This window comes from Bacteroides xylanisolvens (assembly GCF_018289135.1).
Lineage (GTDB): Bacteria > Bacteroidota > Bacteroidia > Bacteroidales > Bacteroidaceae > Bacteroides > Bacteroides xylanisolvens.
The window spans coordinates 749,728-807,398 of the sequence record NZ_CP072216.1 but is presented as its reverse complement, the minus strand read 5'-3'; the positions used below and the strand labels follow the sequence as shown (position 1 = coordinate 807,398).

Genomic DNA, 57,671 nt, shown 5'->3' with positions numbered 1-57,671 from the left:
TCTCTTTGGTATCTCCACCTCGCTGTCCTTTGGCTTTCTCTATCTGCTCTGCTTTCTCTTTACTCAAACTTGAAAAGAAGCCAACCAGACTGTTAATCACACTAACTTTTTGTTCATCATCTGCTTCTTCGTATTCCTTGATAGCCCAATCAATGAGAGTTCGACTTTTAAGAACCTCTTTAGAGAGGTGTTCGGATGCCGCTTTTAATAATCTCTCACCTCTTTTCAGACCATTAGTTTTCCGTAATTTATCGTTTATCTTACCCGCCATTGCATCTGCCATAATCTTTTTAGTAATGTCGCCTTTGAAAGTAGCCCATTTGGAAGCTGTTGGTAACGGGTAGCCTTCATCTGTAAGCTTCTCTATGAAGTCTAATACTGGAAGCGGTTCTTTACATACCATTTTAGCTCCTTTTGTGAAATCACCACCTTTCCAAGGATTTGTACAGACGTTAATTTCTGAAAACATTCTCGAGACTGCAATTTCTTCATTCAAAGCATAGATAAGATAGAACTCACCTTTGTACTTCTCTTCATCTTTTAACTCCTTGTTAGCTTCCAGAAGATTTAGATGACCTTTGTAACGGTGGTTTGCATCCACTAACACAACATACCGGGCTGCATCAGCTCCGCTAATGATTTCTCCCGTTTCAAAATCTACAATCTCCAATCCGGCTTCTATAACTTTCTTTGCATCCACTATGATAGCGGGAACTAACATTCCATTTGCCTTCATGGACTTCATTTTGGCTTTAACCACCTTTTCGTCAAAGTTACGATTACCTGATAGCCTAGCTATCTTGATTCCCTTACTTGCTAGCACTGCCAACGTTAAAACTTGGAGTGCTAATTCATTTTTTTTATTCATTATTAAAAATGAGACTGCCCAGTAGAAACATTATCTACTTTCGTTCCTTTCTGGTGGCAAAATTACAATGGAAATTATGAATAAAGGCAATGTTTTGAGAGGTGGTAAGAGGGGTAAAAACAGCCCAATAAATTTACCCCTCCTTGATGAATCATTTATAAAATTTGTTAGCTCTAAGAATTTCATAATCTTTGTAAGATTTTATCTGGTCTTTTATGAAGTTAGGACACAGCTTGCTATTTTTCTCATCAACTCCCGTATACCGTTTGTCTTTGGATAGGTTAGTCAAATAAACAAGTCTTGAAATTAATAGTGTCTTATTCAAAGAAACTGTACTATATGCTTTTGCAGATTTACTTGTATTTGTTTTGGGCAATAGTTTAAAGAAACTCTTCAATAATTTATAGAACATTGCTACTAGAATAGTTTTATATTCTGTGTCTTTGCCTTTTCTATCTATTCCTTGTGTATCAAATCTTGTTGGCTTATCATTACTGAAATAGTCCTTCCCTGCTTCATATACAAGATAAATGTAAGCTAATGATATAGGGTCGTCGATTTCTATAGAGCGATGTTTTTCCTGTAATTTTAATGTTAGTGTCATTGGTTTTATAAAAGATAATATACAGCCACTATTACCAATATTCTTCCCAAGCTGTTGCATGAGTTTCTCCACTAATACTCTTGAAGTTTCTTTAACCTTAATTCCTTCCAAACAACTTCCATAAATGTAATCAGAAACAAACAATAATAGATACCAGAATTTTTCTCTATCTATATTTAGTGCTTCCAAAGTATTTTGTATATCCTTATACTGTATATATTTCTCAAATGTATAGCGAGCATTAAGCACTTTTGCATTGTACCGTTTCTTAAATTCTTGTGTTACAGTTGTACCCATGAATACGTACTTTGTTTCTTCTTCTTCTTCTTCTTCTGCTGCTGCTTGTTGTTCTGTTGCTTGTTGTTCTGTTGTTACTTCTGTTTCATTTGTCTCTGTTCTATCCTCTATCTCCTTTTTAACCCTTATGAAATCATAGTCAGGGTGACATTTACAACCCAACATTTCTACATATTCTAGCAAGTCATCTTCTTCTCTTACATATTTGTCTAATGTAAACTTATCTATTGGCTTTATATCTTCCATATCTCTAATCTTAAATTATGCCTTAAAGATAGAAAGAATTAGATAAAAAATAAGGCAGTAAATGAAATTTCACTTACCACCTTATCAATGACTTAGTTTCATCATATCTCACAGGTACAAAAAATAAAATCATAAATATCTGGTATGAATCAGTTACAAGAATTGCTTTGCTTGCTACCTCAAATCAAATCCTTTTGAAGATATACGCACATATATTCCAATAATCCAGAATGTATATCTTGTATAAGAATAAGCATAGACTGGTTAAGAAGAGAAGGAAGTGAACTAAAAAGGCAACAAGTGAATTGTTTCAAATGCTGCCTGTTCTTGATTTATATCCTACGTTTCTCATCATATCCTAGATTATAGAACTTCTTAAACATCTCCCAAATGTAGCCAATAAATCCAATTACGATAAATGGCAGGAAAGGCAGAAGAAGGCTGCTCCAACCATATCCCAAGCATAGTCCTATAATTACGCCTATGACATATAAGACTATCATAATTCCGCAACCTATCATTACTCCTCTTCCTCCTGCCGTTGCATATTTAATTGGAGCATTAGGAGTAAAGAAATCTGGTTCTTTATTATCCTTTAGCTGTTTGGGGAATTCCTTTTTAGGATTACAAACTCCGTTTATAGGGTCATTAATATGTTTCAACTCCTCCTTATACTCTAACTTTTGCTTCTTAATATTAAGATAGCTCCATTTTACTCTTTCAATGTTCATAATTTACCTCCATTCTCACATTTAAGCCATACAGTAAAATCAAATGTTGTCACTTCAATGCTCTATTCTTTAGCTAACATCCATACCTAATATCTCAATAGCCCGTTTCACGGCAATCTCATCCAATCCATTATAAGGATTTACCGTAATTAAATGCGGCAAATGACGCTCATTGAAATTACTCGCATCAAGGTCATCAATAATAACATATTCACATTCAGTTTTACATTCTCTAATCCATGCGTCTATCTCATCTCCACGGTGTTTACTGACATTGGGGGTGGTATCTGTTACAAAGCCTGGCAGATTTCTCGCATTCCACATTTCTAAGAAATCCTCATAAGACATCAGGTATTTCCAAGAAGAAGTTACAACAATATCCGCTTTGGTACTCTTGATTATAGTTTCCAGATTCTTAATACATGCGGGGTCAAATATTACGCCATACTCATCCACCTCCCGCAAGCCTTTACTAACAAGAACCATATCATAATAAGCGGTATCCATCACTCCATCAAAGTCCAAAAATATAATTTTCATTGTTAATGACTATTATTAAGATTACTTATCTTGTTCTTTTTTAGGCTCATCAATTACAAAATCCTTACATACAGGCTTACTTGATTTTACTGGTTTGCCAATATCCTTACATAATTGGTCATGTATCCATTCAGAGCATTGATATATCTCGTTACATAACTCCTATTAGTCTGTCACAATTCATCATCTCCGTATCATCAGTTCAGTCACCTTTCCGCCAACGGGAACGGTGATAATCCTGTACTATCTGTGAGTAATCATGCAAGCCATTAGGGTAGTATTTCGCTGTTTCCGCTTTAGTCATAAATTCAGCTCCTAATCCTAAAGCATCACCAATTGCTCCACCAAACAAGACTCCTTTGATTTTATTTTTCAATGAACTTTCCATAAAACCTTTGCATTATATTAATAAATTCGTCTGGCAGCCTTTTTATGACTCCTTCTATGATATATTGAGGAATCTCTTTATAATATGCTTCTGCTATTCCACCTGTAATAGCCCCCATTGTATCAGCATCGCCACCTAAAGATATAGTAAGACGGATAGCGCTTTCATAATCCGTACTTTCCAAGAAAGCAATAATGGATTCTGGAACTGTACCTTGACAACTTGGATTGCTTTCATAGTTCGGTCTTATTTCCTCACAAGTTCTACTAAGATTATAGTCAAAAGTTGTTTCAATGTATTCTTTAATCTCCTGCTTTGTTTTTCCTGTACGAGCCAAGTAAATACAGGCTGCTGTAGCCTGTGCTCCTTTTATTCCTTCTGGATGATTATGTGTGACTTCTGCGCTTTGTTTGGCAGCTTCTAATGTCTCCTCTAAAGTATCAAAAGCCCAACCTATAGGACTAACTCTCATGGCAGAACCATTTCCCCAACTGCCGTATGGTTGAGGATTTTCTTCTCTTAACCATGATTGAAACCAACCGCCATAATTAGCTTGATAACTATGTCCATAGTCTTGCATTATTCCTAAAAGACTATCACCTGTTAATAACCAATCTGCATTTGCAACAGTCATAACAGTGTCATCTGTAAAAGTGGAATAGTCAAAAAATAGCTCAAAGTCTGTAGTTTTTATTGAACGAAATTCATAAACAGAACCTATTATATCTCCTGCTATTGCACCTATTAGAATATTGTTTTTCATATTCTCATTTTTCTGATTATTAAATTAATATGAATGATTAAATGCTGCTCCAATATATAACCATCTTTTAATTAGAGGTGCTTTGTGAAGCATATTCCAACCTATTGGTATTAGTCTTTCTTTAGATTTTTCCAAATGGATATTCTGATATTCCAACTTGTTAAAGAAATCTTCACGTGCACTATAAGAACAACCTATGTTGGTATAAAGATAACTTTCTATATGAGGAATTTCCACTATGAATGGAATTTCATGTTTGGAGTTTAATCTAAGCACCCTCTCTGTTTCATCAATAGAATAAAATATTGTTGCTATACCATGGATATTGGTTTGATTTATAGTTTCTATTACCCTATTAATATTAGGGTTGTCTAAACTTATTTTTGCCCAATTTATATCCCAAATAACAATAAATGGAGATTTATCGTCACTATCAATATAGATACAATCTTGATAACGAGTTATAAATTTTACTTTTCCAGTTGTTTCGTCTATTTCTGGTTCATAGCCTATTTTTTTCAATATATCAATAAGCAACTTTTTATTCTCTTGTAATTTTAACATGATTACCGTTCCCCTTTCATTCATTTATCGTTGTTATCAGAATGTTGATTGTTGTATAAAATAATCTTCTTAAATACATCACCTGCCATCTGTCCACCACCTATTAAGAGGTTACTCTCTACTGATATCAGTATATTTAAATTTCAGTGCTCTTTCGCTTTTTCAGTTCTTGAATATATTCCAGTTCGCCTTTGGCATATTCCTTATTTGCATCTTCATCCAACATTTCCTTAAACGCTTCCTCTGCATCATCCAGCCGTCCCATGTCAACAAAGGTGTATGCTCTTCTCCTACGCAAAAAATTGTGATAATATATAACACTATCCGTAATCTCATTTTCTTTTAATTGTGCCAATTGATTAAGTTCACCATGAATAGTGTAAATTGCCCTTATATCTCTACTGTTTGCTAAACAGTTTATGTATTCAATGTTGTATGTAATGTTATTTAACGGACGAACTATTTCCAGATAAAAAAGGGCTTTCTCATATAAACACATTTCTGCATAGCAATATCCTATAATGTAACAGGTTTGGTAAAACATCCTTTTATCCTCATCTGTAATATCGCTCCTTAGCCAACTTTCCCGCAAAGCATGGTATACATTCTCCAAATATACAATTGCATCCCAATATCTATTTTCTTTTAAAACTTCATTCCCAAAATAAAAATCCTTTCCAATTGTGGGTATCATTTGAGATATAATGCAATGTTCATTAAACTCTAATTCCTCTCCATTGTTAAATTTTTCAATTGTTCTATCATGAATAGCTTTATACTCCTCTATTCTTTGTTCTGGACTTGTATTGTCATAGGCAAACAAAACACTTAATGTTTGAGGTTGATTCGCAGTTCTAGTATATGTTTTATCTCCTTCATGGCTAAATATTGGCAGCATAATAGATGCACGAATAAACCATGTCTCTTTTCCACCGCCACATCCTCTTAAATGTACAATGATAGTGTCATTCACTCTGCCAATAGATTTATCATCATCTTCCTGTTTGGCATAACCCTTTCTATAGGAAATAGACAAGACAACATTTTCACTAAATCTATAGCCTATATCTCCATTATCATGTTTGATAAGGACTGCATTACATAAATCAAAGTTCCAGATTTCATTTCTGTCAACAATAAGCCTTCCTTTTTTCTCACGTATGTTATCTGTAACAATATATAAATCAGAAACTTCTTCTTGCCTTATATCAAAAGTCCTATTAAGTAATACGCCTAAAGTCACTTTCTCATTAGGAGTGGCACGTAATTGATACTTTTCATTTTGGTGTTGAAACCTAAATTCATTTGACAGATACGTTTCATTCTCTAATCTATCAACCAAATCATCTTCTTCCTTATCTTTTGAGATATTCTTTACTTGGGGAGAAGTATTAAATATAGAACTAAAAAACTTCTTCATGATATTATTAATTAAATCCTTTTATGACTACCCTTTTGGCTTCATGTTTCTCTTGTTTGAAATTAAGACGTATAAATCGTTCTTTTAGTAAATCATGAGCCTTGAAACAATCATTGAGTATTGTTTTCAAATAATCTCCTCTGTTTGTTATTGAAGGAGTAAATACGATTATTGCCTTGCAATGTATTCCCATCTGGTTATTATCTTCATCAATGGAATAGACAGTGGAAACAATAGTATTTATATTATTCAAGTTTATTGCTTCCTTTAAATTCTCAACATTGGCATTATCCAAATCTACACATAGCCACCAAGTGTCCCAGAGAGTGACAAACTGATAATTGTTATCTGCATCTATAAAAAACTCCTCACCTTGGTATTTAAAACAGATTCTATCTTCATCATCAACTTCTGGTTGACAACCAATCTCCTTCAGCGTACTGATAACTAGATTTCGTGTCTTGTTATCTTCTGCATCAATTGCTTTATCAATAGCGTCATTTGTTTTTGCATATTCAGACTGTTCCTTATCTTCCTCAAATGCAAATCCAATCCTGCCAAAGAAATAGGCGATAACTATTAGTATTAAGCCTAAAACTATCCAACCTTCCATATTCTATTTGTTTAGAAATTATGCGATAAACAGTTTCTTCAAATTTAATTAATTCTTGTGCCTTTGTAAGTTCCTTGTTTTATGATGTTTTATCTTTCTATTCCATAATTTCCCCTTAACAAATCGCAATATACTATCAAAGTGTGCAATTACTAAATAGAGAGAAACGAAAAAAACTAGATAAAGAATTATAAATATATAAGTCTTAAAAGTTACTGCTCCAATAAGAGGAAGAAGTATAAGGGCTATAGCAATTCGCATAATATATCGATACAAAGCTTTCTTAACTTCATATTTAATAGTACCTTGTTCCGTACTTGAAGTATCAAATATATAATTAGGACAAGGACTATCATCGGTTGGTCGATAATGTTCACAATGAACTCCATCTCCAATACATGTACTACATTGAGACATTTTTGTCATTTCAATTCTGTTTTAAATTTACTATTATTTTCTTAAACACATCACCTGCCATTAGTCCACCACTTGCAGGTAATCCAGTCTTATTAATAGATACAATGATACTATACTTAGGATTATCAGTAGGGAAGTAACCACAGAACTCTACCGCATACATATCCTTAGTACTATCCTCATTAGTAGATAACGAACTAGTTCCCTGCATACCTGCAACTAGTACCTTATCAGACTTGGCAGGTTGACCTAATCCGTCAGTAACATTAAATACTAGAGCTTTCTTCAAACTATCAATACTAGCCCTACTTGCTATTTGTGGATTAATAACTACTACACTATCCTTATATAGTTGAGGCTGTATCATCTTCCCATTATTGGCGATAGCATTATAGAAGGTAAGGATTTAAATAGGTGAAATAAGCTGTTCATATCCTATACAGTTCCAAGTGATATTTTTTTCTGTAATCTTGTAAGGTTGTAGACTGACAATCCCATTGATACTATCTGGCTTGCCATAACTCATATTAGCAAGTAAATCGAAAAAGGTTTGAGGATTATCACCAAAAGCCTTTTCAATTGCCTTATAAGTAACAATATTGGAACTAGCCGCCAATCCTTCTTGTACTGTAAGCTCACCATATCCACCTCTATGCCAATTATGGTCTTTAAGTTCTCTGCCATGAACTTGGTAGATACCATTTCCAGTATCAACCTTATCACTCAACTTCACCTTGCCAGTTTCTAAAGCTGTCAATAGCGATATTGGGTGCATCAAGCCAGTAGACTGCCATACAGAGAAGTTCTCGCATGGTTGGTAGTTCACACTGTCTTTCCTAGTAAGTCCAACTAAAGCCTTTATTTGCCCTGATTGAACTTCCATTACTATAACTTGCCCAGATTGGGCATTTATCTCTGATAACTTGCTTTCCAATATGGCAGTAGCATTAGTTTGTAATGTACTATCTATAGTAGAAATTGGTGCTACTTGTTGTTTATGTTGGCAAGACGCATTCAACAGAGCAATAAACGGTAGTAATAATAAATGACTTCTAGTATACATATGAAATTGTATTATAGCCACCCCTCTTCGATTATGGCATGATTTCTCCAGTATTTGTCATTATGGTATATTTCATAAGCACCTTTAGGAACAAAACACAGCAAAGGAGCCACTGTAAAATAGAAAATATCTTTTTTATTTTCTATAATAGATGTATATTGACTATTTGCTAATTCTTCACTAACCTTTGGGGGTATTTTACCTTTTAAATGGACTTGCGCTAAAGATATACATCGTGAAAAAGCGTTATTTCCAATATATTTTACATTTTCTCCTATATATAATGATTGCAATTTGCTGCATTCGCTAAACGCTTCTTCACCTATTTCCTCTACACTGTTAGGGATATCTACAGATACTAAGGACTTGCAGTTATTAAATGAATAAGCTCCTGTTTTAACAAGTTTATGAGGAAATTTAAAGGTAATTAATGATTCACAGAGTGCGAAAGCAACCTTTGGGTATTACTTTTATTTCATAAGGAAGGGCAACAGTCGTTAACTTGCTACATCCAAAAAAAAGTTCATCACCAATACTAGTTACATTAGAAGGGATTGTAATTGATGATAGTTGAGTGTGCGCAAAAGCGTTATTACCTATTGCATTGATTCGATTTGATATAGTAAATTCTATTAGTCCAGAAGCATAAAAAAGATAATCGCTTATTTCTGTTAAATTGTATGGAAGTTCTATTTTTGTTAAAGAGGTACATTCACTAAAAGCGTATGCTTCTATTGTATTTACTGTACTTGGTATAATAATCGCTTTCAAAGATGCACAACCACAAAATGTAGCTTCTTTTATTGTTTTTATATTGCATTTTATAACAATTGATGTTAGCCTAGAACAACGTATAAATGCTCCTTGTCCAATATAAATTACACTATGAGGTATTATTACTTCTGTTAGGCTGCTGCAATTATCAAATGCGCAATGCCATATTTTTTGTACAGAATCTGGTATATGTATACTAGTCATTTCTGTACAATTAACAAATGCTCTTACATTAATAGAATGAATTCCAAATGGAATATCATAAGCACCTCTCACATTGGAGGCTATTACTATTTCAGTTCTTTCTTTGTTGAAAGTAATTTCTTGTTCATTCATCTTTATTGAGTTCTGTTTTATTACTATTTATTGAAAAATTTGCATGACCAATTAGTCAAGCAAGAAGAGAATTTTCATTGCTATATATCCCATTAACAACAGTAAACAACCCCAAAAAGCTACTACAAGAATAAATCTAATCCAACCCATATATTTGATGTATTATATGTAATTAATTAAACAAGTGATTACATGCTCTTAATAAATAAAGGATAGCAAAAAAAATAATTCCTGCCAATATTGTAGATAAACCACATCCTTGATTATCAAAGTTATCCATATTAATATGATATATGCTAATTCAGTTTATTGAAGTATACAACCTAAATAATCCTACTATAAAATTAATTTTGCTATTTGCTGAATCTCGTTCTAGTATCTGATAATAGAACTGAATAGGTAAATAAGTAGTATGTCTGCTTCTTATAGATATTGATTTATACTTCCCAATTCTCCCCAAGGAAGTTGTTAATCATAGTATTTAAAGTACTAGAGAACTGATAGCATATAATTGGTTGCTATAATACTTTATTTTGTCACAAATATAATAATTACTTAGTTTGTTTGCCCAAAGATTTTAAGATAAAAATGCCTAATCTCTGGATTTAGTGAAGATTTTAACAGTCTACATACTGTTTGAGAGGTAGGGACTAGTTGTAAATATGCCTGTTCCATAGTCTATCATTTGTTGTATCCAGTTCCCAATAGATACAATTCTACATACAAAAAAGGTGTGGGAACTATCAGCATATCTGTTCCAAGGTATCGCCAAACACCCACACTACAAATACACACAAGTTGCCCACACCTAGACTATGATATTCTGCTAAATAGCAGGTATATAGCCAAGCATGGGCGTTGTGCATATCCTCGTAGTGTAAAATTTTGGCGAAATTCTGGAACAAGGATAATGCAAAACGCCTTTCGTTAAATAAATATGTTATTCCATTACTGGAACGGCACAAATATACGAAAAGCGTTTGTATTATAACTAAACCTGTGTGTTAAAAACTAAGACAATCATAAGTATTAAGTAGTTCTTCCTGTCTTAATCCCAAGTATCTTTTAGTAATTGATACACTGGAATGATTGAATAGCTCCATGAGCTTGACAAGTGCAAGCTCTGAATTATCACTGTTCATATTATAAACCTGTCTGCCAAAGGTCTTTCTAAGAGAATGACACGAAAAATTGCCTATTTGTAGCCTGTATTTTTTCTTAATCTCTTTCAGCATGACATTGATTCTTTGAACTGTGTACACTGTCCCCTTTTGACTTATCAATACAGGTGCATTTATGCCAACTGGATTTATATGCTCATAACAATCTCTGATATGTTGCTGTAGCTGCATATTAATCCTAATTGTCCTTTGCTTTCCTGTTTTAATCTCTGTAATGGTGAACTCTTCTGCATCTAATATCTGATTCCACCTCAAAGCAAGAATATCAGAAATTCTTAGACCTGTGAAGCAACCCAAAGCGATAAGAAGTGACATCTTATAATTACTATCCCTTGCCAACTTTCTTATTAAGTTCATCGCTTCGCTCCATTGCAAATAATCTGCTGTTGTACTTGAATATTTAAGTGACATAACGTTCTGTTTTATAGTGAAACTAATAAAAGTGAATATTAATTTTAAACTGGAATATCCAACTTGCTGATTACTAGCTAAACATTCACTAATAGTAGAAGTGAATGTTTGACTACTGGCTAATAATAGAGAAAGAGTACCTATATATAGTATATAGATACCCTTTCAGTAGTACTATAATCTCTTAGTAAGACAATAGCCAATCAATAGAATATATCCAATTATCATAACTGGATATAATAGCACACTTACAAAGAACGTAGCAATCACAGCAAGTAGATAAAACAAACTCCTCATAGTTTCAGATATTGAGTATTTGACAATCCTGTGTATTCTCAAATACCACTAACTAAGAAACCATTGGTATTTGTCATCACCGTGTAAAGCGGAACATATACCCGTTGCAAGTTCTGTAGCATTATAGGCTCTATCCAAGAATGAATCTATATAGCTACTCTTATTTGCACCTGTGAGCAAGTTGTAGAACTTCCACATAGACAAATCATTTCCCAAGCTGCCAAAGTTCTCGTCATTGATATAAGCCTTAGCCACATTGTTAACCTGTGTATCAGTAAGCAACATTTTAGGTATATCTTTCTGATAGCCTTGCGGTAATGACTGATAAAGTCTCATTCTTCCAAGTAGTTGGCAGAACTGATGCTCCGTCATACTGGTATTGCCTAAAGACTGCATCAAATGTATGTGTTTGGCTGCATCGTATTTGTGGAACATTTCCAATACCGCTTGATATAAATCCCTTGTATTGGTAACTTCCAAGCAACTAAGATAACCGTCTGTAGATACACATAGATTTGTGCAAACCTTACAAGTAAAGCCAATAAACACTTTAAACCGCTCCGCACCCTTCTTTGAATAAAGATTGGTGTGGTTATAAGCTCTTACACCACCAATAGTAAGGGTTAGCCTGTTACCGTGTACTGTCTCATAGATAGTAGGAACTTCAATAACAAAAGCGCACCTTTCGTAGTAGATAGTCTTATCACTTTCTAATAACTGATTGGCTGGTTTGTGTATTGCTTCGGGAATCCTACCTTTGATTACATGAGAAACACGAATATCTGGCGATTCAATCTGTTCACCGCTAAAGAATGTATTGGTTGCATCCTGTACCGCTTCAATGAAAGCCACATGAGATAATGTAGCTTCGTTGTCCTTTGCGAATACGGGTATAATACAATCATTCCTTAGATGCTCCAAACTGGCTTCAATCGTATTGGCTTCAATGAATAGAGGTCGTTTCTGCTTAATAACAGGCTCTTCAATTATTACCGCTTCTTCTGCATATTCACCAAAGTTTCTACTAGTTCTCTGTACTGGCATAATCTGTAATGTTGATTCCATAATCTGTAATTTATTAAGTTAATATTAGAAATTCCTCTGTCTGAAAGCCAAGCAAGCCACAATCAGTATTAATAATCCAATAAAGAACTGTGGCATTAAGACTACTGGCACAATTAGAATTATTCCAAACGTCAATAAAATCTTTAAATTCTCCATATGCATAATAATAGATTAGTAAATAGTTGTATTTAAGGACAAAATGAGGGTTTGACATGAAGTACTATTCATTCACTTTCCTTTGTGCATCTTTATATGTAGACATATACAAATCGTTGATAAGTCCGCATATTTCAGAAGTTCAAAAGGTTTGTGGGCTGAATAGCAATTCATGTTATCCTTTCATTTTTCCTAATGATTGGTGAGGGGATTATTGGGTAACAGAAGGGGCTTATGCACGATATACATCTGATACGCTCACTAACGAATCAAATATTTCACTCTATTAAGGCATAAAGTCCAAATTAAAAACACTTCCTCAATAAAAGGGGTGGGGGTATGAATTTTAAGTACCTATATTTTTGAGTTGGGGATATACATAAAAAGCCCCAAACCTTATTAACGGTCTGGAGCTTATGGATATAACAAAAAATATCAATCAGATTAACAAGATAATCTTATCATTAATAATCTATTGTATAAGATGCAGAGGTCGATGTATTAGAATTTCCAACATTATTGCTTTTACTTTTCTTTAGTGCAAAAGGTTCATCACCTTTACAAACATAAATATTAACAGTAGCCCATCCTCCTTTTGCTGTTATGCTCGCTCTGAATCCTTTAGAAACAGGACCATAAGTTTGTGTCCAACTTCGTTGTTTGCTAGTTGTAATAGTTTCGCTTCCCTTGTCCGTTGAAACTGTGACAGATTCAATGTTATATTTCATCGCTCCTTTTGCTTCATATTTGACATAATAAACAGTAGAATCTTCACTTCGCTCTGAATCATCTTTATCACAACTTATAAAACTAACAGCACAGAAGAAATATAAAAGTATTCCTAGTAAAGAGTATGTTTTCATTTTACAATTTATTTTAGAATTACGAATTGGTTATGCAAATGTAAAGAATTAATGTGAATATTGGATAAATTCTACTCTAATTTTTGGAAACAAATAAAATAAAGATTCAACTATTGGGATAAAGACCATATACTCCTTCACCATGACATTTAAAACAGATTCCACCCATAAAATAACGATATTGAGGTAAATAACCAGTTCCATTACAACGGTCACATACAGGTAAGGCGGAACAAATCAGTTGTCTGTCTGATGTATATAATGGAATCTTTGTTTGTTGATGTCTTTTTTGATGGCAACGTGAACATAAGGTTACTAAAGCGTTATTATCATAATCCCAAGGTGCTTTACCAAGTATGTAGTAATTATGGTGGGTATTTAATGGAGTAAAATGAAATAACATTGATTCATTAAGAGATGGGAAATGAGCAAAATAAAAATAATAATATTTGTTTTTAAAAAGAATCTTTAATTCCAGCTTCTCTCTATTTTCACCAGAAGAATAGCTTATTGCAGCATAATTTGTCTGTCCTATATCTTCTTTAAACATGAAAGCTGCTAAATATCCATTTCCATAAATTGCTTTTCCTTTGCATTGCAAACATAAATTTCTATCATTTCGTTGAAAATTCAATTTGGGAAGTAGAGAATCTGCTGCAAATTCAAACTGGAATTCAGCATTCCTAATACTTTCCTTTATTGCTATCATTTGGTAAATATAAAAATGTTCTTTTAAAGCTCTAGCTGTTAAAGAATTGGGGTACATGAGTTGACCGTTCCATTTTATATGGTTACAAAAAGAACGCAAATCTTCACCATCAAACAGACAGTCAGGTAAAAGTATATCTAAATCACTTATACTAGAAATAGGGAAAAATATATCATTGTTAATACCTCTGCATCCACAATCTTGACAGGTGTAATTATCTCTAGCTAATATTTCATAGCGTTTAACTTCCCATTCTTTTTCCTTTAATAGTTCTTCATATTTCATTTCCATAAGATTTTATTTGTTTGAGTATAAATCAATTATGTAAAGAACAAAGGTAATTATAAATATAGAAAAATAAAAGCCCCAAAACCTGTTATGGTCTGGAGCTTTATTCTTGTCCTGTTCTGTCATATTGGTAGATTCTTATTCAAAGGTAAATACCATCTTGCCAAGTTCATAGCCACTAACAGTTTTTCCATCTATCTTCCTGCTTGCCTTCTCCACACTGTAAAGAGTACAATTCTCTATCAGGGTAGCTTTGGGAGACAACTTGATTCCCAATCTGTCAAACTCATCCTTCAACTTGCCTTTCAAGTCCTGATTGCTGATAAAGCCAGGCTGATATATAGCCAAGAGGGCTTTATTTACCTGTTTCTTGTCCTCTACAGCTTTTAGCATCTTCTCCCTGTTCCATCTAAGAGTATTCATTTCAGATTCCTTCAAATACCTTTTGATTAGTGGAAATTCTGGATATTCCTGTTCATAAAATTCAGAAGGGGAATCCAGATAATCTTTTAGTAGTTGCTCATAACTGACAGTCATTGCCTTTGCCAGTTTTATATTGAAATCCTCCCATTCATTCTGGTTGGTAAGCTCAAATTTTTCTGATTGCATAAAACTGTCCCTGATACTGATACCATCTCTGTATATCTTCCTTAGTTCCTGCTTATAAATGAAGGATTGTTTTTTCAGATTGTTATACACCATCTTGCCATTAATGATGGAGACTAGTTCAGTGTCTAGGTTCATCCTCTTAATATAGGTCTGTCTCTCTTCCTTATCCAGTTTATTCCATCCGCTTAGCAACTTGTCAGCTTCCTTCTCTTTATCCTGCATCACCATTTCAAACTCCTTATCGCTCATAACATTCTTATTGGTGGAGAACAGATGGACTATCACATTCCTAAAGATATTCTGGTATTCATCATTGATTCTGATTCTGCCTGCTATTTGTTCCATAGTAGTACTTATATCCACCAAAGTCTGCGTTTTGTATGCGTCACTGGCTACTATTATCAGCCCGTTATTGGTAAAAAGGTTACATCCCTGAAAGCATTTCTTTGTAAAGAAATTAATCTTCTTATTGGGACTACTGACTGATTCAATCTGGTATTCGCCCAACAGTTTGTTATTTCTAATCCTGTCAGCACAGCATATCTTCACATCATCTGGATTCAGCTTCAACGTATCTGCTATCTGCTTGATACTGGTCACAGAATTGATGAAAATATATAGTTCTTCCACTTTGCTGACATTGCCGTTTATGTCTGGGAGTGATATGCCTTCATCCAAAAATATCTGTATGAATCTAGCCAGTCCTTTGGTTAATTGCGTGACCTTGTATCTGATAGGAGTTATTTTCGTCACTCCATTCCATTGGACTTTGTAATGTGGAAGCCGTTTCAGGAAATCTATCTCAAAGTCAAGGTCAATTGGAGTGGCAGACAAAAAAGAATAATGCCTGAACTTCTGTATTTCTTCCATCAAACCGTTAATTGCATCATATCTGAAATCCATGTCCTCTAAGATTAAATGGTATTCATCTATCAATACTTTCCACCCTTCTGTATTGCCCAACCATCCAATTAATTTGGGCAGACTGTCATAGGTCACGGCTATCTTATATGTGGTATTGTCTTTGATATATTTCCTGAACTGGTATTCTCTTATACCACCATAACATTTGAATACTTCATACCTGTTATTCTTATCTGCTGCTATGCTATCTACCAAGTCTTTGAACGGACATACGATAATATAGTTACTACTGCAATTTGCAGCCACATAAGTACCACCTACATCTGTCTTTGTCTTGTTTACGATTCCAAAAGGAATACCGTCTTTAAATCTTTCTAATTCACCCAAATATCGGGCATTGCCACCATTAATGATTTCTTGTTTCATTGTGTTTAGATTAGCTTTGATTTATAAAATTGCAATCTGTGTATTTAAAATATCTGACTTTAGATTAAGTTTAAGTAGGGTTATTTTTTTCTTCCTATATAGGGACGCTTTGAAGAAAAACTCGTCCATAAGAATAAAATAATAAGCGTATTACTACGCCTATTACTTTACCGCTGACTTAGCATAGTCAAGCAATCTAAATGTTATGTCTTGTATTATATCGTTTATGGCGGAAGCGTCTTTTAAAACTTTAGTTTAAAAGTTTTATGAAGAAAATACCTCTTATTATGTTAGCTTGGCAACAGGGTTAGAACTAAAAAATCATTCCTGTTCCTGTTTATGATGCGGTAGGTAGATTGTGTAGGTCTTGCCTTGAACCATTTTGCGCTTTTTGATGTATCGGTCTGTAGCCCAAAGTCCAATGTGAAGCTTTGTGTCCTTGATACCGTGCTCTAGTGCCATTTTACGAATGTCTGCGTAGGTCAGTTCTTTCATTTGAAGTAGATTTAGGTTTGTAGTGGTGAATCTGGGTGACGAGAAACTCGGTCATTTCTGACTTTCAATCACGTTGCAAAGGTATAAAGTCCCGACCGCATCACCAAACAACAAGTCGAAATTGTGGAATATTTGAGTTGAGGATGCGATAAAGCAAAAATTCTCCCCATAGCTGTAGCTGTTCGGGGAGAATATGATGTTCAGGCTTACCAGAAGCCTTGATTTCCTAAAAAGCTCGTCAGCCCTTGTTTCTTTTATCCAATAAGGCTGTAGTGATTTCTTTTATATTGGTGAATCTTTCCTTATCCAACAAGCCTATTTCCAATGCCTTATTGATAAACTGCATAATTGCATCCTTACTGATACCAATTTTAACGCACTTGATAATCATTTCTCTAAAACTGTCATACAAATCTGACTGCTTCCAGACAGATAACTGTTTCACATATTGTTTTGCCACATCAGAATCAGAAGTGGAAGATTGGGAGAATTTTTCTATCTCACTTATAAGGAAATTGATTTCATTGTCATAACTACACAGCTTTCCATCCTTTAAGTGACCTACCTGTGATTGTAGTTTAACAGCTTTATTGATTTTAGATGCAAAAAATTGAGTGTCCAACAGAGTATCGAAGGTGATATTATTAGTTGCATCGTTCGTAGGCTTCGCTTCATTGAGAGAATTTGTCTCCACCTTGCCCATACTAAAAATATCACCATCTAATTTTTTCTTAAAAGCGGTAGATACCTTTTGGGCTTTATCCTTATTGCTTAAATGGGAATATACTTTATCAATCATCTTTGTATCTTCATGTCCTGTTGCTATTATTATGGTTTCTTTAGGAATATCCCTTCTACACATTATAGTAATGAATGTATGTCTAGCCGTATGGGTATGGACTAATTCAAATAAAGGTTTTACTTGTTTGCCATCCTTATCTTCAAAAGTGATTGGAGTATTTAAACCTGCTTCTTCTGCAATTATTCTTAACTCTGCATTTAGATTGGAGTTGCTTGGTTTATAATATTTCAGTTCGGTGTTTTGATATTTAGATATGATTTCTTTTGCCAATGGGGTTAATGGTATTATAGCTCTTGCTTTTGTCTTTTGCTGTATTATAGATATTGTATCTTCCTCTTCATCTCTTTCATTGTCGCCATTAAAGAATTTCTGCATATCTCCAACACGCTGACCAACTAAACATTGCAGTACGAATAAATCTCTAATTTCTGTGTTTTTCTTTATTTGTCTTTCCGTTCCTGTTATTGGATGGTCATATAATTGTTTTAGTTGTTCTTCTGTTAATGTGACTTTCTTGTTACTAGCTAGTTCTTTGTTAGATTCATCTTTTACAGATTCAAAGCTCTCCAAGTTGCTATTATGCCACATAAAAGGAATGTCCATTCTTTTACTAACTTTCTTCAATAACGGAAATAGAGTATTCTGAATGATATTCCTTATTGTTACACTACCTCTTCCATTATCAACTAAATATTTTTGATAGCTCTCAAAGGTGTTTAAATTCATGGATTCCCAAGTGTCAGAGATATTATTTTCTTTTAGATACCTCTCAAATTTGCCAACATTTAATTTTTGTTGTTCTTTAGTACTAGATGCTGCCTGTTTAGCATCTATAATTTCTTTCATTACAGTCGTAGCTGACTTTTTCTTAATCTCTGTAGTCATTGTATTTTTATATATGCGTGTTCTTAATATGGTTATACTATTTTCAATATCAGTAGGGTGTTCACAAAGATAATGCTTAAATTCTAAGAACATATCTTTTAGCTCTGATAATCTATCATTAGCTATAGTATTATTATTGTTATCTAATTTTGACAAACGTGCGTTGACATACGCTTGTTGTTTTCTTATATTCCAGTGTTCTGGATATACTTTAACTCCCGTTGAGAGCTTTACTTGTTTGTTATTGAGATATACAACCAAATATATATTGGTTGGTTTATTTGCTTTGGGTTGTCTTAAATTGAAATTGCATTGTATTTGATTAATGAAAATTTGCCTTCCCATAACTTTGTTCTTAAAACTGGTTCTTAAATTCTGTTCTTAATTTGTGTTCTTGAAAGGCTATTTTCTGTAATTGCAACTTATTTCCAACCTGTTACAAATATACTTGCAAGCAATTTGTGCATTTCCAAGAAAAGAACTACTTTTGTTTTAAATTTTATAGTATCTATATGCAGACATCGGATAGCATTGTAATTATCCCTACCTATAATGAACGGGAGAACATAGAAAATATCATCCGTGCCGTATTCGGCCTTCCCAAAGTATTCCATATTCTGGTAATAGAAGACGGCTCTCCGGACGGAACGGCAACCATCGTAAAAACCTTGCAACAAGAATTTCCCGAACGGCTTTTTATGATTGAGCGTAAAGGGAAACTGGGATTGGGCACTGCCTATATTACCGGATTTAAATGGGCACTGGAACACGCATACGAGTATATCTTTGAAATGGATGCCGACTTCAGTCATAATCCGAACGATTTACCCCGTTTGTATCAGGCTTGTTCGGAACAGGGTGGAGATGTATCCATCGGCTCCCGCTACATCAGCGGAGTGAATGTAGTGAACTGGCCGATGGGACGAGTATTGATGTCATACTTTGCTTCCAAATATGTGCGGTTCATCACAGGAATACCCGTACAAGACACAACTGCCGGATTTGTCTGCTACCGCCGTCAGGTACTGGAAATGATCGATTTGGATCATATCCGTTTTAAGGGATATGCTTTTCAGATTGAAATGAAATTCACCGCTTACAAATGTGGTTTTAAAATCATCGAGGTTCCCGTGATTTTCATTAATCGTGAACTAGGGACTTCCAAGATGAATAGCAGCATCTTTGGAGAGGCCATATTTGGTGTGATTAAATTAAAAGTAAATAGTTGGTTCCATAAATTCCCGCAAAAGTCATGAAACGTACACTGATTCAAAACGCCGTTATTGTTAACGAAGGAAGAAAAGTACTGGGTTCAGTAGTCATTGAAAATGAAAAGATAGCCGAAATATTGGTGGGTGAAGAAAAAGCAACTGCCCCTTGTGACGAAGTCATTGACGCAAGCGGGTGTTATCTCCTACCGGGTGCCATCGACGAACATGTTCATTTCCGCGATCCCGGCCTGACTCATAAAGCTGATATTACCACAGAAAGCCATGCCGCTGCAGCAGGAGGTGTCACTTCCATCATGGATATGCCCAATACAAACCCGCAGACTACGACGCTGGAGGCTTTGGAAGAGAAATTCACCCTACTAGGTGAGAAATCAGCAGTCAACTATTCCTGCTATTTCGGAGCAACGAATAATAACTATACCCAGTTTGCGCAACTGGATAAACACCGGGTTTGTGGCGTGAAGTTATTTATGGGTTCAAGCACCGGCAATATGCTGGTAGACCGGATGGCCAGCTTGCGTAATATATTCGGCGGAACCGATCTGCTCATCGCCGCCCATTGCGAAGACCAGGGAATTATCAAAGAAAATACGGATAAATATAAGAAAGAATACGGAGACGATGTACCTCTGGCTCTTCATCCGCTTCTCCGTTCGGAAGAGGCTTGCTATCGTTCGTCCGAGCTGGCTGTGCAACTGGCACGGGAAACAAATGCCCGCCTGCACATCATGCATATTTCCACCGCTAAAGAGTTGAGTCTGTTTTCCAACGTTCCTCTGGCACAAAAAAGAATTACAGCAGAAGCCTGCGTTTCCCATCTACTCTTTACGGAAGAAGATTATCAGACATTGGGTGCCCGCATTAAATGTAACCCTGCCATCAAGACTGCACAAGACCGGAAAGCTTTGCAAGAGGCTGTCAATAGCGGTCTGATTGATGCCATCGCAACCGATCATGCCCCACACTTGCTTAGTGAAAAAGAAGGAGGTGCATTAAAGGCAATGTCCGGGATGCCGATGATTCAGTTCTCGCTAGTCAGCATGTTGGAGTTGGCAGATAAAGGAGTGTTTACTATCGAAAAAGTAGTAGAAAAAATGGCTCATGCTCCTGCACAGATGTATGAGATACCAGACAGGGGATTCATCCGCAAAGGCTATCAAGCTGACCTTGTATTAGTACGTCCCGGAAGCGAATGGACTGTAACAACCGATTGTATTCTAAGCAAATGTAAATGGAGTCCATTAGAGGGACACACATTCGACTGGAAAGTAGAGAAAACATTTGTAAACGGACATCTGTTATATAACAACGGAGAAATAGACGAGACTTATCGCGGACAAGAATTGTTCTTCGAACGATAAATGATAATTTTGCGGAGTGCCCTGAAAGGGCTTAATTCTATAGCGTAGGGCAACGCCCTACGTAAAAACGACAATCTGAATTTGCGCCCTGAAAGGGCATAATTGTATACAGTTCCGCCCTTTCAGGGCTTGTGGCTGGTGTGTTTTTTTCGTAGGGCGTTGCCCTACGCTATAGAATTAAGTCCTTTCAGGGCACCCCAATAAATATATAATTGTAAGGCTTTCAGCCTAACTGCTAAATTCCCATTTAACCGCTAAATTCTCATTTAACCGCTAAATTCCCATTTAATTGTATAAATTATGATTCTATCTTATAAAATACATACAGTCACTCCCTACATCAACTGGATTTACTTTTTCCACGCATGGGGTTTCCAGCCACGTTTTGCAGCCATTGCCAACATTCACGGATGTGACGTCTGCCGTGCTTCGTGGCTGACGACTTTTCCGGAAGAAGAGCGTAACAAGGCCTCCGAAGCCATGCAGCTATTTAAAGAAGCCAACCGGATGCTCGATCTGCTCGACCGGGATTATGAGGTAAAGACCCTATTCAAGCTCTGTAAAGCAAATTCTGACGGAGATAATCTAATTATTGAGAAAGAAAAAGACCAATTCGTCACCTTTCCTTTACTGCGTCAGCAGACGCCCAAAAGAGATGGAAGTCCTTTCCTTTGTCTAAGCGACTTTATCCGTCCTCTTTCTTCCGGTATCCCCGACACCATCGGTGCTTTTGCTTCTTCTATTGATGCGGACATGGAAGGACTGTATGAACAGGACCCATATAAACACTTGCTTGTCCAAACCCTCTCCGACCGACTGGCAGAAGCTGCAACAGAAAAGATGCATGAGTATGTACGAAAAGAAGCATGGGGATATGCCAAAGAAGAAAATCTGGGCATAGCGGATTTATTGGTCGAGAAATATCAAGGTATTCGCCCTGCCGTCGGCTACCCGTCTTTACCGGATCAGTCTGTCAACTTCCTGTTGGATGAACTGCTGGACATGAAACAGATAGGTATTTCATTGACTGAAAACGGGGCCATGTATCCGCACGCTTCTGTTTGCGGACTTATGTTTTCACATCCGGCTTCCGAATATTTCTCTGTAGGAAAGATTGGAGAAGACCAACTCGAAGATTATACCCGCCGCCGGGGAAAAAGCATCGAAGAAATGCGCAAGTTTCTGGCAGCGAATCTTCAATAATCATCATTCTCCTGTGATTTTTCTCCTTTTCTCACGACTAACTAACCAGAAAAGCAATCATAGACTTCATGAGAGAACAAACAACAGAAGCCAATCCTCCTATTGAGCAAGAGTTCTTGTCGGTAATCCGCGAATATGAACGGGTGATCTACAAAGTGTGCTATCTGTACGCCAACCCCAATGCTCCGCTCAATGACCTTTATCAGGATGTGCTACTGAATCTTTGGAAAGCCTATCCTAAATTCAGAAAAGAATGTAAAGTATCTACATGGATTTATCGTATTGCCCTCAACACTTGTATCAGTTTTTATCGTAAAGAAAAGAATGTACCGGAAATTGTCAGTCTCACCAAAGATACTGACTGGACCATAGAAGCACACGACCCGATCAACGAAATGCTGAAACAGCTTTATCAGATGATTAACCAGCTGGGACAACTAGACAAATCAATTATCCTGCTCTATCTCGAAGACAAAAGTTATGAAGAAATAGCAGAAATTACCGGACTAACGGTTACCAATGTAGCGACTAAACTAAGCCGTATCAAAGACAAACTTAAAAGAATGAAAAAGGAGGAATAAGATATATGGAACTGGAAGAACTGAAAAAATCTTGGAATGCCCTGGATGAACACTTGAAAGATAAAGAGTTCATCAAAGAAGAAGAGCTTGAAAAGCTGATAAGGCATGCAGACAAAGGTATCCATGCCATTGCCAGCCTGAACATCAAGCTTATTCTGATTTCTTTGCCGATATTGATCTTGTTTTTAGCGGAGGTGTTGTTGCACAACAGATTGAACCCGATCTACATCATTATCATTTTCGCATGGATTCCCGCACTTTGCTGGGACATCGTCACCACCCGCTTTCTCCAACGGACTCAAATAGACGAGATGCCTCTGGTAGAGGTAATCAGCCGCGTGAACCGTATACACCGATGGACCATCAGAGAACGGCTGATTGCCATTGCTTTCCTCTTGGTACTGGCTGTACTCTCATTTATCTACTGGCAAGTGTGGCAATATGGAATAGGCATGATAGCCTTCTTTATCCTGTTATGGGGCGGAGGACTAGGATTGATTTTATGGATTTACCGCAAGAAGTTCTTAAATCGCATCCACGAAATAAAGAAGAATTTAAGCGAATTGAACGAATTAATGTAAAAGGAGATAATGGATGTGCTTACCCTACAACGGTAAGCACACTCTTTCCATTCACTTTCTTATGCACTTGCACCTGAACAGAAATTCGTTCACTCATCTCCTGTACGTGAGAAATAACTCCGATTTTCCGTCCCTGCATCTGTAATTGTTCTAATGCTTCCATTGCCGTACGCAGGCTTTCCGCATCCAAAGAGCCGAATCCTTCATCAATAAAAAGAGATTCCACTTTCAGGTTATTGCTTGATAAGGAAGACAAACCCAAAGCCAACGCCAAAGATATCAGGAATGATTCACCACCGGAAAGAGAGTACACAGTCCGTATTTCATCACACATATCACAATCTATCACTTGAAGCGCCAACGTGTCGGGAACCTGTTGCAACTTATAGCGTTTAGAAAGGTAGGATAAATGTTTATTGGCATGAAGCAACAGTAAATTCAAAGTGTAACTTTGAGCTATCACTTTAAATTTCGCTCCGTCCGCACTGCCTATCAGTTTATTAAGTTTCGCCCAACGTTCGGCAATCGTCTGTTTCTCTGCCAGCTCCTTCGCAATCTGCTCCACAGTTAGCTTATTCTTTGCTTGTTGTAGCAGACGGGCTTCCATAGTAGAAAGAGCACGTTCGGTATTCAGGTTTTCCTCCTGTTGTTTCTTTATTATTTCGGGAAGTTGTTCGGGAGACCCAATCTTTTTATACTGTTCCTGCAATTCTCCAATAGCCAGCGTAATTTGCTTCATCTCTCCTTGCAGACCAGAAAGGCGATTGTGCACAGCCTCTACCTCTTTGCGTGCTTTCTCCAAAGCCAAATTCAGCTCTTTTTCTCTTTTTGCCACGGCTGCTTCCGCTTCATCCGCACTTTTTCCTTTCAACAGTTGCGAACGTTCCTGACAGAGCACATTCAACGCTTTCTCTATAACTTCAAATCTCTTTTGTTCGGCTGAAGCAGCATTCTGCAATAACACCAACTGTTCTTTAGCAGACGATACTTTCTGCATCGCCAGGCGACAAAGAGATACATTCTCACGAAGAGCTTCACAATGCGCACGCATCTTTTTAATTTCTTCATCGCTGCGTTGCCATTCTGCATAAAGATTACGATATTCTAAAATACGTTCTGCCAGTTCCGTCAAACGATGTTGTATCTGCTCTTCGTTACTAGCATCGATCCCAACTTTATACAATGCCGCCAACTGTTCTCCAATCTGTCCGTCCACCATCTTCTGATGCGTCCAATCACGTTGCAAAACAATGCTCCGGTTATTGATCTGTTGACAGTTTGCTACTGCTGCATTATACTCCTGTTCTATACTCCGGAAAAGAGTATCTACTACCTCCTGTTCCTGATGGTAAGGATGCACCGTACTACCGCAAACCGGACAAGCTTCCCCCTCCTGCAATTGCTGACGCAATGCTTTCACGTCTTTTCCCACTGCCATACGTGCATTTTCGTAAAGGCGTTGAGTTACTTTCAATGCAGTTTCTTGTTCCGTCAATTGTTTCAGGCAATCAGTTGTTTCTTTCTCCAACCGTTCTATTTCTGCCTTTGTTTTCGTCTGCGTTTCCGTCAATTGCCGGATATTCTGTTGGCGTGTCAGCTCTTTTTGCAACTTCATCTGTTCTTCGGTCAATAACGGATATCCGAAAGAGTTTAATCGCAACAACCGCTCTTCATTCGTATTTATCCCGGCTGTCAGTTTGTCTGCTTCCTGCCGTAGAATTTCTTCCACCTGTTCTAGCTGCAACGCTTCTTCTATTCCTACATGATTCAGCAAACGGTTCAGAGAAGAATAAGAAACCTGCAACTGCTCCGTAGCCATCCGCATTTTTTGTTCCTGCTCCGACACCTGTTTATTAGCGGACTGTAACATCTGTTTCGATTGTGTGTAACTGTCCTGCTGTGACTGTATCTGTACATCCAACTGACGGGCTTTCTTCAAGTCCGGCTGTATGGCTTCCCATTGTGCCTTGAAATGCACCAATCCTTCTTCTTGTGAAGCCAATGCGCCCTGTAACATTTTCAATCTTGCTTGCTCCTCCTGTTCTTCCTGTTGCTTCTTCTTCCAAAGATCTTCCTGCATTTTTAATGAACGAACCACATTCAGTTGTTCATTCTGTTCCGCCAGCAGTTTGATTCCTGTCACACGCTTTTCGGCCGACAGTTCTTTCTCTTTTTGTAAAGCAAGCAATTCTTCTTCCGGCATCAATTCGATCACATTCATTCGATTCTGAATCAAAGTGACTTCTTCCTGTGCCGCCTTATTCCGGGCATAGACTTCTTGAGAAATCCGGGAATAAACACCGGTTCCCGTCAACTTCTCAAGCAACTCCGCTTTGGCCGCTCCTTTCGATTTCAGGAATGTCGCAAAATCATTCTGCGCCAATAATACGGTACGGGTAAACTGCTCATACGTCAACCCCACCAACTCCACCAACTGAATCAACAACTCTTTTTTGGTACCCTGGAATTCTTTCTCCGTATCCAGCTCTTTCACCTCCAGCGTTTGTGGCTGCAAAGAACCGCTTATCTTATTTCTTGTCCGTCTTACCGACCAGCGAGAACGGTAACGCCGTCCGTCAATGCCTAAGAAATCGACTTCCGCATAACCGTCGCTTGTTCCCCGACGCAATAAATTTCTTACATCGGACTGATTTATTTGATTGTCTCCTACATCTGCCAGATTCACACTTTCCACCGAAGTTGCGAAACGGGGAGCTTTATCATACAGTGCCAGACATAAAGCATCTAGTAAAGTAGACTTACCGGCACCCGTAGGTCCCGAAATGGCAAATATACCTGCAGAATGTAATGGTTCTGCTGTAAAATCGACTTCTACTGTCCCTTCTATCGAAGTCAGATTCTTCAATCGTATAGCCAGTATTTTCATTCTTCTTCCTCCTCTTCTTTATGAGTAGCAGCCCAATAGGCTTCCTGAAACAAACCTGTCAGTTCGGCAGGCATTTCCACCTGATAAATCTTTTCAAAGGCAGACTGCGCAATCTGTAAGGGAGACATCTCCTGCAATCCTCTCTTCCAGTTCTCGTTTTCTTTCTCCTTATTTTCTACATCGGTGCGATAGGTAGACACAATGCGTGCCAATCGATAATTTTTATCTGCCAATGCCTCCTCAATCTCCTGCCGAAGCATGGGTTCCGGCTCCTCCAGCAGTACCTTCACTTCTAAATAAGGAGCTACATCCTTTGTCTCCGGCAATTCTTTCAAAGCTTCCAACACCACTTCCGGCAAGGCAGGTTCTCCATTCGGCACACTTACCAAAGGGATTAATTTCGGGCATTCCAACCGTTCAATGTCCACTGCACAACCTCCGTCAAAAGTCACCATCACGACTCCATGATGATAATGTTTCTCTGCAAAAGACATCGGAATAGGACTTCCTGCATATCTCACATTCTCCCTTCCCGACACTCGCTGCGCTTTATGTATATGCCCCAATGCCGTATACGCTATCTGTTCGGAAAAAGCTTCCGGCGATACACATTCCAGACCACCAATCACAGTACGTTCACTATAATCTTTTTCTGCAATCTCCGATCCTGTAGCCTGCAAATGACCGATGGCAAGAATCGACTGATTCGCTGTCCTTTGCTTCCATAGCCTTTGCAGAAGCTGCGAATATAGTTCGCGAACTCCCTCCGCGTACAGGTTGCCTTCCGTCTGCACGACCGGATAATCCCCCTGGCGCAAAAAAGGGACAGCCATGCAAAGCAGTTCCACTTCCTCTTTCCGGTTCTTCAGTTCCACGATCAAATGGTCATAATCAATTTCTCCACCTTCAAGTTTGCGCACCACCCCTCTGACTTCTGTCCGCATAGCCTGCAACAGAGGCAAAGGAGCTTCCAGACGTGCTGCCGAATCATGATTACCGGCTACAATGACAATCTGCAGATTCGGATTCTCCACTGTCACCCGATAAATAAACTGATAATACATGCTTTGGGATGCAGCGGAAGGGTTGGAAACATCAAAAACATCTCCGGCTATAATCAATGCATCAATCTCTTTCTGACGAATTTCTTCTGCCAGCCAATTCAGGAATACCTCATGTTCTCCCGTGCGATCATATCCAAAAAAGGTTTGTCCCAAATGCCAGTCGGCAGTATGTAATATACGTATCATAATTTTATAACTATCTCTACTAACAAGAGACAAAAATAACACAATCGGAAAGATTATCTCGCATCTGCCTCTCTTTTTTACCAATAATCATGTATATTTGCAGGATAAAAATCCAACCCTATGAAGATACTGTATTATATTTATCAGATTTGCATCGCTTTGCCTATTTTATTAGTGCTGACCATCCTTACGGCAATCGTCACTATTGTAGGTTCCCTCTTGGGAGGAGCCCACTTCTGGGGATATTATCCGGGGAAGATATGGTCACAATTAATTTGTCTGTTCCTGTTGATTCCCGTGAAGATTGAGGGGCGCGAAAAGCTGCATGACAAAACTTCCTATATTTTTGTACCTAACCATCAGGGTTCATTTGATATTTTCCTCATCTACGGCTTCATTGGAAGAAACTTTAAGTGGATGATGAAAAAAAGTCTGCGTAAATTGCCATTCGTCGGAAAAGCCTGTGAAAGCGCAGGACATATCTTTGTAGACCGTTCCGGCCCGAAGAAGGTTTTGGAAACCATCCGGCAGGCAAAAGACTCGTTGAAAGACGGAGTTTCTCTGGTGGTCTTTCCCGAAGGCGCACGCACTTTTACCGGACACATGGGATATTTTAAAAAAGGGGCTTTCCAATTGGCGGATGATTTACAGTTGGCAGTGGTACCTGTCACTATCGATGGCTCATTTGAAATCCTTCCACGCACAGGCAAATGGATACATCGCCATCGCATGATTCTGACTATTCACGACCCTATTCCTCCCAAAGGAAAAGGCATGGAAAATATCAAGGCAACCATGGCAGAGGCATACGCAGCTGTTGAAAGTGCCCTCCCGGAGCAACATAAGGGAATGGTGAAAAACGAAGATCAAGACCGGTAATCTGTGTATTATACCTAAAATGAATATGGGGATGCTCACGCACCCCCACACTCCTAACCAGTTTTATGCATCAAACTATTAAATTAAAGAATTCAGATATTTAGATGTTTTGCAAAGTTATGGTTTGGTTTGACATCATTTGCAATTCTTGAAAAGTCAAATTAAAACCTTTATGAATTTCTTTTTCTAAATTCTCCAATGAGAAAGATTCACCTCTTGCACCATTAATCTTTCCTCTAAACCGATTGTTATAATGCTTACGGAATGTATCCGGAGTGACCAAGCCTCCAAGACCATAATCCCCCACTACAATCACCGGTTTCCGGCGTAACACCCCTTCATAGGCAGTAATCCCGCTCCAATTATTAGATCGGCTTCTTCAATCAGTTTACCTGTTTCACTCTCGGAGGATATATAATCCACCTGATACTCTGAATATTTACTTAATAGAACTCCTATCCTTAACCGCGTACGAGAATTAGCTACTCCGACAACAATGTTGGCTTTCTGTTCTATCAACTGCAATTCGTTACCTCTCCATGAAGAGGTAGCAGATAATTCATTAGGATTTTTCATATAGCTATTTGGTTTTTGTTAGGTCAAAAGTACGGCATGCATCTGAAAACACAAAAAAAGTCACCCGGACAAAATCAGTGTGTCTGATTCATCGTAAAGATCTAAAATTCAATAAAATACATATTTTGATTCTGTTATTGACCCGGACAATTCATTTTTTATTTATCAAAAGTCCCTTAAAAATGCATTTAAATCTTCTTGTGAAGAAATGCCTAACCGGCCTTTTAGTCTCCCCTTCGCCTTGGTTACCGAGTCGGAAGAGGTCTGGAAAATACGAGCCAACTCTTCATTAGTCAGCCCAAATTTAAGGAAGCAACAGATTTCAAGATCACGTTTTGTCAATAAAGGAGCTTTGTCAAGCAATCGGGTAACGTAATTAGCATAGAGTAAATCAAACAGACTAAACAATTTATAGCGTTCTCCATCAGACAACTTACCTCTTAATGTTCCCTCTTTGATAGCAAGCAATAATCGAAAAGCAGATATATACTGTTCAGAAGATGGTCCGACTGTTAACTCTCCTCCTAGTTCTTTCAACAACCCCGATAAGGTTTTGTTCTGCATACTCAAAAGCACAATCTTTCCATTCAACTCGCCTACCTTCATTCGATTTTCTTCGAGTATGCGGTTCTCTTCCAGCACTTGGTCTTTCAACTCCTGGATTTCTTCCATCTCCTGCTGATATCGCTTTATCTCCTCTTCATTATCTCTAATCTGGGATTCAATCTCGGCAATCTTCTTTTTATGGTTCCTACTTTTGTAATAGTAATAACACATATAGAAGGCTACAATCAGAAAAACAATCGTACCGCAAAACAGAAAAACCGTACGGTGCATTTTCATTTGTAAATTATCGCTCCGGAGTTTTTCGTTCTCATACTGCTTTTGCAGTTCTGTTATCAACTCCAAAGAATCGACCTCATCCAATACGCTGACAATGGAATCCGCTTTTTCATGATAAGTAATTGCTTCTTCAAAATTATCAATATCCTTTTCCAAAAAGTATAAATTGTTGTATGCATCAATACGGGTATACTCTTTAGAGGAATTTATACTCATCTTAAAGTATTTCCTGGCATTCTCCACATCCCCCATTTGTATATACAAATATCCCAAAGACATACACTCTACATATTTCCTTTCTTCATCCGTTTCTTTTTCATAAGCAGCAAGGAAATAGCGTTCTGACTTTTTCAGCTCTCCCATAGAACGATACAGGATACCCAACTCATGTAAAATGGAAACTTCAGACGGATACTGTTTTTTTCTGGCTAATTCTAAAGCATTATTATAATAGAAATAGCAACTATCCCAGTTATTCTGAAACAAATAAGCCCGGCCTATATTCTGCCCGGCTCTGACAATGCCCACAGAATCTTTTAACTCTTCATAGATAGCGTATGACTCCTGAAAATTCTTCAATGACTCCTGATACAATTTCTTTTTCCGGTTCACCATCCCTATTTCATCAGTAGCCATGGCAAACATCTTGCAACATTGAATCTTCCCGAACATTTCCTTTGCTGAAGACAGGAACGACAAAGCCTCTTCATCTTTACCCAATTCACGCAGCACTCTACCATAATAATACTGTGCTTTAGCACGCATGGCAGTGTCACCACGCTCTACAGTATAGTAATTCAGTGCCAATGCAATCAACGAATCAGAAGTAAACTTCACATAGTTCTGATCCATTGCCTGCGTTAATAAAAGCGCATAATCCGCCTGCGACTTTCCACGCAATTTTTCAGGATGAGGAACTGATTTTAATAGATACAGAGCCGTATCCGGAAGAGATTCCATACATATTTCGATCTTCTGGAACGCCACATCGGAGGCCTCCGAATCTCTACGACAAGAAACCGATAAGACTAAAATAAAAAAGAAAGCGGCGTATACCGAAACAGTAGTCGTTTTCATTTTACTTGAGTTTTATGCAAAAATACACAAAAAACTCAAGTATTACTTATTTGTTGAAGCATTTTGTTCCAATCGTTGATGTTCTTCTATCAACTTCATGTTTTCTCTTGCTTTAGACAGGAATTCTCTTACCAGCTTATTATCTTTAAAAGAGTAAGGAGCATCCTTTATAATATCATCTATCTGCGGAGTCATAATGGGATAGGGCAAAGAGCTGCAAAGCATCATAAATACACTGGGTCCCAATACATTTTCGTAATTGTCGGAAATAAACGTTTTCACATACTGATTCATCGCTTGCATCAGTGAATCACCTTCCACCACCAGCTGACTGTGAATTTCATCCAGATCCCCTCCATCCAATACCATACGGGTTTCTTTCTGCTCCAGTTCGCTGATACTTTCTTCTAATTGGTTTCTTTTGCTGATAAACTCGTACAACGCATTATTTAAAGAAGTTCCCACTGCCTTCAAGTCCGTATTGCTGATAGTAACTGTTATTTTTCCACTTTCTAGAACGATCGGCATAATGCTTTCTTCATCCATATATAGTGTCACCATCTGTACGGAATCTATTTTCCCTTTCATTGAAAACAGACCATGCACCACTTCAGCAGAATCCAGCTTCACCCACTCGCCATCACGCAGGGATTTAAGATATAGCATCTTTCCATCCAGACTATTCACTGAAGATGTTCCTTCAATCTTGTACTTACTGGTACAGGAAGCCAGAAACGGAAGCAAAAGCAAAAAAGGCAAAATTTTATTCACGTTCATTTATTCATTAAATTCTGTGCACAAAGGTACAACTGATTCAGAATTCAAAGAAACATTTTATCAATATTTAAATCTTGTAAGACTCTTTTCTTTAATAATCCTTATAAACATAGGTGTAAGGCTATTTTTTTCATTTAGTTTATCTAATTTTGCAGTCATGAAAACATCAACATTTGCCCCTTTTGCCAAACCGCTTTATGTAATGGTAAAGCCTGTAGGTGCCGTATGCAACCTAGCATGCGAGTATTGCTATTATTTGGAAAAGGCCAACCTATACAAAGACAATCCGAAACACATAATGAGCGATGAACTTCTGGAAAAGTTTATCGACGAGTACATTAACTCACAAACCATGCCGCAGGTACTTTTCACCTGGCACGGAGGAGAAACGCTGATGCGACCGCTCTCCTTCTATAAAAAGGCAATGGAACTGCAAAAGAAATACGCCCATGGACGTACGATCGACAATTGCATCCAGACCAACGGAACTATGCTCACTGACGAATGGTGCGAATTCTTCCGTGAAAACAATTGGTTGGTAGGTGTCTCCATCGACGGTCCGCAGGAGTTTCATGACGAGTATCGCAAAAACAAATTAGGAAAACCTTCTTTTGTGAAAGTGATGCAAGGCATCAATCTTCTGAAGAAACACGGGGTAGAATGGAATGCAATGGCAGTTATTAACGACTTCAATGCCGAATATCCGTTGGAGTTTTATCGTTTCTTCAAAGAAATCGGTTGTCAATATATCCAGTTCGCTCCTATCGTTGAACGCATTCTTTCACATGAAGACGGACGTCATCTCGCTTCTCTTGCCGAAAATAAAGCCGGAACACTGGCTGACTTTTCAATCACTCCGGAACAATGGGGGAACTTCCTCTGTACTCTCTTTGACGAATGGGTGAAAGAAGATGTAGGCAAATACTATGTGCAGATATTCGATTCTACCCTGGCCAACTGGATGGGTGAGCAACCCGGTATATGCACGATGGCAAAGACTTGCGGACATGCCGGTGTAATGGAATTCAACGGAGACGTTTATTCTTGCGACCACTTTGTATTCCCCGAATATAAGTTAGGTAACATTTACAGTAAGACACTGGTAGAAATGATGCATAGCGAGCGTCAGCACAACTTCGGGAACATGAAATACCAGTCTCTCCCTACTCAATGCAAAGAGTGTGAGTTCCTGTTTGCCTGCAACGGGGAATGCCCTAAAAATCGTTTTAGCCAAACAGCAGAAGGTGAACCGGGATTGAACTACTTATGCAAAGGTTATTATCAGTTCTTTAAACACGTAGCTCCTTACATGGACTTTATGAAAAACGAACTGATGAATCAACGTCCGCCTGCTAATATCATGGAAGCTTTAAGAAATGGAGAATTGAGAGTGGAGAGTTGAGAATGAGAAACAGAACATATTAACAATCATATATTCAAATTTTATCATTAAATAATGAACAAACTAAGATTTTATCTGGTAGCGCTGGCTGCGCTTTTTGTATTTTCCGTTAGAGCGGATGAGGGTATGTGGCTATTGCAATTGATGCAACAGCAACACTCCATAGACATGATGAAAAAACAGGGATTAAAACTGGAAGCCCAGGACTTATATAATCCAAACGGCATTTCTCTCAAAGATGCCGTAGGTATATTCGGAGGTGGATGTACGGGAGAAATTATCTCGCCCGAAGGTTTGATTCTAACCAATCACCACTGTGGCTACGCTTCCATCCAGCAACATAGTAGTGTTGAGCACGATTATCTGACAGATGGTTTCTGGGCTACTTCCAGAGACAAGGAGCTTCCTACTCCGGGACTGAAATTTACATTTATCGAACGTATCGAAGATGTTACAGACATTGTCAATGCCAAAATTGCAGCGAAGGAAATCACCGAATCCGAATCATTCAGCAATACATTCCTTCAAAAGCTGGCTCATGACCTTTATTTCAAAAGTGACCTGGCAGACAAAAAAGGAATTGTTCCGCAGGCTCTTCCGTTCTATGCCGGAAATAAATTCTATCTTTTCTATAAGAAAATATATCCGGATGTACGTATGGTAGCTGCTCCCCCCTCTTCTATCGGTAAGTTTGGCGGTGAGACAGACAACTGGATGTGGCCGCGTCATACCGGCGACTTCTCCATGTTCCGTATCTATGCTGACGCGAACGGTGAACCGGCAGAATACAGTGAAAACAATGTCCCCCTGAAAACAAAGAAACATTTGTCTATCTCTATCAAAGGGTTGAAAGAGGGAGATTACGCAATGATTATGGGATTTCCCGGAAGTACGAGCCGTTACCTGACTGTATCAGAGGTGAAAGAACGTATGGAATCGGAAAACGACCCGCGTATCCGTATTCGTGGCGCACGTTTGGCTGTCCTGAAGGAAGTGATGAATGCCAGTGACAAAATCCGTATTCAGTATGCTAACAAGTATGCGGGTTCCAGCAATTATTGGAAAAACTCCATCGGTATGAATAAAGCCATCATCGATAATGATGTGTTGGGAACGAAAGCTGCACAGGAAGCTAAATTCGCAGAATTTGCAAAGGCGCAAAACAATGCCGAATATGCGGCAGTCGTGAAGAACATCGATGACCTGGTAGCTAAAACAACTCCTCTCAATTATCAATATACTTGTTTGAGAGAGACTTTCTTCGGAGCTATCGAATTTGGTAATGTCATGTTATCTAAAACACGTGAAGCATTGCTTGAAAAGAACGACTCTGTGATCGAAGCACGTATGAAAGCGCTGGAAAGCACTTACGAAAGTATCCATAACAAAGATTATGACCATGAAGTAGACCGCAAAGTTGCTAAAGCATTGTTCCCGTTATATGCGGAAATGGTTCCGGCTAACCAGCGTCCGTCTATCTACAAAGTAATTGAGCAGAAATATAAGGGCGATTACAACAAGTTTGTTGATGATATGTACGACAACTCTATTTTTGCCAACCGCGCAAACTTCGAGAAGTTTACGAAGAAGCCGTCAGTGAAAGCAATCGACAACGATCTTGCATTACAATACTGCCAGTCTAAATATGACTTGATGGATAAACTGGTTTCCCAGCTCAAGGACATGGATCAGGAACTGGCTTTGCTGCACAAAACTTATATTCGTGGTCTGGGCGAAATGAAATTGCCTGTCCCCTCTTACCCGGACGCAAACTTTACCATTCGTCTGACTTATGGTAACGTGAAACCATACGATCCGAAAGACGGCGTACACTACAACTATTACACCACCACTAAAGGAATTCTTGAGAAAGAAAATCCGGAAGACCGCGAGTTCGTTGTACCTGCCAAACTGAAAGAGCTGATTGAGAAGAAAGATTATGGCCGTTATGCTTTACCGAACGGTGATATGCCTGTCTGCTTCCTGTCTACCAATGACATCACCGGCGGTAATTCCGGCAGCCCGGTATTGAATGAAAACGGAGAACTGATCGGTTGTGCTTTTGATGGTAACTGGGAATCATTGAGCGGTGACATCAACTTCGACAACAACCTGCAACGTTGCATTAACCTGGATATCCGTTATGTCCTGTTCATTCTGGAGAAGTTAGGCAACTGCGGACACTTGATTAATGAAATGACAATCATAGAATAAATGAGAAAACAAATCCTATTTGTCCTATTTTCACTGGCAACTCTTAGCATCCACGCCGACGAAGGCATGTGGATGCTAACCGATCTGAAAACCCAGAACGCAGTTGCCATGCGCGAACTCGGTCTTGAAATTCCGATCGAAGAAGTATATGACGCGAACGGTCTTTCTCTGAAAGATGCTGTGGTACACTTTGGAGGAGGATGTACGGGAGAAATTATCTCTTCCGAAGGACTGGTACTGACGAATCACCACTGTGGTTATGGAGCTATCCAGCAACACAGTAATGTAGAACATGACTACCTGACAGATGGTTTCTGGGCTATGAATCGTGACACGGAACTTCCTACTCCGGGATTGACCGTTACATTTATCGACCGGATTCTGGATGTGACCGATTACGTCAATGAGCAACTGAAAAAAGATCCGGACCCGGAAGGTGTCAACTACCTGTCACCAAGTTATCTGGGCACCGTGGCAGAACGTTTCGCCAAAGCAGAGAACATAGAAATAACTCCTGCAACAAAACTGGAGCTCAAGGCTTTTTACGGAGGAAACAAATATTATATGTTCATCAAAACGGTGTACAGTGATATTCGTATGGTAGGCGCTCCTCCTTCTTCCATCGGCAAATTCGGCGCAGATACCGACAACTGGATGTGGCCTCGTCACACAGGCGACTTTTCCCTTTTCCGTATTTATGCGGACAAGAACGGAAAACCGGCAAAATATTCAAAAGACAACGTCCCTTTGCAGGTAAAGAAACACCTGAAAATCAGCATTGCCGGAGTTCAGGAAGGAGATTTCACCTTTGTGATGGGATTTCCGGGACGTAACTGGCGATATATGATTTCCGACGAAGTGGAAGAACGGATGCAAACGACCAACTTTATGCGCCAGCATGTACGTGGAGCCCGTCAGAAAGTACTCATGGAGCAAATGCTGAAAGATCCTGCCGTACGTATTCATTATGCAAGCAAATATGCTTCATCAGCCAACTACTGGAAGAATGCCATCGGTATGAATGAAGGACTGGTACGTCTCAACGTACTGGATACCAAACGTGCGCAACAAGAGGAATTATTAGCCCGTGGCCGTGAAAAAGGAGATGATTCATATCAGAAAGCTTTTGATGAGATTCGTTCTATTGTGGCTCATCGCCGTGACGCGATCTATCATCAGCAGGCTATCAATGAAGCATTGGTCACCGCCCTTGATTTTATGCGCATCCCTTCCACGATGGAATTGGTTGCCGCTCTAAAATCAAAAGATAAAGAGCAAATAAAAGAGGCGAAGCTAAAATTAAAGCAAGAAGCTGATAAGTATTTTGCTTCTGTCCCCTTCCCCGAAGTAGAACGGATGGTTGCCAAAGAGATGCTGAAAACTTATGCCAACTATATTCCGGAGGAACAACGAATCAACATCTTCGAAATCATCAATTCCCGCTTCAAGGGAAGTATCGATGCCTTCGTCGATGCATGCTTTGAACATTCTATTTTTGGCAATCCTAAAAACTTTGAAAAGTTTATCAAGAAACCAAGTTTGTATAAAATAGGATATGACTGGATGGTATTATTCAAATATTCTATTACCGACGGGATCTTGAAAACAGCCATTGCCATGAAAGAAGCAAATCAGAACTATGACGCTGCTCATAAAGTATGGGTGAAAGGCATGATGGATATGAGACAGGAAAAAGGTACACCTATTTATCCGGACGCCAATTCAACTTTACGTTTGACCTACGGCCAGGTACTTTCTTATGAACCCGCTGACGGTGTTGTGTATGATGCTCATACCACCCTCAAAGGTGTAATGGAGAAAGAAGATCAGGGTAACTGGGAATTTGTAGTGCCTCAAAAATTGAAAGAGCTGTATAAATCCCAGGATTATGGACGCTATGGTAAAAACGGTGAAATGCCCGTCTGCTTTATTGTAAACACCGACAATACAGGAGGAAATTCCGGTAGTCCGGTATTTAACAGCAAAGGTCAGTTGGTTGGAACTGCTTTCGACCGCAACTTTGAAGGCTTAACAGGAGACATTGCTTTCCGTCCTTCATCGCAGCGAGCCGCTTGTGTTGACATCCGCTATACCTTGTTTATCATCGATAAATACGCAGGAGCCTCTCATATCATCGACGAACTTAGCATTGAGTAAGTTGAGAGTTGAGAATTAAAAATTGAGAAATAAAAGTTATGCCATCTGGCATTATATTTCTCAATTTTTAATTCTCTATTTTCAATTTATATAAACTCTTCCACCATATACATCTCATCAATCATTTCATTCATTATATTCTGTAAATTCTGAATTGCTTCTTCCGGAGATTCTCCATAAGCGTTACAGTGCATATTTACAGTCAACCAGGCATAATAGCCACCATCCGATGCGCTTTCAAGCACATAATCTGTTCTGTTCAGTTTCATATTGGTAAATAATTATTGAATGTTGGTATTGAAGTTATTTCTGATTGTGAGGCTGCCAGTTTCTCCAGTTCCAGGATGATCCGACGTTCACAACTGCGAACCCAATAAATAAAGTGACGGTTCGGGGCATATTTCCCGACAAAACGGAGCAACGGTTGCAAGTCAAAGGAATCACTGATTATTCCTGCTCCCGCTTTCATTGCATCATACGCATTACAGTCCTGTTCAATATGTGCCGGGACCATCAACACTGGTTTTCCAAGATACATTGCTTCACAAATAGACTCGAAACCAGCCGTACTGGCATAAGCTCTGCAACCTGCCATAGCATTAAGAAACTTCACATCATCTATTTGATGGAAACTCAATGTTTCGTCCACCCGTATCACCTCCTCGGTATCCGATTTATCCCAGAAAAATGTTAGTGGGACTTCCGGATGCCTTGCATGAAAATGCTCCACGCTATCGGCAAACCCGGAATTGACCATATATCCGTGAATATAATTCCCCTCTTCCGGCCGGATAGCTGTCACTTCCTGACGAATCAAAGGAGGGACAGTTACTATCTGATTATTATCATCCTGCTCCATTTCCCGGAAAGATAAAGCCAGCTTCTTCGAGGATTTCAGAGCAGTCATCCGGGTAAAGAAACGCAACATCCATAACTGACACGAACTCTTATCCGGAAACTCGAAATCATGATGCAAAAACAAATACTGATGTCCAACGCAAATATACGGAACAGAGGGGCGGAAGAGTGCATAGGTAAGTCCGGTTAAAAGTTCGTAGAAGTTGATGACGACTTCCGCCCCTGTCTCCCTGATCCGCTGATTTATATAATACATACTACGGATATATTCCGGTAGTTTCAATAAATTGTATGCAAAGCTTTTCGTCAGATTTGCCCGCTTATTATCTGCTGTAGGCAGAAAGTTTGGACTAATGAAGCGCTTCACTGGTGCGTGAATGCTCCGATTGAAAAATCCCGGCAAGGTACGTGTCGAGCTTTTTCCCACCAAGACTTCCACTACTTCGTGTCCATTACGCAATAACATTTCTTCGAGGGTGATCGCCTGTGTAAAGTGCCCTCTCCCCTCACCTTGAACAATAAATAAGAATTTCATAGTTCTATTATTTTTCGATACGCAAAGTTCCCTCTTTCACATTACAAGATGATGACTCTACAATGACTATTCTATGAACAAAAACGACCTTTTTTCGTTATTATAATAAAATAGGATTTATATTTGCAGTCTTCAATGACTGTCATTTAACTCTAAGAAAGGAAAGATTATGGAAAAGTTTGAAGATTTAATACAGTCACCGGTACCGGTTTTAGTTGATTTCTTTGCAGAATGGTGCGGACCCTGTAAAGCTATGAAACCAGTTTTAGAAGAACTAAAATTAATTGTAGGAGATAAAGCACGTATTGCAAAGATAGATGTTGACCAGCATGAAGAACTGGCTACTAAATATCGCATACAAGCTGTCCCGACCTTTATATTATTTAAAAACGGAGAGGCTGTCTGGAGACATTCCGGCGTAATCCATAGCAGCGAGCTGCAAGGGGTTATTGAAAAGCATTATAGTTAAAAAGGTAAAGATAACAAATGAAGAAAGTATTAGTAATGGTAGCCCTTGTCATGGTAAGCGTGATTGTATACGCTTTCAATGACAGCGGGGAATCCAATCAAGGTAAAAAAGAGGTAACAGGTAACGGTGAAGTCGTCGTAATGGACAAAGATATGTTTCTGAAAGACGTCTTCGATTATGAGAAATCAAAGGAGTGGAAATACAAAGGCGACAAGCCCGCCATCATCGATTTATATGCAGACTGGTGCGGACCTTGCCGTCAGACAGCTCCTATCATGAAAGAACTGGCAAAGGAATATGCAGGGAAAATTGTCATCTACAAAGTTAACGTGGATAAACAAAAAGAACTGGCAGCTTTGTTTAATGCTACAAGTATTCCATTGTTTGTGTTCATTCCGATGAAAGGGGATCCACAGCTTTTCCGTGGAGCTGCTGATAAAGCAACTTACAAGAAAGCGATTGATGAATTTCTCTTGAAATAATGAAGAAAATATAGTGACGGTATCCGGTCAGGATAGTGACGCTATAACAAGCAAAGAGTGACGGTATCCGATAGAGATAGCGTCACTCTTTTTTATAGGCTTATAAATCTTCTTTATACGGCTTATAAGTCTTCCTGCGAATCCTTATTTGAAGTATCCTACAGGATGATTCATCATTGGCATCTGACTATCTTTCAATTTCAAAACTTTCTTTAGCTGCTCATTGTCCATCGAAGCACGTGGTACTGTTGCCAAGTTAGCAGCAGAACAAAAGATTGAAATATTTTGGGAAACAATACCGGCATCCATAGCCCCCATCAACTGACTGCGTGGACTTTTGGCATCGCCAAACCGCGAAAGATCGCTGATTAAAACCAATGATACCGGAGCTGTTTTCACAAACGCCTGACCACCAGCTACTGCACCACGATAATCTCCCGCAGCTATCAGTGTCAACTGATGATTTTTCGCATCATACAGATAACTTCCTTCAGGCAACACTACATATACATCCACATCCTGTTTATTCAACGCTGACGGAGCGGTTCTCATTCCGGATTCCTTACGGTTTATTCCATTAGCAGCCCACAACAAATCAGACAGATCAGCCAGGCTCAATGCTTTCGAAGCATATTCGCGAGTTGAATGTCGTTCAGACAATGCCTTCATCACCGCACCAGTGCGGTTTAAATTAGGCTTCGGCAATTTAATCACCTTATCAGCAGCAAAGGCAGCCGCTGAAAGCATTAAACAAACTAACAATAGTTGTACTTTTCTCATAACTGTGGTATTTAAAAATTGATAGACAAATATAAATAAAAAAGGTCTGTATTCGTTGTGGAATACAGACCTTTTAAGAGTTTATTAGGCTTAATTATTTCTTATCACCGAAATAACGGTTGTATAATCCTTCAAAACCTTTACCGTGACGAGCTTCGTCTTTGCACATTTCGTGTACAGTGTCATGGATAGCATCCAGGTTCAGAGCTTTAGCACGAGTTGCGATGCGTTTTTTGTCTTCGCAAGCACCTTGTTCAGCGTCTTTACGTTTCTGCAGGTTAGTTTTAGTATCCCATACGCAGTCACCCAACAGTTCTGCAAACTTAGCAGCATGTTCAGCTTCTTCCCAAGCGTAACGTTTGAAAGCTTCAGCTACTTCAGGATAACCTTCGCGGTCTGCCTGACGGCTCATGGCCAAATACATACCAACTTCAGTACATTCTCCCATGAAGTGATTGTTCAAGTCCTTAATCATTTCTTCGTCACAACCTTTTGCAACACCGATAACGTGTTCGTCAGCAAAAGACAATGCGCCACCTTCTACTTCAACAACTTCTACGAACTTACTGGCAGGCGCTTTACACAATGGACATTTCTCAGGAGCTGCGTCACCTTCATGAACGTAACCGCATACAGTACATCTAAATTTCTTCATTTTCTTCTCAATTTTAAATTAATTAGTCAATACGTGTTTCTTTATCTTTACTTAAGCAATTCTTGCAAATACCTTTATAATAATAATGAACTTCCGATACCTGATGACCATCCATTTCCAGATTTTCCACTTGTTTAATCGCTTCCGGACATTTCAAATCATAAATATGTCCGCAACGTTTACAAAGGAAATGGGAATGTACAGAAGTATCCGCATCAAAATTTGTATTCTTTTCGTCAATCGTAAGCATTAATGCCGCACCCTGTTCGGAAAACAATTTCAAAGTATTATAAACCGTTGTCTTTGAAAGTGTCGGCATTGAAGGAGACAATGCTGTGTAAATATCATCAGCCGACGGATGAATCGGATGCTCCATCAAATATTCCATGATAGCGATGCGTTGCATGGAAGGCTTGATATTATGCTCTAATAATCGATCGTATGGTTTCATTATCTTCCTTTCTTTTCAAAGTTGTATTCATTACAATTATAAATCCAATGCAAAGATAAGAAGTCTTTATTTTATTTCCAAATAAATCTTTGATTTTATTTGTGCGGTCTTGTACCAATAAAGATAAATACAAAAATAAAAACCGTTTAAATACAAAGATTTGCTTAAACGGTTTTATTATAAAAAGATGCCCCAATTTTCAAGAAAATCTGATGGCAATAAAGTAAGAAACAGAATACAACTAGAATGAAGCTCTTGTTCCGGCTATGATATCTGCCGGAACTTCATTACAACGAGTATAAACTTTCATTTCTCCCATATCTTCTTTGGCAGTCCATATCATCGAAGTATCAGTCAACCCCGAAACAATGTATGAATATTCCCATTCATCATCCGTATCAAGCTGATAATAGTAAGTACCGCTAATAATATCTCCGTAATCATCTTCTTTACTCAAAAGAAAAGAACCGGGAATTTGCTCAGATGTAGCACTGTTGAGATTCGTATAAATAGTGTAAGAACGTTTTCCGTCTTTTTCCTTCCGATCAAACGTTATATAATAGTAACGTGTGTCACCTTCCAGGTTTTCTCCATTCCATTCACTCAATCGCCAGCTTCCTGCGATATTCGCATAATTTACATCCTTAGTATCAGGAAGCTTTACTTCATCATCATCCCCACATGACACAAACAGCATCGTGGTGAGTAGTAGCATTATTCTGAATATATTTTTCATATACATATTTTATATTATTTATTATTGTAACAATAATTTCACTTGTACTGTCCGTTCAGAAGGGCGTACTGAAATGCCGTCCAAGACCAAACAAAATGTAATTTCATTCTTTTGAGGCAACAAACTTCTATCAATAGAAAGAATCATGTCGGCTTCCGTTTCCGGAAGAATAACTTTCGGCTCTGTTCGAAAACGAATGTATTCCGGCAGCATCAAGGCTGACAAATTTAAAGGTTGCTTTCCTGTATTGACACAAATGAATCTTTCCACTTGCATTCCTTCTCGAGAAAGCACTCTAATCTGCCATTCTTTCCGTTTCAGTCGCAATGTATTCCCAATAGCTACGGGATATCCCTTCCATTGGTCGCTGGTAGGTGATACCTTACCAGTAAGTACCAGCCTGATCATCGGTTTCTTTCCGGAGAGATCGGTATAGACAAATGCTTCCCGATACAAATCACCAGCCTGATCCTTAGGATGAAAAACCAAATTGATTTCTCCCCGTTCCCCCGGTTGTACCAAGTCTTTATTACACTTGGCTACCGTACAGCCACAGGAAGTAGTCAACTTAGAGATACGCACCGTTTTTTTACTTACATTACAGTATTTAAAATGATACGTTACCGGCGCATCGTCTTCCGACAAAGTCCCTATATTGATTGCAGTACATTCAAACTGCAAGACTTGCTCCTCTCCTGTTTCCTGCACAAAACTATGCGCAGAAGACAGAAGAAAGAAAAAGAACAGTCCATACTTGATGGCTCCGGTAAAGTATCGTTTCATAATCACATTTACAACCAACTATCGTTTTTACGAACAGTAATAAAGAAATCTTGCTTGGTACCGTCAGTCGCCGTAACGGTAGCTTTCGTAGAACCCACTTTCAATCCTTTCAAGGTGAAAGTAATGTTGTCTTCCGCAGTGAGAAAAACAGCTATCGAGCTATCATCAACTTTACATGAGAAAGTCATATTCTCTCCATTCTTAAAATAACGGGAGTAATTGATCTTACTTGTACCACCAACGGACACATACATATTGGGAACAGTCATCTCGACACCTCTGCCCTCAACAGCTTTCAATAACTGATAGGCATCAATCAGTCCTGTACCCATATTACCTGTATAAGCAGCAGGTTCCATCTGTCCGGCTGCAATTTGGCCAAATGAAGCATTTGTGTACCAATATACTTTCATTTCCGTGAAATATGGTTCTACCGGCTTGGCAGATTCCAATATCATTTTACGGAATTCATCTGCACGAAAATGACGATGCAATTTGGCAGCATAAGAAAGTCCCAGTGCGGCTACTCCCGAAACATGTGGACAAGCCTGTGACGTTCCTTCCATGTATCCATAATTCCCACCATCTTCACTGGCAGAAGATGGTATTGTGGAATATATTTTACCTTTGGGGCTCTGATGATAATCACTGTCTCCACCTGGAGCACAGATAGAAACTCCATGCGCATAATTAGAATAACTGGATGGAGTACCATCGGCTGCTACGGCCGCTACCGAAATATAATCAGGATAAGCGCCCGGATATCCGGCCATGGCTGCATATTCATTACCTGAAGCAAACACGATGATACCTCCGTCTATGACATCATTTGGCGAGCCGGCATTATGAATAAAATAGTCAAAAGCCTCTTTCTCCAGCGGAGCACTGTCTACCCAGGCTTTATCAGAAGTATAACCCGGACTATATCCGCTAATGGGATTGGCAAGTCCCGAATTGTATCCCCAACTACACTGCAAAATAACGGCACCATTATCTGCTGCATATTTCACGGCTTTCGCTTCCTGATACAGGTCACATCCTTTAGAACCGGAAAACACCTGACAACTCATTATCTTTACACCACCTATATTACTAGCTTTATCCCCTCCTGCAATACCACTAATACCTTCACCATTATTTCTCACTGCACTGATAATCCCAGCCACATGAGTTCCATGTCCGGTATCATTCGGGTCATCATAAGAAATATAACCTTTATCATCTGTGAAATTGTAGCCATAACGGTCACCGGCATAACCATTTCCATCAGCATCTTCCTTTGAAGCAAATGTTTCGGCCTCATTCACCCACATATTCCCCTTTAAATCAGGATGATCATACATCACACCTTCATCAAGCACAGCTACGATGATGGAAGGATCTCCCGTACAAAGTTTCCAAGCTTCTCCACAATTTACATCAACCCCCGTTACAGCAGGTACCACCTTGTCACCCTTGTCATTCTTGTCTTCATTCTGAAGAATAGAACCATCATTCTTACACCCCCATTGTAGATTAAAATAGGTATCATCCGGTGTGACATTTATGGCGCGAGTGTTACGCATCACATGACTCATTGCTTGTTTGGTGAGAACTGTTGCCCGCACATTAGGATCGTATGAACGTTGGATAATATGGCTAAATTGGACTTTCGCCACATCTGCTACCTGCGACAAATCTTTAGCCACCTGCTCCAAATTCGTATCTTCATCAAAATGGATAACATACCAAAGATTCAGTCCTGCCTTGCGGGTGCGTTCTTCCGTGCGGTTATCTATCGGGAAAATACGCTCCAATTTATGAGTACCGATTCGCTGCAGAATTACATCCATATCCGAAATTCCCGAACGGGTCATCGCACCTCCAATAGAGCGAGTTACAGCAGCATCCAAAAAGGATGCCGCTTCCGGTTTGAATTTTACCATTATTTTTCCCTGGCTCGCTCCCTCGGGTAAATTAATAATTGGAGCTCCCTGCCCTGTATCAGGTTTCACTGTATCCATATCCCGGTCGGAACAGGATGTAAAAGTGATTGCTACAGCGGCTATTAGAATTAAATATATTCTTTTCATAATCAAATCAATATTCAGTTAATGTAGGTCTGGCTTTCGGATAACGCTCGTAAAACCATTCCAAATTAGAAGGTTCGTTCTTAAATCCCGGAACATTACCATTCATATCCTTTCCAGAATCCTGTGTATAAATCAAAGTGAACGGATCGAAACGTGCGAAACGCGGATGATAAAGTAGCCATTCCGGTAAATCATCTCCCGACAAGAAGTTCAAGTTAATAGTGAACCGCTCGGCATTAGGCAGAATCCTTGGAATAGTCTTTAATTTTGCCTTCACCTCATTGCTTGCACTGTTTAATGTATCGTTACTCTGAATATCTTCATCGGTATAAGCATATACACCCGATTCCAGTCGGCCACCGTAACCGATGAATGTAGGTAGCTCTCCATATATCAAATTATAGGATAATGACAACGATTTCAGTTTTTCCCACTTCAACAAGTTCTTAAAATTATAATTATTACTCGCATCAAATTTCAAGCCGAGATTTTCACGTGTATCGTTCAAATCTGTAATTGAACTGTATCGACGATTACCTGTCAAACTCAAATGAGTCAGTTCCGGGAAGTTCCTGAATTGCAAGTCAGACGGTATAGCCGTAAAGTTATTACTACTCAAATCCAATTTAGTTAAAATCTGACAAGATCCTTCTAATTCTGATTTTGAGATAGTTGTAATACCCATCGCACTTATTGTCAGATTCTTCAGATGCTGCAATCCCTTTAATGCGTTTCCAATCCTATAAGTAGCAGGAAGCAACTGCGTATTCGTATTACTAGCGACAACCAATGTCTCCAAATATTTGATTTTACCGATTTCAGCAGGTAATTCCTCCTTTGTATTCAGCATTTTGAATTCAACAGAACGTACACGACCGATTTGTTCCGGAGTCACACCTTTATCTGTTCTCTCCCATACGGTTATGCCTGCCCAATAGTCAAGACGTTCGCTGGTATCCCAACTTATCATTGAACGCAATTTGGTACTTGCAATGACAATAGCAATGGAATCTCCCCGTCTATCATCTGTTATTTCCGGTGAAGCTTCCTGTTTTATAGTCAAAGCTACCTCTTTCTCCAGTTCATCTTCCTCGTTCACCGGAAGGAACTTAATCGAAGCGATTCTTTCTTTCGGATCCGTATTCATATCCCACTTAAATCGCATCTTGATGGTACGGGGACGAGCTCCATAATCCAAAGATATATCAGGTTGTCTTTTGGAAGTAGTCACCCAAGAGCCCATCAAAGGATAATCGACCTTGAATTTGACATTTGTAGTCACCGATATATCAAAATATCTTTTATCCTCGTTAGCCATACTGGCAACTTCCACTTCATATTTATCCAGACCTATCATCTTTCCATATCCGGTCTGATGTATTTTCAGTTCTTGCTTAGACTGTCCTTCCGGTACAAACGTCACGACAGCATGTCTCACATCATTAGAAAGTGTAGAATCCACTACAATCTCACAATTAGTGCTTCCGACACCATTAGCAGGCATCACCTTCACCCAAGGCTGGTTGACCTTTGCCACCCATTTAGTACCCGAAGCTACTTTCACCGACTCCATTCCACCTGTAGCACCCAAGGTGAACTCCTGGGCATCGATGGTGAAGCCAGAAATGCCTTCCTCATCCGAATCATCACAAGCAGCAATAAAACACAAGCTTGCAAAGAGGCATAAATATATTTTAAACAATGGTTTCATATAGATTCTTTTTTGTTATTTATCTATTTATTCTTTCAAATAATCACATCCACGAATATCCTGTTCCGGATCGTAGATGAGGAGATATCTTCCCTCTTTAATCAGATCGCAAACATTGGAAAGATTGAGAGAGATATTTGGATTATCCTTTATCTCAAAAACGATAATAGCCGATGATATCGTATCAGAAATCTTTCGCAAATCATTTCCACCAATACAGAATTGTCTCAAACTCGGACATAAGCCTAAATTGCCCGGCCATTTTCTCAACAAGCGGTTACCATTCTCATCGCGCTGGTTACGTACAGCATAAACAGTTAATGTGGCAGCGTCCATCGGTCCGGTAGGAACTTCCGTAAAGCGGTTGTTACTTAGATCCACACCATAAAGGAAAGGCATATTTTTCCCATTAAAATCATCCGGAAGCTTTGATAAGTGATTATAAGTCAAGTCGAATGTTTTCATCATATACGAATATTTTGATGCATTGAATGTACCTTTCGGTATCTCTTCTATTCCATTACCGTTCAGTCCTAAAGCTGACACCTGAGAATTTGTATCAAACAGTATCTTCGGGAATTTTTTCAATTTATTCCCCCCCAATGCAATCGTACTGGCATTTACGCCATTAAAAGTTCCATTCTCTTCACCCTCAAATCCATCAATTTCATTGAATGAAAAATTAACAGAAGACATTACATATACAGATTGCGAACTGAATATATTAGGGAATTTCTTCAATTTATTATAAGCAAAAGAGAAAGACTCCACATCAGCATATCCGCAGAAATGTCCACTTTCATCACGTGGCAATTCCTCTATCTGATTGTGATCCATTGACAATTGTACCAAAATAACATCACTACCGAATGCTTTCTCAATCTTTTTAATCTGATTGTATGCACAATCCAGTTTACCAAGTTTTTTCACCATTGACATATCCGGCAAAACAGTCAGTTTATTATAAGTCAAATAAAAGATCTGCAATGTTTTACTTATACTTTCGCTGGCTACAAACTTACCTAAATCCTCATGAAAATCTCCCAAACTCGGATTACTCGCCAAGTTGAATGATTGAAGGTTCGGCAGTTTATTCAGTTCTTCCGGAAGTTTTGTCATAGACGGACAATTGTAAATTTCAAGGTCTGTCAGATTCTCCAGCCCACTTAGGTCAGTCCCCGGTTCAAATCCTTCGAATTTACCGTTGGCAATATACAAATATTGCAATTTCTTCAAGTTTCCAATAGAAGCGGGTATTCTATGAATTCCATTTGTCAACCGATTGACCGGGACATCTTTCAAAGAAGGACGATTGGCTTTGCTATTTACAGTAGGCTGAGAAAAACGACTGGGTATCCCCTCTTTCTGCCACTTCAAAGCAGCTTGTATCGGTTCGGAGAAATACGATTCAATATCCACCTTTACAAACTTATTATAATAATCACTCCTTATAGAGTTCTTCTGTACTTCAGTCAATTCAGTTCCCATCGTCTTCTCAATGATATTATCACCTACTTGGTCGGCATGATTACCTAAAGATAAAGTTCTAAGCTCCGTTAAGTCTCCCAAAGATTCAGGAATATCACCTTCAGGACCGAACGCACCGATAGAAAGACCTGTGACACGTCCTTTGGCATCCAAATCGACACCAGGTTGATCTCCCCACAAATCAATATCTTTATTGAAATCCCAGTTAGTACCTAAAGGATATGTAGTACCCGAATAACTCCATCCCTTCTGATTCTTTTCCGGAATAGACGGGCCTTTCAAGGCTTCCCACATTTCTTTCAGAACAAGATAGTCCTTAATACTGCCGGTAGTTTTACTGAAATTAATCGGAACGTTAACTTCAGTAGTCACATTATCCAGCACTTCAAAGTCAGCACCGTTTACTTCTCCATATTCCAAAGATCCCTTATTTTTCTTTTTAGTCGTATAACTTTTAATCTTATATTTACCGGCAGAAAGACGGAATAATGAATCACTGACAGCCACGGATATCTTCTTTCCACTATCATCCAGCTTCTCTGTATACTTTACGGCAATATTCTCAAGAGTCGTCTCTTTTTTCGTAAACTGTTCCTGTACCGTTACATTGATGTATTTGATATCGGAGAAAACATAATCTTCGCCTATTGCCCGAGTGGATGGTAGAAATTTTTTAGTTATAGTAAATTTCACTATCCCTCGATTCACTACTTTCACCTGTATGTCTTGTACAGCTAACCCACCATTTACTACAGTCAAAATTGTCTTTTTATCCGGTTCGCCGGAAAGAATCTGTTTCAAATCCTGCGTAGTTCCATCTGCTTTATACAGATAGAAACCGATAATCTGATAAGTTCCGGCCATCAATTGAAGTTTGTCACTTCTCAAGCCAAATTCACTATCGTCACCCATCGCTTCCAGACCGACAGTCTGTACAATTTCAGTACCGTCTTCCTGATTGATAAGCACGATTTTCATTTTTTGCGCATCACGCAAATAATCCAGCTCATTCGTACTGGCACGTGTACCTGTCGAAACACCTTTATAAAGTTTGAACTGAGCATATCCATATCCTGCCTGAAGTACGTCATCATCGTCAGAGCAACTTCCAGCTGTAAACCCTAAAGTAAACAACATGCAAGAAAGGACAAACATTTTTATAAATAATATCTTAGTTTTCATATAAGCTAAATTTTACATGTTATCAATCCTCATATCGGGGTTGAATCAGCAATACTCCTAAAATAGTTTCATTATCCATTAATTTAATAACCATAGGCTTTGTTCCATTCTTGCTTTCGTCCATACCTGAAACATTGACAAATGCACTTGTCATATACCTTCCCTCAACTTCAATTCCTTCCCATACGGTATCCTGACCATTATGCTTAGTTTCAGCTTGCAAATTCCAACCGGAGTAGCCATTTACAATAATATGGAATGGATCATAATTAACACCTAAAGTCAACGATGAAACCAAAAATACATTTGTAGTACCATATTCACTTTCTAATTGTTCATCTGGCATATCCGAAGGTACAGCTTTCACAGGATTGCCTGTACCATCCAAAATAGGTTCACCACTTTCTTTAACCAAAGATATCAGATCTCCTGCCACTCCTTCCTGTTTTATATCAGCAATTATATTTTCATCATATTCCTTTGGAATCCCCTTTTCAAGTAAAACAAGATCGGATAGATGATCCTTAATTTCAGCATATATAACGTTAGGAAATGCTAATACATACGCAGTTCTTGCTTTCGAATTATTTGCGCTTGCTGCTATATTAATATTCCCTTCTTTATCATCATCTATCCAAAGCCAACGATTAAAGGAATCCATTATTGTATAAGAATATTCAAGCTCCCATGTCATCTGATTCCGTTCTGCCACATATTCCACACATACCAAGGTATATTCATCATTCTTAGCCATTACCGTTACAGGAACTCCCTCGCTATCATAACTATTATCGCCTGCAGTATAACTTTCTCCATCAACCGAGACTTCTATGTTGTCTTTCAGAGTACCAATAATTCTATCAGCAGGAATACCTTCATACTTCACAGGAACTTTTGCAACAGCTCCGCTTCTACTTTCAATTGTCAGAAAGCCGGTAATTTCATTCTTTTTATATTGCATTATCATCTGTGGAATGACGCTGACATTATCTCCGGCATTGCCAGATACAACTTCGCTGTCTGATGCTCTACGATTGAATTCCATCCATTCGGGGTTACTTTTCAAAGCCCAATCCTCATTAGCTTCTAACACCAATATGTCAGTTCCATCAAAATTGATGACAAAAGGATTTTCTTCTGTGTACATTACAGACTTGTCCGCATTGAAAGCCCGAACTTCATAACCAGTAGACGGACGCGTCACCTCCGCTATCACCTGCTGGCTTCCTGCCAGCTTCATAGTCAGCTCTGCCTTATAAGATTTTAACAGTTCGGTAGCATCATCACTAATATGGATAGTGACTGTCTGCTTTCCGGCATTGCCTGAACAAACGAACGTCCTCTCACCATCCTGTTCAAAATAGCACCATAACGATGAGGAAGTCAATATCCAGTTATCGGCAGCCTCAAAAGTCAGTGTCTTGGTATCTCCGATTTCACATTCTATTTTCTGCAAATCCGGGAATACAGGCGTTGTAGTCTCGTCATCATCACTGCAAGCAGATACGAAGAGACAAAACACTAACGTAATCAATTGCAAATAATATTTCATTATATCTTTCATATTTATTTCCGATTATAGTTTAGAGTCCTTCCTCTTTCTTATACTGTTCCGCTTCTTCATCACTAATCCACTCCAAGATATTCACATAAGTACCTACTGTACCTTTACCCACCACATAAATAGTGCTATATAAGAATACGAATTTCTGGCATACATTATAATAAGAATCGTATGCAACAGGCTGAGTACACATCAGCTTTCCATTACCGTAAATGGTTCCGAAGGCTTCTGCCGTACTACCTATAATTTGATCATCAAACTCTACAAATGGTTTCAACGGATCGGAAGGATCATACTTAATTTTAAGATCATAATTCTTGTAGAAAAAATCATGTAATATGATAGTATTATCTTCCGTCTTGTCTCTTTCTGCTTGCAATAACCGATGTTCCGTATCCGTCATATATGCATTAAAGAAAGAAGAAGTCAATAGACAATAGCCTTCAAAAGTACTTAGTTCAAAAGGACATGCTTTTTGCATTTGAACACGAGTACGTGTACCGTACAAATCCCATATATTTTCATCTTTCGGAAGCAAATTGAATGTAACCGACAAAGAGTCAGTTTTACCTATATTTTCATAAACACCCTTCATCCGGAACTTTGCAACTCGCTCCCCTGCTTTAATGGTTACCGTATTTGATTCAACTACATATTGCTTTTTTTCAATTGCATTACTAGCCTTATCGTCTACTTCCACACCAAAAGAACGGTCATAATCGCATATATTCGTAGCTACTACCGGAATCTCAAACCATTTCTCGCTGTCCTGCACCGGATACATAGATAATGTATCGGAGAACATCACGTAGTCGGAACCGCTGTAAGTCGTCCGGGAAAGATCATTACATCCCCAGAATCCGACAGCCAACGTCGTAAGTGTTACTATTCCTGTTATTAATCGTTTCATTGTTTCTCTATATTATCTTTATACATTATTTATTGCTTTCATTAGGTGCTAGATCCACGCCAGGAGCATCCAACTCATGTTGTGGAATAGGCCATACAAAACGAGGATCGTCTTTCTCTAACTTCAACGTATTACCCGGAGAGATAGTCGAAGTTTGTTCTTTACGTTCAAATCCCTCATGCCAACGTTTCAAGTCGTTAAGACGGAAACCTTCCATAAAGAGTTCTTTCATACGTTCTTCACTGACAGTTTTAAACCAATTTTCTTCTGTAAGCGTAGTAGAGCCACCATAAGAAGAATAACGAGCCATACGTAAAGTAGAAATATCAATTCCTGCTTTTCCATAATAAGATGCTCCCATCCGGCAATAAGCCTCTGCACGAATCAGATATTGTTCCGCTAACCGGAACGGTTTCGGCATGGATACACACAGCAATCTTTGGCTTATAAAATCCTGATTTCCCATGTATTTAACCAAAAGAGGCCAAGTCAACCCATGAGAAAATCCGGTCGTTGCCGTAGCGAAATAAGCATTATAGCGTAAATCAGCATTGGCATAGGTATCCAATGCCCATTTAGCTGGTACATAATCCGGTTTATAAGATGTATAATCATAATTGAGGAATACAGTGCCTAATGCCCCTCCATAGGAATTTACCTCAAACATTACTTTCCAAATGATTTCAGTAGAATTATCATACTGCCACATGTATGCAAAATCATTATAAGTAACCGAATAACTATGCTTGGTTGCATCAGCTAATATATATTTCTTACTATCTATTACTTTAGTAGCATATTCAACAGCTTTCTCCCACTTCCGCATATACAGGTACATACGAGCATATAAAGCATTGACTGTACCAATCGTGAAATATGCAGAATTATAAATAACCTCAGTGTCATCATCCGTAGCCAGATATTCGGCCGATCTAGCCAAATCATCCAATACAAACTGATACGAATCTTTTAAAGAAGCACGTTTTACAGGTCCCGGATTAACGTAGCTGGACTGCAGTACAACTCCCAGTTCATTGGCAGCTTCTTCGTCACTTTCATAAGCTTTACAGAAACACTTCAACAGTTCTGAATAAGCCAGCGCACGGGCAAAATAGATATGACCTTTATAGGTATCCAACTTGTCCAGTTGTTCATCATCTGAAGTGTTGGCCTCTACAGCAGCAATGTTATCAAGAACAAAATTGCAACGTCCGATGACAGTATACAAGCCACCATACACATATTCCACCTGTTTATTGATAGCTAATATTTCATTACGCCATACATCACCATAGATATTTGTATATCCTTTAACAGCGTATACCAGATCCGTCTGAATATCAGGCAATAAAGTCAAGTATCCGCTATATAGGCTGGCATTTTTAAACTGTGCATAAATACCGACCAAAGCTTGGCGTACATCGCTCACTGTCTTAATAGCCTCTTCTTGCGGAATTGCATCTTGCGGATATTTATCAAGACAGGAAGATGCCGAAAGCAATACCGCAACTAAAACTATATATAATTTTATTTTTCTTATCATCACTGATTAATTTTAGAATGAAACTTCCAGTCCGAATGTAAACTGACGGGACATAGGGTATTGAGCCTTATACACATTGGAGGTAGACTCCGGATCCATCCCTGTAAAACTTGTAAATGTCAACAAATTCTGTCCCTGCGCATAAATACGGGCACTACTTAAAAAATTAGTCCGCTGCAACCATTTCTGTGGGAATGTATAGCTAAGCATTAAATTTTTCAGACGCAGGAAAGAAGCATCTTCCAGGAATCGTGAATCTAGTTGAGGAGTAACTCCATAACGAGGGATATCAGTCACATCTCCCGGCTTTTTCCATCGATCATAAAGCATACGTTTTGACTGATTGTAGGCACTGAACAGTCCGTTGCTCTCTTGAAAGACTCTGTCATTGTTAAGCATCCAGCGATCGGCCACCCACGTGAACTGTGCGGAAAGTGAAAATCCTTGCCAAGAAAGTGTAGTACCAAAACCACCTTGCCAAGGAGCTTCATGTGTCTTACCCAGCATCACTTTGTCATTTTCATTATATTCTGTAGTAATTTCACCGTCTTTGGTATACCATAAAGCATCTCCATTAGTAGGATTGACTCCTGCATAACGGTTCAGATAAAATTCACCTAACGGATGACCTACCGCAACCATTCTACCAGTATCAGAGGCTACATATTCTGTTATCCCATTATAAAGCTCGGTTATCTCATTTTTATTATATGAAACATTGGCGTTCACATTCCATGTAAAGTCTTTGATGCGAAGTACGTCTGCACTGACATTAATTTCTACACCACGGTTTCGCATAGCTCCCACATTATCCCAACGAGTTCCAAAACCGCTAGTTGTGTAAGAAATGGGAACTGCCATCAACATATTAGTAGTTTTCTTATTATAAAACTCCACATCCAAATTTATACGATCAATAAAACCTAAATGCAGTGCCACATTAGTAGCCCATGTAGACTCCCAACTTAATTCTTCATTTCCCAACTGGGAAATAGCAATACCTGATTCATTGTTATACTTATATCCACCGGAAACTAAAGCCAGATGTTCATAGTTATTAATAGAAGAGTTGCCCGATGTACCGGTATTAATCGCTATTTGCGCATTAGTAAGCCATTTATATTTTTGCATGAACTTCTCCTTACGGAGATTCCACATAAACCCGACTGACCAAAAAGCTCCCCAATGTTTATCTGTTCCGAAACGGGAAGATCCATCCCCACGAACCGAAAAGTCAGCATAGTAACGATCATCATAATTATATTCACCACGACCAAAGAAAGAGAGAAAAGAATATTCCGTAACGGGATCTCCCCATGATGAAGCGGTAGAACCGGAAGACAAGTTTGTCAAAATATCATTTGTCTGTCCACGAGTCGTAACCTGAAAACCTTCATAATGATAATCGACTCCTTCCTGCCCAACCATAAAGTTGAATGAATGAACATCATTCAACATAAAACGGTAGTTTGCCGTATTTGTAATCATCAGATTAAGCATATCATACGAACTACGCTGGGCACCTCCATAATTATTATTTGGCTTATAACTCGGAAAACTTCGATAAAAAGAAGTAGTATGACCATAATCTGCACTTAGTTGTGAACGAATTGTGAGATTCTTTATAGGTGTAGCTTCAGCATAGAAAGTAGATAAAAGTTTATACTTCTTATTTGATAACGGATTGTTTTCCATCCATGCTAACGGATTCTCCGTCGTTCCTTTCCAACTGCCGTCATCCTGAAGAGCCAGACTTCCATCCTCCTTATCCTCAAATCCGCAACTAAGCCCTTGAACGTCCTTATTGCGTTTACACGTCCTCTCATTACTGAATTTGCAGATAATTTGAACTTGAAGCACCCACTTCTGCCTACAATATCCCCTTACCCCACAATGTGACTTGAGGCAATACACAATATCATTCCCATAAGTTGTAGGCATTATCCAAAATCAGTCTGGAAAACATCTGCGTAAGCATTATTACAGGTATAGATGTTCAGCACATACCGCCTTGATGTCCTGATCCACTTGGCTGGTACAGAGATAAACCTGAAGACAAACGCTTTTATGCGACTTGTTGCATTGAGCCCGAACTTCTTTACGTCAAGTCTTTGAATAATGGCCTTGTAAAAGTTACGGATAAGTGCTGTAAGAAGAAGGAACACTGTGTTCTCTGCCATGAAGGATTTGGGCAATCTGTCCCACCCGAAACCATTGTTCATATCATCGAAGATACGTTCCTTTCCTCCACGAAGGTTATAGAACTCGACAATTTCTCTTACGGAAGAATCATAGTCGTTAGTCAGGATACAACGGTATGTGTATTCTCCTTCCCAAAAATCCTGCACACCATCCATCCGTTTCTGTCTTTGAATCACAAGTCGATATGCCTTACCTTTCCACTTCTCAACAAGGATAGAGTTCAATTCAAACTCAATGCCATTGATTTCCTCAGTTTTCCAGCCTTTGAGAGCAAAGGTGTCATTGTAGATCGAACTGCAGCGGTTAGCACGGATATAGAAGGACTTGCAGTGTTTTTCTATTTCCTCCACGATTTCCTCGGAACATGATCCACAATCAGCTCTGAAGCGATTGATAGTGAGCCCATTCTGTTCAAATCTCGCAAAGAACCTCTTCAGCGTGTCCTTCTGATGGAAACGAACATTTGTGTTACCATCGCTATTCTCTATACCGACTATCAAATCGCCAATAACCGCCACGCCAGGGCGATAACCAAGGAACTTCTTGTATGTAGGCTTTGCATCATACTTCTCTGTCTCTATGAACTGATGGTCGAAATCAACATCATACATCTCACCCTCTTTCAGTTGGCCAGATGCAAATATACAATTGAGCAATAAAGTATTGAGAGTGTCAGCCGTATTGAAATCGTAGGTCTTGCCCATATCTGATGTGTATGAAATGTTTTCTTGCGTCAACTCCTTTATCGCCCTGAGGATAGTATCAGAGCTACAAGTGCGAAGTGTCGGATGAAGCGAGAGGTGGTTCATCAAATGAGTAGTGACATCCTCAATACATGAACCGCTACAGAAGTAGATACTCATGAGAGAACGGATGATTTCGCTGTACTGATAACCGAACGATCTACACCTTAGACCGAGGGTTGAGTCGATTACAGATGATAATGTGGAGTCAAATTGCTCCATGATTGAAAATAATCCCCCAAAAGGAGTGAGTCTCTCAGATTTAATTTGTATCTTCGCCATGTCTATCGTCGGATTCTCTTGTTTTTTTTGCAACACTAAGATAAGTGAAAATTCTGACATGGCAAAATCCTGAGCAACTTTTTGTTGCTCAGGTACTTAAAAAGTTTAATTTATAATAGTGTTGCGGAATTAAGGCTTATAAGGATTCCAGTAAGGCAACATGAAAAAAGATGCGGAAATAGGAGCCCACAATGCATATTCACCATCATCACTCTGTTCTACCTCCTGATAAGTAAACATTGTATTCGTTCCTATTTTCAACCATTTATTAGCTTTCGCCTCCACATTGGCACGGAAGTTAACACGCTCAAATGTAGAACCTACTGCAATACCATCCTGATCATAATAGCTTCCCGAAACATAATAATTTAACTTTTCCGTACCACCATTTACTGACAACTCGTAATTCTGCAAGGGTGCTTTGTCATTGTATACCTTATCCAGCCAATTGATATTTATCTTACTTAATTTCTCGTAATCCTGTCCTTTATCCAATCCCACTTCTTTTTCAAACTGAATACGTTCGTTCG

Annotated in this window: 48 protein-coding genes and 4 pseudogenes (2 of these 52 only partly in view); 11 read left to right on the top strand and 41 right to left on the bottom strand. The window is 38.7% G+C overall.

Annotated features, from left to right (window positions below; genetic code table 11):
• The 19 genes and pseudogenes from INE92_RS03525 to INE92_RS03435 form a co-directional block, all read right to left on the bottom strand.
• On the bottom strand, positions 1-823 hold the 5' portion of the coding sequence (locus INE92_RS03525) for a hypothetical protein (RefSeq protein WP_233476924.1). The gene continues 74 nt to the left of window position 1, outside the view; 823 of the gene's 897 nt are visible here — the first part of the coding sequence; the start codon lies at positions 821-823; its stop codon lies beyond the left edge, outside the window.
• A 196-nt stretch (positions 824-1,019) separates the two neighbouring features.
• Positions 1,020-2,015 (bottom strand): hypothetical protein, encoded by a 996-nt coding sequence (locus tag INE92_RS03520; protein ID WP_212701955.1) that lies wholly within the window; start codon positions 2,013-2,015, stop codon positions 1,020-1,022.
• A gap of 332 nt (positions 2,016-2,347) precedes the next feature.
• Complete coding sequence (locus tag INE92_RS03515; RefSeq protein ID WP_229097028.1) at positions 2,348-2,746, bottom strand: hypothetical protein; 399 nt, start codon at positions 2,744-2,746, stop codon at positions 2,348-2,350.
• A gap of 69 nt (positions 2,747-2,815) precedes the next feature.
• Complete coding sequence (locus tag INE92_RS03510; protein ID WP_195436602.1) at positions 2,816-3,286, bottom strand: HAD domain-containing protein; 471 nt, start codon at positions 3,284-3,286, stop codon at positions 2,816-2,818.
• Between the two features lie 202 nt (positions 3,287-3,488).
• On the bottom strand, positions 3,489-3,674 hold the full coding sequence (locus tag INE92_RS03505) for an ADP-ribosylglycohydrolase family protein (protein ID WP_195436603.1): 186 nt from the start codon (positions 3,672-3,674) through the stop codon (positions 3,489-3,491).
• The gene (locus INE92_RS03500) at positions 3,652-4,437 is read right to left on the bottom strand and encodes an ADP-ribosylglycohydrolase family protein (protein WP_195436604.1); all 786 of its coding nucleotides are present in this window, start codon (positions 4,435-4,437) and stop codon (positions 3,652-3,654) included. The genes INE92_RS03505 and INE92_RS03500 overlap by 23 nt, the downstream gene beginning before the upstream one ends.
• Before the next feature lie 24 nt (positions 4,438-4,461).
• Positions 4,462-5,025 (bottom strand): hypothetical protein, encoded by a 564-nt coding sequence (locus tag INE92_RS03495; RefSeq protein WP_195436605.1) that lies wholly within the window; start codon positions 5,023-5,025, stop codon positions 4,462-4,464.
• Positions 5,026-5,137: 112 nt separating this feature from the next.
• Entirely contained in the window at positions 5,138-6,421 is a 1,284-nt protein-coding gene (locus INE92_RS03490) for a hypothetical protein (RefSeq protein WP_195436606.1), read from the bottom strand.
• Positions 6,422-6,428: 7 nt separating this feature from the next.
• A complete protein-coding gene (locus INE92_RS03485) occupies positions 6,429-7,034 on the bottom strand; it encodes a hypothetical protein (protein ID WP_195436607.1) in 606 nt (201 codons plus the stop codon).
• 427 nt (positions 7,035-7,461) lie between these two features.
• A pseudogene (locus INE92_RS03480) lies at positions 7,462-8,514 on the bottom strand (penicillin-binding transpeptidase domain-containing protein).
• Between the two features lie 11 nt (positions 8,515-8,525).
• A complete protein-coding gene (locus tag INE92_RS03475) occupies positions 8,526-8,942 on the bottom strand; it encodes a leucine-rich repeat domain-containing protein (RefSeq protein WP_212702061.1) in 417 nt (138 codons plus the stop codon).
• Between the two features lie 7 nt (positions 8,943-8,949).
• Positions 8,950-9,624 carry a leucine-rich repeat domain-containing protein gene (locus INE92_RS03470; RefSeq protein WP_212701953.1) on the bottom strand — a complete coding sequence of 225 codons (675 nt, stop codon included), beginning with the start codon at positions 9,622-9,624 and terminating at the stop codon, positions 8,950-8,952.
• A gap of 1,004 nt (positions 9,625-10,628) precedes the next feature.
• Positions 10,629-11,216, bottom strand: coding sequence for a tyrosine-type recombinase/integrase (locus tag INE92_RS03465; protein ID WP_004323963.1), 588 nt, complete (start codon positions 11,214-11,216; stop codon positions 10,629-10,631).
• 345 nt (positions 11,217-11,561) lie between these two features.
• A complete protein-coding gene (locus INE92_RS03460; protein WP_176935653.1) occupies positions 11,562-12,578 on the bottom strand; it encodes a DUF3871 family protein in 1,017 nt (338 codons plus the stop codon).
• Between the two features lie 620 nt (positions 12,579-13,198).
• Positions 13,199-13,597, bottom strand: coding sequence for a hypothetical protein (locus INE92_RS03455; RefSeq protein ID WP_074638975.1), 399 nt, complete (start codon positions 13,595-13,597; stop codon positions 13,199-13,201).
• Positions 13,598-13,703: 106 nt separating this feature from the next.
• Positions 13,704-14,597, bottom strand: coding sequence for a zinc finger-like domain-containing protein (locus INE92_RS03450; RefSeq protein WP_195436790.1), 894 nt, complete (start codon positions 14,595-14,597; stop codon positions 13,704-13,706).
• A 135-nt stretch (positions 14,598-14,732) separates the two neighbouring features.
• Entirely contained in the window at positions 14,733-16,493 is a 1,761-nt protein-coding gene (locus INE92_RS03445; RefSeq protein WP_195436789.1) for a DEAD/DEAH box helicase family protein, read from the bottom strand.
• A 321-nt stretch (positions 16,494-16,814) separates the two neighbouring features.
• Positions 16,815-16,988 (bottom strand): hypothetical protein, encoded by a 174-nt coding sequence (locus INE92_RS03440; RefSeq protein WP_195436788.1) that lies wholly within the window; start codon positions 16,986-16,988, stop codon positions 16,815-16,817.
• 238 nt (positions 16,989-17,226) lie between these two features.
• Positions 17,227-19,020 (bottom strand): site-specific integrase, encoded by a 1,794-nt coding sequence (locus INE92_RS03435; RefSeq protein WP_195436787.1) that lies wholly within the window; start codon positions 19,018-19,020, stop codon positions 17,227-17,229.
• A 167-nt stretch (positions 19,021-19,187) separates the two neighbouring features.
• Here INE92_RS03435 and INE92_RS03430 point away from each other — a divergent pair, with 167 nt between their 5' ends.
• The 5 genes from INE92_RS03430 (at position 19,188) to INE92_RS27300 (ending at position 23,633) form a co-directional block, all read left to right on the top strand.
• On the top strand, positions 19,188-19,931 hold the full coding sequence (locus INE92_RS03430) for a polyprenol monophosphomannose synthase (protein ID WP_120069211.1): 744 nt from the start codon (positions 19,188-19,190) through the stop codon (positions 19,929-19,931).
• Positions 19,928-21,268 carry a dihydroorotase gene (locus INE92_RS03425; protein ID WP_151935971.1) on the top strand — a complete coding sequence of 447 codons (1,341 nt, stop codon included), beginning with the start codon at positions 19,928-19,930 and terminating at the stop codon, positions 21,266-21,268. The genes INE92_RS03430 and INE92_RS03425 overlap by 4 nt, the downstream gene beginning before the upstream one ends.
• Positions 21,269-21,568: 300 nt before the next feature.
• Complete coding sequence (locus INE92_RS03420; protein WP_008015952.1) at positions 21,569-22,471, top strand: vitamin B12 dependent-methionine synthase activation domain-containing protein; 903 nt, start codon at positions 21,569-21,571, stop codon at positions 22,469-22,471.
• A gap of 68 nt (positions 22,472-22,539) precedes the next feature.
• Entirely contained in the window at positions 22,540-23,052 is a 513-nt protein-coding gene (locus INE92_RS03415; RefSeq protein WP_008643303.1) for an RNA polymerase sigma factor, read from the top strand.
• Between the two features lie 5 nt (positions 23,053-23,057).
• Positions 23,058-23,633: a hypothetical protein gene (locus tag INE92_RS27300; protein ID WP_008021802.1), complete on the top strand. Its 576-nt coding sequence runs from the start codon at positions 23,058-23,060 to the stop codon at positions 23,631-23,633.
• 19 nt (positions 23,634-23,652) lie between these two features.
• On the opposite strand, the gene INE92_RS03405 is transcribed toward INE92_RS27300, so the two are convergent.
• Both INE92_RS03405 and INE92_RS03400 read right to left on the bottom strand, forming a co-directional pair.
• The gene (locus INE92_RS03405) at positions 23,653-26,520 is read right to left on the bottom strand and encodes an AAA family ATPase (protein WP_009040913.1); all 2,868 of its coding nucleotides are present in this window, start codon (positions 26,518-26,520) and stop codon (positions 23,653-23,655) included.
• On the bottom strand, positions 26,517-27,770 hold the full coding sequence (locus INE92_RS03400) for an exonuclease SbcCD subunit D (RefSeq protein WP_009040912.1): 1,254 nt from the start codon (positions 27,768-27,770) through the stop codon (positions 26,517-26,519). The genes INE92_RS03405 and INE92_RS03400 overlap by 4 nt, the downstream gene beginning before the upstream one ends.
• Before the next feature lie 120 nt (positions 27,771-27,890).
• Between INE92_RS03400 and INE92_RS03395 the strand changes: the two genes are divergently transcribed.
• Entirely contained in the window at positions 27,891-28,649 is a 759-nt protein-coding gene (locus INE92_RS03395) for a lysophospholipid acyltransferase family protein (RefSeq protein WP_004315944.1), read from the top strand.
• Between the two features lie 312 nt (positions 28,650-28,961).
• Here INE92_RS03395 and INE92_RS26855 read toward each other — a convergent pair whose 3' ends face one another.
• The 3 genes from INE92_RS26855 to INE92_RS03380 form a co-directional block, all read right to left on the bottom strand.
• Complete coding sequence (locus INE92_RS26855) at positions 28,962-29,225, bottom strand: hypothetical protein (protein WP_004315946.1); 264 nt, start codon at positions 29,223-29,225, stop codon at positions 28,962-28,964.
• A gap of 165 nt (positions 29,226-29,390) precedes the next feature.
• The gene (locus INE92_RS03385) at positions 29,391-31,145 is read right to left on the bottom strand and encodes a tetratricopeptide repeat protein (RefSeq protein WP_004315947.1); all 1,755 of its coding nucleotides are present in this window, start codon (positions 31,143-31,145) and stop codon (positions 29,391-29,393) included.
• A 42-nt stretch (positions 31,146-31,187) separates the two neighbouring features.
• Complete coding sequence (locus INE92_RS03380; protein ID WP_004297344.1) at positions 31,188-31,922, bottom strand: DUF4369 domain-containing protein; 735 nt, start codon at positions 31,920-31,922, stop codon at positions 31,188-31,190.
• Positions 31,923-32,079: 157 nt separating this feature from the next.
• Between INE92_RS03380 and INE92_RS03375 the strand changes: the two genes are divergently transcribed.
• Genes INE92_RS03375 through INE92_RS03365 form a run of 3 tightly spaced genes read left to right on the top strand, consistent with a single transcriptional unit; the run spans position 32,080 to position 37,695 of the window.
• Positions 32,080-33,324 carry an anaerobic sulfatase-maturation protein gene (locus INE92_RS03375; protein ID WP_004315949.1) on the top strand — a complete coding sequence of 415 codons (1,245 nt, stop codon included), beginning with the start codon at positions 32,080-32,082 and terminating at the stop codon, positions 33,322-33,324.
• Positions 33,325-33,378: 54 nt separating this feature from the next.
• A complete protein-coding gene (locus INE92_RS03370; protein ID WP_192920517.1) occupies positions 33,379-35,538 on the top strand; it encodes a S46 family peptidase in 2,160 nt (719 codons plus the stop codon).
• Entirely contained in the window at positions 35,539-37,695 is a 2,157-nt protein-coding gene (locus INE92_RS03365) for a S46 family peptidase (RefSeq protein WP_151928245.1), read from the top strand.
• Positions 37,696-37,781: 86 nt separating this feature from the next.
• On the opposite strand, the gene INE92_RS03360 is transcribed toward INE92_RS03365, so the two are convergent.
• Positions 37,782-37,964 carry a type II toxin-antitoxin system HicB family antitoxin gene (locus INE92_RS03360; RefSeq protein ID WP_004315952.1) on the bottom strand — a complete coding sequence of 61 codons (183 nt, stop codon included), beginning with the start codon at positions 37,962-37,964 and terminating at the stop codon, positions 37,782-37,784.
• Entirely contained in the window at positions 37,961-39,088 is a 1,128-nt protein-coding gene (locus INE92_RS03355) for a glycosyltransferase family protein (protein ID WP_004315953.1), read from the bottom strand. The genes INE92_RS03360 and INE92_RS03355 overlap by 4 nt, the downstream gene beginning before the upstream one ends.
• 169 nt (positions 39,089-39,257) lie before the next feature.
• Here INE92_RS03355 and trxA point away from each other — a divergent pair, with 169 nt between their 5' ends.
• On the top strand, positions 39,258-39,557 hold the full coding sequence (gene trxA / locus INE92_RS03350; RefSeq protein ID WP_049703087.1) for a thioredoxin: 300 nt from the start codon (positions 39,258-39,260) through the stop codon (positions 39,555-39,557).
• Between the two features lie 17 nt (positions 39,558-39,574).
• Entirely contained in the window at positions 39,575-40,039 is a 465-nt protein-coding gene (locus INE92_RS03345) for a thioredoxin family protein (RefSeq protein ID WP_004315955.1), read from the top strand.
• A 144-nt stretch (positions 40,040-40,183) separates the two neighbouring features.
• Here INE92_RS03345 and INE92_RS03340 read toward each other — a convergent pair whose 3' ends face one another.
• The 15 genes and pseudogenes from INE92_RS03340 to INE92_RS03275 all read right to left on the bottom strand — a co-directional run.
• Positions 40,184-40,819 (bottom strand): SagB/ThcOx family dehydrogenase, encoded by a 636-nt coding sequence (locus tag INE92_RS03340; RefSeq protein ID WP_074909034.1) that lies wholly within the window; start codon positions 40,817-40,819, stop codon positions 40,184-40,186.
• Between the two features lie 94 nt (positions 40,820-40,913).
• On the bottom strand, positions 40,914-41,474 hold the full coding sequence (locus tag INE92_RS03335) for an NADH peroxidase (protein WP_004297333.1): 561 nt from the start codon (positions 41,472-41,474) through the stop codon (positions 40,914-40,916).
• A 22-nt stretch (positions 41,475-41,496) separates the two neighbouring features.
• Positions 41,497-41,925, bottom strand: coding sequence for a Fur family transcriptional regulator (locus tag INE92_RS03330; RefSeq protein ID WP_004315958.1), 429 nt, complete (start codon positions 41,923-41,925; stop codon positions 41,497-41,499).
• 241 nt (positions 41,926-42,166) lie between these two features.
• Positions 42,167-42,661: a lipocalin family protein gene (locus tag INE92_RS03325; RefSeq protein WP_225450801.1), complete on the bottom strand. Its 495-nt coding sequence runs from the start codon at positions 42,659-42,661 to the stop codon at positions 42,167-42,169.
• Positions 42,662-42,682: 21 nt separating this feature from the next.
• Entirely contained in the window at positions 42,683-43,444 is a 762-nt protein-coding gene (locus INE92_RS03320; RefSeq protein WP_032811832.1) for a DUF1573 domain-containing protein, read from the bottom strand.
• Between the two features lie 8 nt (positions 43,445-43,452).
• On the bottom strand, positions 43,453-45,516 hold the full coding sequence (locus INE92_RS03315) for a S8 family serine peptidase (RefSeq protein WP_008021777.1): 2,064 nt from the start codon (positions 45,514-45,516) through the stop codon (positions 43,453-43,455).
• A 7-nt stretch (positions 45,517-45,523) separates the two neighbouring features.
• Positions 45,524-47,227, bottom strand: a complete 1,704-nt coding sequence (locus INE92_RS03310; protein WP_008021776.1) for a BACON domain-containing protein — start codon at positions 47,225-47,227, stop codon at positions 45,524-45,526.
• Positions 47,228-47,254: 27 nt separating this feature from the next.
• Positions 47,255-49,897: a DUF4458 domain-containing protein gene (locus INE92_RS03305; RefSeq protein WP_195436555.1), complete on the bottom strand. Its 2,643-nt coding sequence runs from the start codon at positions 49,895-49,897 to the stop codon at positions 47,255-47,257.
• Positions 49,898-49,919: 22 nt separating this feature from the next.
• The gene (locus tag INE92_RS03300; RefSeq protein WP_195436554.1) at positions 49,920-51,461 is read right to left on the bottom strand and encodes a DUF5003 domain-containing protein; all 1,542 of its coding nucleotides are present in this window, start codon (positions 51,459-51,461) and stop codon (positions 49,920-49,922) included.
• Between the two features lie 19 nt (positions 51,462-51,480).
• Complete coding sequence (locus tag INE92_RS03295; RefSeq protein WP_015532815.1) at positions 51,481-52,371, bottom strand: DUF4984 domain-containing protein; 891 nt, start codon at positions 52,369-52,371, stop codon at positions 51,481-51,483.
• A 25-nt stretch (positions 52,372-52,396) separates the two neighbouring features.
• Positions 52,397-53,914 carry a RagB/SusD family nutrient uptake outer membrane protein gene (locus INE92_RS03290; RefSeq protein ID WP_008643286.1) on the bottom strand — a complete coding sequence of 506 codons (1,518 nt, stop codon included), beginning with the start codon at positions 53,912-53,914 and terminating at the stop codon, positions 52,397-52,399.
• Between the two features lie 12 nt (positions 53,915-53,926).
• Positions 53,927-55,681 (bottom strand): annotated as a pseudogene (locus INE92_RS03285) (SusC/RagA family TonB-linked outer membrane protein); the annotation flags it as partial.
• A pseudogene (locus tag INE92_RS26850) lies at positions 55,615-55,842 on the bottom strand (hypothetical protein). The pseudogenes INE92_RS26850 and INE92_RS03285, both read right to left, overlap by 67 nt.
• Positions 55,843-55,854: 12 nt before the next feature.
• On the bottom strand, positions 55,855-57,141 hold the full coding sequence (locus INE92_RS03280) for an IS1380-like element ISBf12 family transposase (RefSeq protein WP_009040242.1): 1,287 nt from the start codon (positions 57,139-57,141) through the stop codon (positions 55,855-55,857).
• A 135-nt stretch (positions 57,142-57,276) separates the two neighbouring features.
• Positions 57,277-57,671: pseudogene (locus tag INE92_RS03275) on the bottom strand (SusC/RagA family TonB-linked outer membrane protein) (its annotated part continues 787 nt past the right edge of the window); the annotation flags it as partial.

What these genes read in the sequence shown, in the direction of transcription:
- INE92_RS03520 (WP_212701955.1), bottom strand. Translation starts at nt 2,015, where the DNA reads ATGGAAGATATAAAGCCAATAGATAAGTTTACATTAGACAAATATGTA.
- INE92_RS03515 (WP_229097028.1), bottom strand. Translation starts at nt 2,746, where the DNA reads ATGAACATTGAAAGAGTAAAATGGAGCTATCTTAATATTAAGAAGCAA.
- INE92_RS03510 (WP_195436602.1), bottom strand. Translation starts at nt 3,286, where the DNA reads ATGAAAATTATATTTTTGGACTTTGATGGAGTGATGGATACCGCTTAT.
- INE92_RS03505 (WP_195436603.1), bottom strand. Translation starts at nt 3,674, where the DNA reads ATGGAAAGTTCATTGAAAAATAAAATCAAAGGAGTCTTGTTTGGTGGA.
- INE92_RS03500 (WP_195436604.1), bottom strand. Translation starts at nt 4,437, where the DNA reads ATGAAAAACAATATTCTAATAGGTGCAATAGCAGGAGATATAATAGGT.
- INE92_RS03495 (WP_195436605.1), bottom strand. Translation starts at nt 5,025, where the DNA reads ATGAATGAAAGGGGAACGGTAATCATGTTAAAATTACAAGAGAATAAA.
- INE92_RS03490 (WP_195436606.1), bottom strand. Translation starts at nt 6,421, where the DNA reads ATGAAGAAGTTTTTTAGTTCTATATTTAATACTTCTCCCCAAGTAAAG.
- INE92_RS03485 (WP_195436607.1), bottom strand. Translation starts at nt 7,034, where the DNA reads ATGGAAGGTTGGATAGTTTTAGGCTTAATACTAATAGTTATCGCCTAT.
- INE92_RS03470 (WP_212701953.1), bottom strand. Translation starts at nt 9,624, where the DNA reads ATGAATGAACAAGAAATTACTTTCAACAAAGAAAGAACTGAAATAGTA.
- INE92_RS03465 (WP_004323963.1), bottom strand. Translation starts at nt 11,216, where the DNA reads ATGTCACTTAAATATTCAAGTACAACAGCAGATTATTTGCAATGGAGC.
- INE92_RS03460 (WP_176935653.1), bottom strand. Translation starts at nt 12,578, where the DNA reads ATGGAATCAACATTACAGATTATGCCAGTACAGAGAACTAGTAGAAAC.
- INE92_RS03455 (WP_074638975.1), bottom strand. Translation starts at nt 13,597, where the DNA reads ATGAAAACATACTCTTTACTAGGAATACTTTTATATTTCTTCTGTGCT.
- INE92_RS03450 (WP_195436790.1), bottom strand. Translation starts at nt 14,597, where the DNA reads ATGGAAATGAAATATGAAGAACTATTAAAGGAAAAAGAATGGGAAGTT.
- INE92_RS03445 (WP_195436789.1), bottom strand. Translation starts at nt 16,493, where the DNA reads ATGAAACAAGAAATCATTAATGGTGGCAATGCCCGATATTTGGGTGAA.
- INE92_RS03440 (WP_195436788.1), bottom strand. Translation starts at nt 16,988, where the DNA reads ATGAAAGAACTGACCTACGCAGACATTCGTAAAATGGCACTAGAGCAC.
- INE92_RS03435 (WP_195436787.1), bottom strand. Translation starts at nt 19,020, where the DNA reads ATGGGAAGGCAAATTTTCATTAATCAAATACAATGCAATTTCAATTTA.
- INE92_RS03430 (WP_120069211.1), top strand. Translation starts at nt 19,188, where the DNA reads ATGCAGACATCGGATAGCATTGTAATTATCCCTACCTATAATGAACGG.
- INE92_RS03425 (WP_151935971.1), top strand. Translation starts at nt 19,928, where the DNA reads ATGAAACGTACACTGATTCAAAACGCCGTTATTGTTAACGAAGGAAGA.
- INE92_RS03420 (WP_008015952.1), top strand. Translation starts at nt 21,569, where the DNA reads ATGATTCTATCTTATAAAATACATACAGTCACTCCCTACATCAACTGG.
- INE92_RS03415 (WP_008643303.1), top strand. Translation starts at nt 22,540, where the DNA reads ATGAGAGAACAAACAACAGAAGCCAATCCTCCTATTGAGCAAGAGTTC.
- INE92_RS27300 (WP_008021802.1), top strand. Translation starts at nt 23,058, where the DNA reads ATGGAACTGGAAGAACTGAAAAAATCTTGGAATGCCCTGGATGAACAC.
- INE92_RS03405 (WP_009040913.1), bottom strand. Translation starts at nt 26,520, where the DNA reads ATGAAAATACTGGCTATACGATTGAAGAATCTGACTTCGATAGAAGGG.
- INE92_RS03400 (WP_009040912.1), bottom strand. Translation starts at nt 27,770, where the DNA reads ATGATACGTATATTACATACTGCCGACTGGCATTTGGGACAAACCTTT.
- INE92_RS03395 (WP_004315944.1), top strand. Translation starts at nt 27,891, where the DNA reads ATGAAGATACTGTATTATATTTATCAGATTTGCATCGCTTTGCCTATT.
- INE92_RS26855 (WP_004315946.1), bottom strand. Translation starts at nt 29,225, where the DNA reads ATGAAAAATCCTAATGAATTATCTGCTACCTCTTCATGGAGAGGTAAC.
- INE92_RS03385 (WP_004315947.1), bottom strand. Translation starts at nt 31,145, where the DNA reads ATGAAAACGACTACTGTTTCGGTATACGCCGCTTTCTTTTTTATTTTA.
- INE92_RS03380 (WP_004297344.1), bottom strand. Translation starts at nt 31,922, where the DNA reads ATGAACGTGAATAAAATTTTGCCTTTTTTGCTTTTGCTTCCGTTTCTG.
- INE92_RS03375 (WP_004315949.1), top strand. Translation starts at nt 32,080, where the DNA reads ATGAAAACATCAACATTTGCCCCTTTTGCCAAACCGCTTTATGTAATG.
- INE92_RS03370 (WP_192920517.1), top strand. Translation starts at nt 33,379, where the DNA reads ATGAACAAACTAAGATTTTATCTGGTAGCGCTGGCTGCGCTTTTTGTA.
- INE92_RS03365 (WP_151928245.1), top strand. Translation starts at nt 35,539, where the DNA reads ATGAGAAAACAAATCCTATTTGTCCTATTTTCACTGGCAACTCTTAGC.
- INE92_RS03360 (WP_004315952.1), bottom strand. Translation starts at nt 37,964, where the DNA reads ATGAAACTGAACAGAACAGATTATGTGCTTGAAAGCGCATCGGATGGT.
- INE92_RS03355 (WP_004315953.1), bottom strand. Translation starts at nt 39,088, where the DNA reads ATGAAATTCTTATTTATTGTTCAAGGTGAGGGGAGAGGGCACTTTACA.
- trxA (WP_049703087.1), top strand. Translation starts at nt 39,258, where the DNA reads ATGGAAAAGTTTGAAGATTTAATACAGTCACCGGTACCGGTTTTAGTT.
- INE92_RS03345 (WP_004315955.1), top strand. Translation starts at nt 39,575, where the DNA reads ATGAAGAAAGTATTAGTAATGGTAGCCCTTGTCATGGTAAGCGTGATT.
- INE92_RS03340 (WP_074909034.1), bottom strand. Translation starts at nt 40,819, where the DNA reads ATGAGAAAAGTACAACTATTGTTAGTTTGTTTAATGCTTTCAGCGGCT.
- INE92_RS03335 (WP_004297333.1), bottom strand. Translation starts at nt 41,474, where the DNA reads ATGAAGAAATTTAGATGTACTGTATGCGGTTACGTTCATGAAGGTGAC.
- INE92_RS03330 (WP_004315958.1), bottom strand. Translation starts at nt 41,925, where the DNA reads ATGAAACCATACGATCGATTATTAGAGCATAATATCAAGCCTTCCATG.
- INE92_RS03325 (WP_225450801.1), bottom strand. Translation starts at nt 42,661, where the DNA reads ATGAAAAATATATTCAGAATAATGCTACTACTCACCACGATGCTGTTT.
- INE92_RS03320 (WP_032811832.1), bottom strand. Translation starts at nt 43,444, where the DNA reads ATGAAACGATACTTTACCGGAGCCATCAAGTATGGACTGTTCTTTTTC.
- INE92_RS03315 (WP_008021777.1), bottom strand. Translation starts at nt 45,516, where the DNA reads ATGAAAAGAATATATTTAATTCTAATAGCCGCTGTAGCAATCACTTTT.
- INE92_RS03310 (WP_008021776.1), bottom strand. Translation starts at nt 47,227, where the DNA reads ATGAAACCATTGTTTAAAATATATTTATGCCTCTTTGCAAGCTTGTGT.
- INE92_RS03305 (WP_195436555.1), bottom strand. Translation starts at nt 49,897, where the DNA reads ATGAAAACTAAGATATTATTTATAAAAATGTTTGTCCTTTCTTGCATG.
- INE92_RS03300 (WP_195436554.1), bottom strand. Translation starts at nt 51,461, where the DNA reads ATGAAAGATATAATGAAATATTATTTGCAATTGATTACGTTAGTGTTT.
- INE92_RS03295 (WP_015532815.1), bottom strand. Translation starts at nt 52,371, where the DNA reads ATGAAACGATTAATAACAGGAATAGTAACACTTACGACGTTGGCTGTC.
- INE92_RS03290 (WP_008643286.1), bottom strand. Translation starts at nt 53,914, where the DNA reads ATGATAAGAAAAATAAAATTATATATAGTTTTAGTTGCGGTATTGCTT.
- INE92_RS03280 (WP_009040242.1), bottom strand. Translation starts at nt 57,141, where the DNA reads ATGGCGAAGATACAAATTAAATCTGAGAGACTCACTCCTTTTGGGGGA.